We start from the raw sequence: 57671 nt of genomic DNA, 5'->3' as shown, positions 1-57671 counted from the left end.
ACGTAGGCGCTGACCGTCGAGCTGAGCAACACCCCCGCCACCCCGCAGGCCAACGCGGTGGCCAGCGCCACGACGGTCACGATGCGCCGCACCGACAACCCCGAGTAATACGCCAGCAGCGGCTGGGTGCCCTGGGCCAACAACTCACGACCCAGGCGCCCGCGCGCAAGTGCCAGGCCGTAGAACAGTGCCAGCCCAAGGACGATCAGCAGCGGGGTCAGGCCGGTCAGTTCAGGCTTCACGCCCTGGGCGATATAGATCGGCTGACCGCCGTCCGACAGCAACTGTTGGGCGCTGGTACCGATAAACAACGTCCCCAGGGTCGCCAGGAAAGGGCTGATGCGCAGCCCGGCGATCAAGCCGGCATTGAACACCCCGACCAGCAACGCAGCGACCAGCGCCCCCGTGGCAGCTACCGCCCAGCCATGCCCACCATTGAGCAGCACGACGAAGCTGAAACTGGCGAAATCCAGCGCGGTGCCCACCGACAGGTCGATACCGCCGGCGGCCACGGCGTAAGTCATGCCGATGGCGACAATCGCCAGCAACACGAAGTTGTTCAGCAGCAGGCTGTGCAGGTTGCCGGCGCTCAGGAACCCTGGCGCCTGCACGGCGAACACCGCGACGATCAGCGCAAATACCAGCGGTAAGGTCAGCGGCAACAAGGCGCGCAGGTTCATGGGTGGGCTCCTCGGTTCAAGGCGCTGGAGGCGGCGACCACCAGCAAGATCAACACGCCTTGCACGCCATTGACCCAGAAGCTCGACAGGTTGAGCAACTGGAAGCCATTGATCAGAAAACCGATCAACAGCGCAGCGAGCAAAGTGCCCGGGATACTCGCCACCAGTCGCCTGGAAAACACCACGCCAAGAAAAGCGATCGCCACCACCGACAGCAACATGTCGCCGGAACCGGTGGTACTGCCGCTGAAAAAAGCCGCCGAACACAGCGCGGCCACCGCGGCGCACAACCCCGACAGCAGGTAGCTCGAGAGCACGTAGGCCGGCACCCGGATCCCGGCTGCCTGCGCCGCCTGTGGGTATTCGCCGACCGCATGCAGGCGCAGCCCGTAGGCCGAATGCTGGATCAGCAAGGTCAGCACGCCCGCCGTCACCAGCAGCACCCACGCCAGTGCCGGCACCGCCAGCCAGGTGCCGCCGCTGAGCAGGTCGAGCAGCGGCGAGTCGGTAGAGACCACGGTGTTTTCCGTCAGCACCAGCTCCAACCCGGCCAGTACGTTCATGCTCGCCAGCGTCGCCAGCAACGGTGGCAAGCGCAGCAGCACCACCGCCAGGCCGTTCAGCACGCCGACCGCCAGGCCACAGCCCAGGGTCAACAGCACACTGAGCCAAAGCTCCAGGCCGGCATTGTTGAGCCGGCTGAACACCGCCGCGCACAGCCCGAGATTGGCCGCCAGCGACAGGTCGAGTCCGCCGGCCACCACATTCGAGCCGCCGCCGATAATCACGCAGGTCAGCCCGAAGGCCAGCACGCCGAGGATCGCCGACTGGCTGAACACATTGGCCAGGTTACCCACCGACAAAAAATTCGGCGCGGCCACGGCAAACCCCAACAGGATCGCCAGGAACACCCCTACCGAACCCCGACGCAGCGCCAGCACCCACACGCGTTGCGAGAACCCAGGCGTCGCGACATCAAGCATGTTCGACCTCCCGCGCCGGCAGCGCTGCAGCGGGCACGGCCCCCGTCGCACAGGCCAGCAACTGATCGCTGTCAGCCTCGCCGGCATGGAATTCACCGGCGATCTCGCCACGATGCAGCACCACAATTCGGTCACTGATCCCGAGCAACTCCGGCAAGTCCGAAGACAGAACCAGCACCGCCGCTCCTGCTTCCACCAGGCGTCCGATCAAGCGATAGATCTCCACTTTGGCGCCCACATCCACACCCACGCAGGGCTCATCCAACAGGTACACGGCCGAGCGCCGACTCAGCCATTTGCCCAACGCGACTTTTTGCTGGTTGCCGCCGCTCAGTTGGCTGACCGCCGCGTGAGGGCCGGGCGCCTTGATCGCCAGTTCATCGATCAAGCGCACGCTCTCCGCGTGCTCCTCGCGCCGACTCAACAGCCCCCAGCGACTGAACCTTCCCAGCCCCGCCAGCGTGAGGTTTTCCAGCACCGACAGCAGCGGCGAAATGCCCTGGCTCCGCCGCTCTTCCGGCACCAGGGCGATGCCCGCGGCAATCGCCTGGCCCGGCGAGCGCAGGCGCAACAGGCGCCCGTCCAGGTGCACGCTGCCGCTGTCGGCGCGTTCCACGCCGAACAAGGTCTTGAACAACTCTTTGGCACCTGAGCCGACCAGCCCTGTCAGGCCGAGGATTTCTCCGCGGCGCACCTGCAGGTCAATCTGCCGATAACGCCGCGCCAGGCTCAGCCCGCGCACCTGCAACAACGGCGGGCCCAATTCGACCTTGGCCTTGGGGTACATCTCCTGCACCTCGCGGTTGACCATCAGCCGCGCAATCTCGGCGCTGGAGGTGTGTCGTGGCTGCACCACCGCCACGTCACGGCCATTGCGCAACACCGTGACTTCATCGCACAGGCTGTCGATTTCCTGCAAGTAATGGGAGATGTACAGAATCGACAACCCCTGGTCACGCAGGCGCTTGACGATGCGCAGCAACTGGTCGACTTCACGCTTGACCAACGCCACGCTGGGCTCGTCGAATACGAGGATTTTCGGCTGGCGGATCAACGCCCGGGTAATTTGCAGCACTTGGCGCTCGGCGCTGTTCAGCTCGCCGACCAAGGCGCCGGCCGGCAGTTGCAGATCAAAATATTCGGCCAGCAAGCGTTCGGCCTCACGCTGCTGTCGGCGCCGATCCACGAACGGTCCGCGGCGCAATTCATGGCCGAAAAACAGCGCCTCGCCGACAGTGAAACTCGCCGGCAACAGGCGCTCCTGATGGATGAACTGCACGCCCAGCGCATCCACCTGGCGCGGCGACAAGGAGGCATAGGATTGGCCGTCGATACTGACCTGTCCCGCATCAGCCTTGTGAAGGCCGGCAAGGATCTTGATCAAGGTCGACTTGCCCGCGCCGTTCTCGCCCACCAGCCCGTGAATGCTGCCACGCTCGACCTTCAGGCTCGCATCCTCCAGCGCCTGGGTCGCACCGAAGCGTTTGCGCAAGTGCTGCAGGTGCAATGCCGCCATCAGTCACCCCGCAATTGCTGGACCTGCGCCAGGTTGGCGGCGGTGGTCAGCAGCGTGGGCACATGGGTTTCCTTGGGCAGGTCACGTTGGCCGGCCAGGTAACGCGCCACGTTCTGCACGGCGGTCTTGCCGATCAGCGCCGGCTGCTGCGCCACCACCGCGCCCACCGGCGAGTTCGCCTGGCCGAGCAGCGCCAGCACTTCGGGGGTGCCATCGACGCCATAGGTCTTGATCTCGGTGCGCTTGGCATCGATCAATGCCTTGCTCGCACCCAGTTGCGGGATGTCCCACGCCGACCAGATCGCCGAGACACTGCCCGCCGGGTATTTGTTGAGCAGTGCCGACACTTGGGAATAGGCGTCCTGCACGGTATTGGGGATCACATCGCGCAGTTCCGGCTGGATGATCTCCAGCTGTGGGTAATCCTTGAGCGCCAGCTTCAACTGGTCATAACGGATCGCGCACACCGGCACGCCGTAGAAACCATTGAACACCAGGATCTTGCCCTTGCCGCCAGCGTCCTTGATCAACTGATCGGCCAGCGCCTCGCCGGTGGCGACGTTGTCCGAGGTGGTGTTGTTGAGGCTGTATTGCGAGGGCGCATCGATGGTGAACAGTGGAATGCCGGCTTTGCTGATGCGCTTGAGCCAGGGGTCGATCACGCTGAGGGTTCCGAGGGTCTGGATCACCGCATCCGGCTTCTGGGTGACCACGGTCTGCAGCTGGGTCACCAGGTTTTTGTCGTTACGCCCGGCGTCCAGGGTGATCGGTGTACCGCCCAGGCGCTTGATCTCATCGACCTGCGCCTGGAACGCCTTGATATCGAAATAGTGACTGGTACCGGTCATGCTCACCGCAATGCGCTTGCCGGCCAGGGACGGCACGGCATCATCACCTTCTGCAGCATGGGCCACGCCACTCAGCAGCAGGACGGCGCCAAGGCAGATCAAACGGGAAAGCGAGGAAAGGCTGGAAGGCATACAGGGCTCCGCTGCAAACGGTGAAAGGGTTCACCAGGTGCTATTGCAGAGCCCGTGCCAGGATTTTTAATGAGTTAAATCAGCAAGATAAAAACCCAAAGCGAAAGCGTGATGTCGTTCTTGAACACAACTGCCCAATCGCTGTTGCCCACGCAACACCTGTCACTGAGTGTTCGCACCCTAGCTTGCGCATTTCGACTAAAGCGCCTGCGTTGACACGCTGGAATCGCAAGCATGGAACTGGCGCAAAGGGACTGGGGGATCCCGGTCGGCGCTCTAGCCTCGGTGAGTTTCATCGGGGCTTTTCGCTTGCTGGAATGCGGAATTGCCTGAAACGAATTTTATCTGCTCCCCAGTGCGAATGTGGGAGCGGGCTTGCCCGCGAAGGCGACCTGACAGTCGACCAGGATGTTGGATCAGACTGAGTATCTATCCATTTCTGCGGCAACCGCGGCTACGGGTTACGCTCTTACAGCGGGTCACTTTCGAAAAGCGCGAAAGCAACCAAAGCGCTCTCGCCCCTACGCTCGGTGTGCCCGTAATCCGACATGGATTTGGCGGGCCACCCTCGCCGGCAAGCCGGCGCCTACAGTTTGGGCAGTCGCTGATCGATCAGTTGGTACAACGCGCTGCTCTGCGGCCAGTTGCGCATGAACCGCGCGCGGTCCTTGGCATACGCCGGGGTGAAGCTCGCGATTGAGCTGTGTTGGCACATGGCGTCGAGGTCGATCAGCGACCAGCGGTCCTTGTCCCAGAACAGGTTATGGCCCTTGAAGTCACCATGGCTGATGCGTTCGCGGATCAGCTCGGCGAACAGCTGATCCAGCGCCAGCAGTTCGTTTTCCGGCGCCTCGCCGTTTTCAACGTAAGGCGCGAAGCGCTCGATGATGTCCGGACCCGACAGGTATTCGGTGACCAGGTACGCGCGGCTGCGCAGCCAGAGAAAACGCTTTTCCAGCACGGCCAGCGGCTTGGGCGTGGCGATGCCGAGGAAGGCCAGGCGGTTGCCTTCGCGCCAGGAATGCCAGGCGCGACTGGGGCGCCAGAAGCGCTTGAGCCAGTGGGCGAAACCCTTGATGTTGTAGCGCTTGATCACCAGCGGCCGACCGACCACCTCGACCTTGGCCACGCTGGCGGCCCCGCCGGTCTTGTACAGGTGGCCCTGGTCGAGCAATGCATCCGCCTGCTCCAGCACCGCGAGCATCGCCGGCTCTTCCTCGCGACGAATCGCGCGCAAGGCAAAGGCCCCTCGCACCACGCTGAACAGCGTGCATTCGCGGCCGACCTTGTGCAGAAAGTCTTTCAGGCGCCAGGCACTGACCTTGCGCACCTGTTTCTCCAAGGCTTCCAGCGGCAGGGCGTGCTCGCTGTTGCCCAGCAGGTAGTACACCAGCAGCTCTTCGGTAAACGGCTCGAGATTTTTTGGCAACTGGGCGAAAAACACCCCGAGGTTTTCCAGCACACGGTTACGTGACAGCGGCTTACCGGCTTCTTCGACGCGAATCCCGGCGCCATCGATCAGGTACAGCTTGCCGTCCTGGCGCAGCAGGTTGTCCAGGTGCAGGTCTTCCTGCCACAGCCCTTTGGCATGCATCTGCGCGACCGCACCCAGCGCCTCGGCCAGCACCGCTGTCTGCTCGTCGGCCAACGGCGGCAGGCCTTCGACGGCGTGCCAGGCATCAGCCAGGCTCTCGGCGCCCTCGATAAATTCGAACAGCAGCCAACCGCCCTCGCCTTCCTGCAAGCCATCGGCGAGCAGCAACGGGGTGGTCAGACCTTGCTCGGCGAGCAGGCGCACGCCGCGCAGCTCACGCTGAAAATGCCGCGCCGCCTTGCTGCCCACCAACAACTTGGCCAGCACCGGACGCCCGCGCCACACCGCCGCGCCCACGTAGCGCCCGCCCGGCAACACCCGCAACAGGCTCAGCAGTTGCAACTGGCCGGCGCCTGCGGCATCGGCGAGATCCAGAGTGAGGGGCAGGCTCGGTGTGCGGCCGGCGTTTTTCAGCTCGGACAGACGCATCAGCGGTTCTCCTTGTGGCTACGCCGTTTCGTCAGGCGCTGCAGCCAGGTGCCGACCAATGCACTGCCCTCAGGCTGATCGAGGTAGGCCGCCAGCAACTGGCGCACCTGCGCATCCGACCATTGCGGCGCACGGCGCAACAACGGCTCCAGGTCCTTGACCCGGTCACGCCAGCCGAACAGCAGCGGGCGGGTTTTCTCCAGGTCGATCAACTGCGCGGCGTAACCGTCACCGGTGGCCTGCAGGAAAATATGCTTGGGGTAGAAACAGCCATGCACCTGGCCAACGCTGTGCAGCCGGCGCGCCAACAGGCCACAGGCCAACAGGATCGCGTGGTGCTGGGCGTCGCTCAGGTGCGCCCACTGCTCCAGCAGCGAGTCCAGGTCATTCCAGCCGTCCAGGGCGCGGGTCAGCAGCATCGCGCGGTGTTCGCCGGCGACCTTGCGCTCGCCATAGAATGCCGCCTGCAACGCCGGGATACCGAGCTTGCGGTAGCGGCTGATATTGCGAAATTCGCGCGAGAAACTGGGCTCGCCCAACGGGCGGTGCAAGCTGCGCGTGAGGTAGTTGCTCTGGCGCTTGAGGTAATAGCCGTGGCCGTCCAGCTCCAGGCGAAACACACTGCTCCAGCCGCCACGGCTGGTGTTCGGCTCGTCCACCGCGTCCAGTTGCTTGGCCCACAGCGCGTCGAATGTCGCGAGGCCGTGGCGCTCCAACAGGGCGCGGTCTTCGGCCGCCAGGAAATCACTCATTCGCGTCCCTCGAAAAACTTCACCACGTGGCGAATACGCTGTTTGTCCGATGCACTCAGGTGCCGGCGCTGACGGTACTGCATGTAGAAACGCAGGCGCTGGGTGGCTGACAGGTGATACTTGGCCACCTTGTCCAGGCACGCCAGGTCCTTGGTGATGCGGTACTTGAGCCAGAAGCCGCGCCAGAAATCGCCGTTGGGGCAGTCGATCAGGTACAGGGTCGACTGGTCGTCGATCAGCAGGTTGCGCCACTTCAAATCGTTATGGGTAAACCGATGGTCGTGCATGGTTCGCGTGTATTCGGCGAGCTGGCGGCTGACCGCGTCGACCCATTTGGAGTCGCGCAGGCGCGCATCGTTACGCTCGGCCAGCACCGAGAGGTCTTCGGTCCTCGGCAATTCGCGGGTGATCATCGCCCCACGGTCGTAGGCCAGGCCCTTGCGTGCCAGGCCCCAGGCGACCACGTCGGCGGTGGGGATGCCCCACTTGGCGAAGCGCTTGAGGTTCTGCCATTCGGACTTCACGCGCGGCTTGCCCAGGTAGCGCCGCAAACCCTTGCCCGCGCCGGTGTAGCGCTTGACGTAGTAATTGACCCCGCCGCGCTCCACGCGGATCACTTCCGACAAGGGATCGCGGGTCAGGCGTTCGCCTTGCAGGGCGAACACGGCGTCGAGGCTTCCAAAATCATCCGCCAGGTGGGCGTAGGCAGGTTCCAGGTTCCAACCCGCCATCAGATCGCATCCCCATAACGTTGCTTGCGCGCGTACAGCTTGTCGGCCTTGCGCTGCATCAGGCTCAACGATGCCGATTGCTCCGCCAGGATCTGGCGCAGCGGCTGGCGGAAGTAGCCCTTGAGGAAGCGCAGTTTGTCGCGGCGGGTCAGGCCGATGTCCAGCGCCGAGTAGTACAGCGCGGACAAGTCCTTGTCGCGCCAGCGCAGCGGCAGATGGGCACGCAACTGGGCGCGGTGCAGGTCGATCACCGAGAGCTTGATGTTGTTCGCGTCGATGGGCCTGGAAGTGTCCAGCAAGAAGTGGCAGAGGTAGCAGTCACGGTGATTGACGCCACCACGGTGCATGTCGCCCACCATGCGTGCCAGTTCGTGTGTGAGCGCATGGCGCAGCGCGGGTGCTGGCGGTTCGGCGACCCAGTTGATGCTGAGGTCTTCAAGGCTGAGGGTCGGCGCCAGTTCTTCGGTGATGATGAACGAGTGCTGGTCCGCCGGGTTGCTGCCCTTTTCACCGAAGGCCACGCCGGTCATGGTCGGCACGCCGAGTTCCTGCAAGCGATGAATCGCCGCCCACTCAAGGCCGGCGCCGAGCACCGGCAGCTTGGCGGTGATCAGGTTCTTGAAGATTTCACCCCAGCCGATACCCCGATGGATTTTGACGAAATACGGACGGCCCTCCACCTCTGTGCGCAAGGTGCGACGTGCCGCCAGTTCACGGAATACCTGGCCTTGCAGTTGCTCGACTTCGGCGAAGGCATCGCGCCCGGCCCATAAAGTCTTGAACGGTTCGGCAAGAATCAACTTCATCGTTTTGGCTCCGCCAGAATCACATCCGCAGCGTGCTGCGGCATGCTGTAGAGGTCGGCCGTCTCGGCGAAGGCCAACCCATTGCGGCCCCAGGCCGCGCGCTGTGCAGTGTCGGTGAGCATGCGAGCCAGGTACTGGTTGAGCTGGCTCTGTTCGAACGGCTCATCCAGCACCAGGCCACTGTCGGCTTCGGCGATGTAGTGGGCGTAACCACACACGGCCGAGACCAGCACCGGCAACCCGGCCACCAGGGCTTCGAGCAATACGGTGCCGGTGTTTTCGTTGTACGCCGGGTGGATCAACACATCGGCGCCCAGCAGGAAACGCGGGATATCACTGCGGCCCTTGAGGAACTGCACATTGTCGCCCAGGCCCAGGGTCGCGCTTTGCAGCTGGAATACCTTGGGGTCGTCCTGGCCGATTACAAACAGGCGCGTGCGTTTTTTCAGTTCCGTCGGCAGCGCGGCCACGGCTTTCAAGCTGCGGTCGACGCCTTTGGTCTTGAAGCCGGAGCCGATTTGCACCAGCAGCAAATCGTCGTCGGCCAGGTTGAATTCCTGGCGGAAACCCTGGCGAATCTCGGTCGCATTCGGCGGCGCGCGACGGTCCTGGGCAATGCCTGGCGGCAGCAGGTGGAAGCGTTGCAGCGGCGTGTCGTAATGCTTGATGAACAACGGCTGCTGCACTTCGGAGATCATCAGGATCTCGGTCTTGGCATCCTTGGCGAACACCGCGCGCTCGTACTCGGCAAAGTGGCGATAGCGACCAAAATTGCGGTACAGCGAATGGCGCAGGTTTTGCGCCTTGTCTTCGAAGCAGCCATCGGCGGCGTAGTACACGTCCAGGCCAGGCATCTTGTTGAATCCGATCAGGCGGTCGACCGGGCGCTTGGCCAGGTCCTCGGCCATCCAGGCGCTGAGTTTCTCGTTGCGCCGATGGTTGAAGAACGCCTTGACCGGCGCCACCAGCACTTCGAAGCCCGGCGGGATGTCCCCTTCCCAGATCAGCGTGTAGACACGAATCTGATGGCCGCGCTGCTGGCACTCCAGGGCAATGCGCATGAAGTCACGCTGCAGGCCGCCGAAGGGGAAGTATTTGTACAGAACAAAAGCCAGTTGCATCAGTGCAGTTCCTCAGCCAGTAACAACGTGCTCAGCCGGCTCGCCACACGCTCAGGGTTCAGGCGCGTGAAGCACAGGGGCGACTCGCGCTTGATGTCGAACCGACGCAGGTCATCCGCCGTCGGTTGATAGGTACAGTTCTTTTGTAGGCACGGTGCGCATGACCAATCGCTGGCCAGGTGAATCTGGCCCTTGCCGTAGGCGCCGGTCAGGCCGGGGTTGGTCGGGCCGAACAGGGAAATGGTCGGCACATCCAGCGCCGCCGCCAGGTGGCCCAGGCCGGTGTCCACCGCCACACAGGCGCGGGCACCGGCCAATACGCGGGCGACACCGGCGAGGTTCAACTTGGGCAGGACTTCGGCATTCGGCAGGCCTTGGGCCAGGCGCTCGGCCCGAGCCTTTTCGACCGGGTTGCCCCACGGCAATTTCACGTCCACCCCCAGGCGGCCCATGCGTTCGGCCAGCTCGCGCCAGTAGGCTTCGGGCCAGTGCTTGGTGTCCCAGGTGGTGCCGTGCAGCAGCAGCACGAAGGGCTTTTTCGGCGGCAGGCCGAGCAACTTGTCGACGCTCAGGCCATAGTCGCCCAGGCCTTTGGGCAAGTCATAACCGAGGGCCACGGCAAACAGCTGGCGCAAACGCTCCACCGCATGCTGCCCACGGGCCACGGCCAGGCGGCGCGAATAGAAGCGCGCGGCGATTGGCTCACGGGCCGACTGCTGGTCAAAACCCGCCACCGGGGCCCGCACGTAACGGGTCAACCAGGCACTTTTGAGCAGACCCTGGGCATCGATTACCAGGTCATATTTGGTCGACTGAATGCGCTGCTTGAAGCGTCGCCACTCGCCACTCTTGAAGGTCTGCCAAAGGTTCTTGCGCCAGCGGCGGATCGCCACCGGGATCACCTTGTCCACCGCCGGGTGCCAGGTGGGAATTTCGGCAAAGCCTTCTTCCACCACCCAGTCGAATTGAATGCCCGGGATCGCCCGCGCGGCGTCGGTAAGTGCCGGCAACGCGTGGATCACGTCGCCCAGGGATGAGGTCTTGATTACCAGTACGCGCAAACTATCGGACCTCGACCGCAGAGCCCTGCAACCGCTGCAAGGCTTCGTTCACCGGCTGCGGCAGCAATTGGCGCATGCAGTTGTAATGGCCGAAACGGCAGGTACGATCAAAACAGGGGCTGCAATCGAGTCCCAGGCGCACCACTTCGACCTGATCGGCCAACGGCGGAGTGAAGCCCGGCGAGGTGGAGCCGTAGACCGCCACCAGCGGGCGGTTCAGTGCAGCCGCCACGTGCATCAGGCCGGAGTCGTTGGACACCACCGAGTCGGCGCAGGACAGCAAGTCGATGGCCTCGGCCAGTGACGTATCGCCACTGAGGTTCACGGCTTCTTCGCGCAGGCCGGGAATCAGGCGCTGGCGAATGTCCTCGCCGACCGGGTGATCCTTTTTCGATCCAAACAGCCACACCTGCCAACCTTCGCGGATCTTGGTCTCGGCGACTTTGGCGTAGTGCTCCGACGGCCAGCGCTTGGACTCGCCAAACTCGGCACCCGGGCACAGCGCCAGCACCGGGCGATCGAGTTGCAGGCCGAACTTGGCCAGCGCTGCATCGCGGGTGACTGGGTCGATCTGCAAACTCGGGCGCGGATACGGCGTCGGCAGTTCGGCGCCGGGGGCGTAGGCCAACGCCATGAAACGCTCGATCATCAGCGGGTAGCGCGCCTTGTCGAGCTTGCGCACGTCATTGAGCAGGCCGTAGCGAAACTCGCCACGCCATCCTGTGCGCTTGGGGATACCGGCGAAAAACGGCACCAGCGCCGACTTCATCGAGTTGGGCAGCAGGATCGCCTGGTCGTACTGGCCGGCCAGGGATTTGCCGATACGCCGGCGGGTCGCCAGTTCCAGGGCACCGTGGCCGAGCGGAAAGCTCAAGGCCTTGCGCACTTCGGGCATGCGCTCGAGGATCGGCCGGCTCCACTCAGGGGCAAGCACGTCGATCTGGCAGTCCGGATAGCGCTGGCGCAGGCACTGGAACAGTGTCTGTGCCATCACCATGTCACCGACCCAACTGGGCCCAACGATCAGAATATTCATGTAGTTTCCACAAACGATGCGGGGAGGCTTATGCCTCCCCGCCTCGAAAATTACTGTAGGTCACGGTTGGCCCGGTAACAGCTTTGTGCGGGAGCGGGCTTGCTCGCGAAAGCGATCTGTCAGCCGCCCCATCGAGTGACTGAAATAGCGCTCTCGCGAGCAAGCCCGCTCCCACCTTTATTCGAGCTTCAGCTTAACCCCAGTTCCTGCCAGATTCGCATCACCTGGCGCCGTTCGTCGGCGAACTGATCCCCGGCTACCGTACCAGCCTCATTCTGCAGGGCCTGGCGGTGCGCGGCGGAGCGGTAGGCTTTATACACCTCGCGCAGCAGATGAGCATCGGCGGCGGGCATCAACCCCACCTGCTCCAGGCCTTCCAGAATGCGGATATTGTCGGTAAAGCGCAGCAACGATGGATGCTGCGCAGACCACGCCAAAGCCGCGTATTGCACCATAAATTCAATATCGACGATACCTCCGGCGTCCTGCTTGAGGTCGAACAGCGCCGTGGCTTCGAAGGCATTGGCGCCGGTGCCGGCCGCCGTGCCCTTGGTGCCCAGGTTGTCACGCATCTTGGCGCGCATCTCGCTGACCTCCTGGCGCAGCTTCGCCAGATCGCGCTCACGCCCCAGTACCTTGGCCCGGACCTGCTCGAACGCCTGGCCCACATCCTGGCTGCCGACCAGCACGCGCGCGCGGATCAGGGCCTGATGCTCCCAGGTCCAGGCTTCATTTTGTTGATAGCGATCAAACGCGCCGAGCGAACTGACCAACAGCCCGGACGCGCCCGAAGGTCGCAGGCGCATGTCCACTTCATACAGCTGGCCGGAGTTGGTCTGGGTGGTCAGCAGATGGATGATCCGCTGGCCCAGGCGCGTGAAGAACTGCGCGCCATCAATCGGCTTGGCGCCGTCGGTCTCGGCCTGCGGGTCGCCATCGTGGATAAACACCAGGTCCAGGTCCGAACCATGCCCCAGTTCGATGCCGCCGACTTTCCCATAACCGACAATGATGAACCCGGGATCGCACAAAGTGCCGTCCAGCCGTTGCGGCGAGCCGTGGCGCGCCACGGTCTGGCGCCAGGCCAGGGCCAGCACCTGTTCAAGGATGGCTTCGGCGAGCCAGGTCAAGTAGTCGCTGACTTTCATCAACGGCAGGCTGCCGGCGATTTCCGAGGCCGCCACGCGCAGGCGGTGAGCCAGCTTGAAGTGCCGCAAGGCCTCCATCTGCTGCTCCAGGTCATCCTCGGGGATGCGCGTGAGCCGCTCGCGCAACTCGGCGGCAAGTTCCGGCGCCAATGGTGGCTTGAACAGGCGGCCTTCGTTGAGCAACTCGTCGAGCAGCAGCGGGAAACGCGTGATCTGCTCGGCAATCCACGGGCTGGCGGCGCACAGGGTCAGCAGGCGGCGCAGGGCGTCGGGGTTTTCCGTGAGCAGCACCAGATAGGCAGAGCGCCGCGCGACGGCCTCCACCAGCGGCAATACACGTTCGAGCACCAGGTCCGGGTTGGCGTGTTCGACGGCCTGGGCCAGCAGGCGCGGGATAAACGCGTCCAATCGCTCGCGACCGAGGCGCTGCATGGCGCGCAATTGCGGGCTGCTGCGCAGGCCGGCCAGGGCCTTGAGAGCCTTGGGCGCGTCAGTGAAGCCGCCTTCCGCGAGCTGGCGACACGCAGCCTCTTCGTCCTGGGACTCTTCCCACAGCGGCAGCCACTCTCCGCCCACGACCAGTTCGCCCTCTTCGCCTTCCTCTTCATCCGGATCCGCGATGACCTGGCGGAAATGCCAATCCACCCGGCCACGCCAGTACATCAGGCGCTCATGGAACGCGGACCAGTCGGCAAAACCGAGCATAAAGGCAATGCGCGCCTGGTCCTCCGGGCTGTCCGGGAGCATTTGCGTCTGGCGATCGGCAATCGCCTGGATCGCGTGCTCGGTGTAGCGCAGGAACTCATAGCCATTGCGCAACTCGGCGATCACCGCCGGCGGCAGGTAGCCCTGGCCTTCGAGGGTGCCGAGCACTTTGAGCAGCGGCCGCTGCTGCAGGCTGAGGTCGCGACCACCGTGGATCAACTGGAAGGCCTGGGCGATGAACTCCACCTCGCGGATGCCACCCGAGCCCAGCTTGATGTTTTCGGCCATGCCCTTGCGCCGCACTTCCTGCTGGATCAGCTGCTTCATGGTGCGCAGCGCTTCGATGGCGGAAAAGTCCAGGTAACGGCGGTACACGAAGGGGCGCAGCATATCGAGCAACTGCGCACCGGCGACCTGGTCGCCGGCGACCACACGCGCCTTGATCATGGCGTAGCGTTCCCAGTCGCGACCCTGGTCCTGGTAGTACTGCTCCAGCGCGTTGAAGCTGAGCACCAGCGCGCCAGCCGAGCCGTAGGGGCGCAGGCGCATGTCGACACGGAACACAAAGCCGTCGACGGTCATCGGATCGAGGGCCTTGATCAATTTTTGACCAAGGCGAATGAAGAACTCCTGATTATCCAGGGAACGCTTGACGCCCACCGTCTCCCCGCCCTCGGGGTAGGCGAAGATCAGGTCGATATCCGACGACAGGTTCAGCTCCACCGCACCGAGCTTGCCCATGCCGAGGATCACCATGTGCTGGGCTTCGCCGCTGCGTCGGCCAGTCGGCGTGCCGAACTGCAAGCAATGGCGCTGGTACAGCCACTGGTAGGCCTGGTCGATGCTGGCGTCGGCCATGTCGGAGAGGTCGCGGCAGGTTTGCACCAGGTCCGCCTGGCGGGTCAGGTCGCGCCAGATGATGCGCACTTGCTGGCGCGTGCGCTGGCGACGCAGCACGCGGCCCAGCTCATCTTCTGTTTCGGCCTGTTGCACGGCGCCGGCGATCTGGCCGCACAGCTCCCCCGGTGCAAAGCCGCGGTCCAACTCGCCCCAGGCCACCAGTTCGAGCAACATCAAAGGGTCACGAACACTCTGTTCAATCACGAAATCACTGGCGGCGCACACGCGGGCGAAGTCGGCCCACCGTTGCGGCGTCCACGCAGAAAGGCCATGATCGTCGTCCAGCGCGGCCACTGCGTCACGAAATGACTGCTCGGCCCGGCTGGCGTAAGGCAAGAGAATGGCGGGTAATTCGGCCAGTGTTGGCAGGCTCATGGTCTATCCTTGATCGGCGCGTAAATGGCTTGTAGCTGTGAACGCAAGAACCACGCTCGATGAAGGACTGTCGAACAAAAGTTAGAAATAGCTGAAAAATCATTAATTTTGGCAGGCAACATTAAACTTCTACCTTTTCTTGTTCGCAAAAGATCAACAATAACGATTATGCTCACCAGCCAGACCGAGCAATCCGCTCAGTCTTGTGTAGTTTTACTACTCGTATATACATTCGAAAGGCTGAAATGGCCGACGATTTGTAGTAAAACTACAGGACGCCGAAGCAACCTTCGGCCATCCAAGAATTTATGTCGTCTGCCCACAAGGCCAGTCGCAAACTTCAGGCAACCGATTCTGGTAGCCTTTCCGCCCTGGAGCAAGCCATGCAAGACCTCGATCCCGTCGAAACCCAGGAATGGCTGGACGCCCTGGAATCGGTTCTCGACAAAGAAGGCGAAGACCGTGCTCACTACCTGATGACCCGTATGGGCGAACTCGCGACCCGCAGCGGCTCGCAACTGCCCTACGCCATCACCACGCCGTACCGCAACACCATCCCCGTTACCCACGAAGCACGCATGCCTGGCGACCTGTTCATGGAACGCCGCATTCGCTCGCTGGTACGTTGGAACGCCATGGCGATGGTAATGCGCACGAACTTGAAAGATTCTGACCTGGGCGGTCACATCTCCAGCTTCGCTTCCAGCGCAACCCTGTACGACATCGGCTTCAACTACTTCTTCCAGGCCCCGACCGACGAACACGGCGGCGACCTGATCTACTTCCAGGGCCACACCTCGCCAGGCGTCTACGCCCGTGCGTTCATGGAAGGCCGCATCACCGAAGAACACATGAACAACTTCCGCCAGGAAGTGGACGGTAACGGCCTGTCGTCGTACCCGCACCCTTGGCTGATGCCTGATTTCTGGCAGTTCCCGACTGTATCCATGGGCCTTGGCCCGATCCAGGCGATCTACCAGGCACGCTTCATGAAGTACCTGGAAGCGCGCGGCTTCATCCCGGAAGGCAAGCAGAAAGTCTGGTGCTTCCTGGGCGACGGCGAGTGCGACGAGCCGGAATCCCTGGGCGCCATCTCCCTGGCTGGCCGCGAGAAGCTGGACAACCTGATCTTCGTCATCAACTGCAACCTGCAGCGCCTCGACGGCCCGGTTCGCGGCAACGGCAAGATCATCCAGGAACTCGAAGGCGTGTTCCGCGGTGCTCAGTGGAACGTGACCAAAGTCATCTGGGGCCGTTTCTGGGACCCACTGCTGGCCAAGGACGTCGACGGTATCCTGCAACGCCGGATGGACGAAGTCATCGACGGCGAGTACCAGAACTACAAAGCCAAAGACGGCGCGTTCGTACGTGAACACTTCTTCAACACGCCTGAACTCAAGGCGATGGTTGCCGACCTGTCCGACGACGAGATCTGGAAACTCAACCGTGGCGGCCACGATCCGTACAAGGTCTACGCGGCGTACCACGAAGCGGTCAACCACAAAGAACAACCGACCGTCATCCTGGCCAAGACCATCAAGGGTTATGGCACCGGTGCCGGCGAAGCGAAAAACACTGCGCACAACACCAAGAAAGTCGATGTCGACAGCCTGAAGTTGTTCCGCGATCGTTTCGACATCCCGGTCAAGGACGAAGAGCTGGAGAACCTGCCGTTCTTCAAGCCGGAACCGAACAGCGCCGAAGCCCGTTACCTGAGCGAGCGTCGTGCCGCACTGGGCGGTTTCGTGCCACAGCGTCGCGCCAAGTCCTTCGACATCCCTACACCGCCACTCGATACCCTCAAGGCTATCCTGGACGGCTCGGGCGACCGTGAAATCTCCACCACCATGGCCTTCGTGCGGATCCTCGCGCAGCTGGTCAAGGACAAGGAAATCGGTTCGCGCATCGTCCCGATCATCCCGGACGAAGCCCGTACCTTCGGTATGGAAGGCATGTTCCGTCAGTTGGGCATCTACTCCTCCGTCGGCCAGCTCTACGAGCCAGTCGATAAAGACCAGGTGATGTTCTACAAGGAAGACAAGAAGGGCCAGATCCTCGAAGAAGGCATCAACGAAGCGGGCGCCATGAGCTCCTTCATCGCTGCCGGTACTTCGTACTCCAGCCACAACCAGCCGATGCTGCCGTTCTACATCTTCTACTCGATGTTCGGTTTCCAGCGTATCGGCGACCTGGCTTGGGCAGCAGGCGACAGCCGTACCCGTGGCTTCCTGATCGGCGGCACCGCCGGCCGTACCACGCTGAACGGCGAAGGCCTGCAACACGAAGACGGTCACAGCCACATCCTGGCTGCCACCATCCCGAACTGCCGCACCTTTGATCCAACCTACGGCTATGAGCTGGCGGTGATCATCCAGGACGGCATGAAGAAGATGACCGAAGAGCAGCAGGACGTTTTCTACTACATCACCGTGATGAACGAGTCCTACCAGCAGCCAGCCATGCCGGCCGGTGTCGAGGAAGGCATCATCAAGGGCATGTACCTGCTCGAAGAAGACACCAAGGAAGCGGCGCACCACGTGCAGCTGATGGGCTCCGGCACCATCCTGCGTGAAGTGCGTGAAGCGGCTAAGATCCTGCGTGACGAGTTCAACGTTGGCGCTGACGTCTGGAGCGTTACCAGCTTCAACGAACTGCGTCGCGATGGCCTGGCCGTAGAGCGTCACAACCGCCTGCACCCTGGCCAGAAGCCACAGCGCACCTTCGTGGAAGAGTGCCTGACCGGCCGTAAAGGCCCGGTGATCGCTTCGACCGACTACATGAAACTGTTTGCTGAACAAATTCGCCAGTGGGTCCCGTCCAAGGAATTCAAAGTCCTGGGCACCGACGGTTTCGGCCGCAGTGACAGCCGCAAGAAGCTGCGTCACTTCTTCGAAGTCGACCGTCACTTCGTGGTGTTGGCAGCCCTGGAAGCCTTGGCTGACCGTGGTGAGATCGAGCCTAAGGTAGTGGCTGACGCTATCGTGAAGTTCGGGATCAACCCGGAAAAACGCAACCCACTGGACTGCTGAGGAGATTTTTTGTGAGCGAACTCATTCGCGTACCTGACATCGGCAGCGGTGAAGGTGAAGTAATCGAGCTGTTTGTAAAGGTCGGCGACACCGTCGAAGCCGACCAGAGCATCCTGACCCTGGAATCGGACAAGGCGAGCATGGAAATCCCTGCTCCCAAGGCCGGCGTGGTCAAGAGCCTGAAAGTGAAGCTGGGCGATCGCCTGAAAGAAGGCGACGAACTGCTGGAGCTGGAAATCGAAGGTGCCGCTGATGCGGCCCCTGCGGCGGCCCCGGCTGCCGCTGCTGCTCCAGCCCCGGCTGCTGAAAAGCCTGCTGCTGCCGAGGCCGCTCCGGCCCCGGCTGCTGCACCTGCCGCCGCCAGCGTCCAGGACATTCACGTCCCGGACATCGGCTCGTCAGGCAAGGCCAAGATCATCGAGCTGCTGGTCAAGGTCGGCGACACCGTCGAAGCCGACCAGTCGCTGATCACCCTGGAGTCCGACAAGGCTTCCATGGAAATCCCTTCGCCGGCTGCCGGCGTGGTGGAAAGCATCGCGGTCAAGCTGGAAGACGAAGTCGGCACTGGCGATTTCATCCTCAAGCTCAAAGTCCAAGGCGCAGCGCCGGCTGCCGCTCCAGCACCAGCAGCCGCTCCGGCTGCCAAGGCTGAATCGGCTCCGGCTGCTGCCGCCCCTGCGCCTGCTGCCAAAGCCGAGGCCGCTGCGGCCCCTGCAGCTGCCGCTCCAGCGCCAAGCGGTGCCAAGGTGCACGCCGGCCCTGCCGTGCGTCAGCTGGCCCGTGAGTTCGGCGTTGAGCTGAGCGCCGTGTCGGCCACTGGCCCTCACGGTCGCGTGCTGAAGGAAGACGTGCAGGTCTACGTCAAGGCCATGATGCACAAAGCCAAGGAAGCGCCAGCTGCTGGCGGCGCTACCGGTGGTTCGGGCATTCCGCCGATCCGCACCGTGGACTTCAGCCGCTTCGGCGAAACCGAAGAAGTGCCGATGACCCGCCTGATGCAAATCGGCGCGGCCGGTCTGCACGCCAGCTGGCTGAACATCCCGCACGTGACTCAGTTCGACCAGGCCGACATCACCGACCTGGAAGCTTTCCGCGTTGCGCAGAAAGCCGTGGCCGAGAAGGCCGGCGTGAAACTGACCGTGTTGCCACTGCTGCTCAAGGCCTGTGCACACCTGCTCAAGGAACTGCCGGACTTCAACAGCTCGCTGGCGCCAAGCGGCAAGGCGATCATTCGCAAGAAGTACGTGCACGTAGGTTTTGCGGTCGACACCCCGGATGGCCTGCTGGTACCGGTCATCAAGAACGTCGACCAGAAGAGCCTGCTGCAGCTGGCCGCTGAGGCTGCTGCACTGGCTGCCAAGGCCCGCGACAAGAAGCTCACCCCGGACGACATGCAGGGCGCGTGCTTCACCATCTCCAGCCTCGGCCACATTGGCGGCACCGGCTTCACGCCGATCGTCAACGCGCCGGAAGTGGCGATCCTGGGTGTGTCCAAGGCAACTATCCAGCCTGTGTGGGACGGTAAAGCGTTCCAGCCAAAGCTGATGCTGCCGCTGTCGCTGTCCTACGATCACCGTGTGATCAACGGCGCCGCCGCTGCACGCTTCACGCAGCGCCTGAGCCAACTGCTGAACGACATCCGCACCATCCTGCTGTAAGCCGCAACGGCCTCCCCTTCAGCGGGGAGGCCCTTGCCGCACCGATTTCCGAGCGCCACGCTCGTACCTCAACCCCGCCACTTGGCGGGGCTTTTTTTGCCTGCGTACCGGGTAAAAATTGAACAAGCCAAACAGGTTTGTACACCTTCCGTCACATCGATTGAAGAAACCCCTCGCGCGGCCGATAACCCCCTTATAGCACTTAGCCTTCATCCTCTCTTGTCAGCCCGCGCCGCATGATGCAACCTTGCCGCAGGCAGCAGAAAAGAGGGCGTGAGCCCGGCGCCGTGCGCGTTATTTCAAGTGAGTCTCCCCCATGAAAAGCCAACCCGATGTCGCCCGTATGGCGGCCGAGGTAGTGACGCAGTTACCGGTGCCTTCGCGCCTCGGTATGCTGCGTTTCGAGCGGCTTAATGAGGCAAGCTGGGCCCTGCTCTACCTCGACCCCAACTGCGAGCGCCAATTCGGCCTGCCGGCGGTCGAGCTGTGCGCCCTGATCGGCACCCCCTACGCCAGCCTGATGGAGCCCCAGGCGCGCTATCAACTGCACGACACCATCCAGCAGCAACTGACCCAGAGCCCTCACTACCTGGTGCGCTACACCCTGCACACCAGCGACGGCCCACTGAGCCTGCTGGAAATGGGCGAAGCCTACAAACAGCACAATCGCCACCTGCTGCGCGGCTACCTGATGGTGGTCGACGGCCTGTTCAGCGAAGTGCCTTCCCCCGCCCCCACGGCGGAGCTGGAGAGCCAGAACAGCCGCCTGCAGATCGCCCTGGAGCTCAACCAGCGCGCCCAGCAGGAACAACTGCAGCACCTGGAACGGGTGCGCGCCCAGCAGGAGCTGATCCTGTTGCTGGCCCGCCAGCGCTACACCACTAACAATTCGCTGCAGGAAGCCGCCGAACTGATCACCCGCAGCGCCTGCGATATCTACCAGATCGACTGCGCCAGCATCTGGAACCTCGAAGGCCAGCGCCTGGTGCCAATTTCGGCGTACCACCGTGCGGACCAACGCCACCATATGCCCGAGGCGATCGACGCGAGCGGCTTTCCCGACTACCTCGAAGCCCTGCACACTAGCCGCGCCATCGACGCCACCAACGCCATGCGCGACCCGCGTACCCGGGAGATGGCCGAAAACCTGCGGGCCAAGGACATCTACGCGATGCTCGACGCGAGCATCCGCGTCGATGGCCAAGTGATCGGCGTGTTGTGCCTGGAACAGGGCGGCAGCCCGCGCGCGTGGCAGGCCGATGAAATTGCCTTCGCCGGTGAACTGGCCGACCAGTTCGCGCAAGTCATCAACAACCACAACCGCCGCACCGCCACCAGCGCCCTGCATCTGTTCCAGCGCGCCGTGGAACAAAGCGCCAACGCCTTCCTGCTGGTCAACTGCGATGGCGTGGTGGAATACGTCAACCCGAGCTTTACGGCGATCACCCAGTACAGCGCCGAAGAGGTCCACGGCCACCGCCTGGCCCAACTGCCAGCCCTGGAGAACCTCAGCGAACTGCTGTTCGATGCGCCCTCGAGCCTGGCCAAAAGCAATAGTTGGCAGGGCGAGTTCAAGAGCCGGCGCAAAAACCTCGAGCCCTACTGGGGCCAGCTGTCGATCTCCAAGGTGTATGGCGACAATCGTGAGCTGACTCACTACATCGGTATCTACGAAGACATCACCCAGACCAAACTCGCGCAGCAGCGCATCGAGCGCCTGGCCTATACCGACAACCTGACCAACCTGGGTAACCGCCCGGCCTTCATCCGCAACCTCGACGAGCGCTTTGCCCGCGACAGCGACAGCCCGATCAGCCTGTTGCTGGTGGACATCGACAACTTCAAGCGGATCAACGACAGCCTCGGCCACCAGACCGGCGACAAGCTGCTGATCAGCCTGGCCCGGCGCCTGCGCAACAGCCTGAGTGCCGGCGGCAGCCTGGCGCGGTTTGCCAGTAACGAGTTTGCGGTGCTGCTCGACGACACGGACCTGGAGAGCGGCCAGCAGGTCGCCAGCCAACTGCTCGCGACCCTCGACAAGCCGATGTTCGTCGACAACCAGTTGATCAGCGTCACCGGCTCCGTGGGCCTGGCCTGCGCGCCGCTGCACGGCCGCGATCCACAGACATTGATGCGCAACGCCGGGCTGGCCCTGCACAAGGCCAAGGCCAACGGTAAACACCAGGTGCAAGTCTTTACCGAAGCGCTGAACGCCGAGGCGAGCTACAAGCTGTTCGTGGAAAACAACCTGCGCCGCGCCCTCACCCAGAACGAGCTGGACGTGTTCTACCAGCCCAAGCTGTGCCTGCGCAGTGGCCGTTTGCTGGGCATGGAAGCGCTGCTGCGCTGGAACCACCCGGAAAAAGGCATGATCCGCCCCGACCAGTTCATCAGCGTGGCCGAAGAAACCGGGCTGATCATCCCCATCGGCAAGTGGATCGCCCGCCAGGCCTGCCGCATGAGCCGGCAATTGAGCGCCGCCGGCATGGGCAACCTGCAGGTGGCAATCAACCTGTCGCCCAAGCAGTTCTCCGACCCGGACCTGGTGGCGTCCATCGCCACGATCCTCAAGGAAGAACAGCTGCCGGCCAACCTGCTCGAGCTGGAACTGACCGAAGGCCTGCTGCTGGAGGCCACGGAAGACACGCGCCTGCAACTGGACCAATTGAAAAGCTTCGGCCTGACCCTGGCCATGGACGACTTCGGTACCGGTTACTCGTCGCTCAGCTACTTGAAAAAATTCCCCATCGACATCATCAAGATCGATCGCAGCTTTATCCACGAAATCCCGGACAACCAGGACGATATGGAAATCACCTCGGCGGTGATCGCCATGGCCCACAACCTCAAGCTCAAGGTGGTGGCCGAAGGCGTCGAAACCTCCGAACAACTGGCCTTCCTGCGCCGGCATCGTTGCGACGTGGGCCAGGGCTACCTGTTCGACCGGCCGATCCCGGGTGCAGAGCTGCTCGAGAAGCTCAAGCGCTACCCGCGCGGGCCAATCGCCTGACAGCGCCGTAACACTCGGGCACACTGGCGGTCTGAATTCTTACCTAACTCAATCTGACTGAGAGGACTGCCCATGGTCTTGCGCTCGGAAATTCTGGTGAACAAAAACGTGCTGCCTACTCAAGAACAAGCTTTGCCTGGCCGTGAAACCCCGATGAACCTGCCGCAGACGCACTTCGTCAACGGCAACCCGCTGCTGGGCCCGTTTCTGGATGATGTCGGCTTCGCGATTTTCGGCCTGGGGTGCTTCTGGGGTGCCGAGCGCAGGTTCTGGCAGCGCGATGGCGTGGTCAGCACCGTGGTCGGCTATGCCGGCGGCTTCACGCCGAACCCGACCTATGAAGAAGTCTGCTCGGGCCTGACCGGCCACAGCGAAGTGGTGCTGGTGGTATACGACCAGGCCAAGGTCAAGTATGAAGACCTGCTGAAAATGTTCTGGGAATTGCACAACCCGACCCAGGGCATGCGCCAGGGCAATGACATCGGCAGTCAGTACCGCTCGGTAATCTATGCAACCACGCCCGAGCAATTGGCCGCGGCGAAGGCCAGCGCACAGGCGTATCAGCAAGAACTGAGCAAGGCCGGCCTGGGTGCGATCACCACGCAAATCGAAGAAGCACCGACCGTGTACTTCGCCGAGGCGTACCACCAGCAGTACCTGGCGAAGAATCCGCAGGGCTACTGCGGGATTGGCGGCACGGGCGTGACTTGTCCGATCTGAAGGTCGCAGCTGCAAGACATAAGCTGCAAGCTGCAAGCTACAAGCTGAAAGTGGTGTTCCCTGCTGTCACTTGCAGCTTGAAGCTTGCGGCTTGCAGCTTGTAGCTTGTAGCTTGTAGCTTGTAGCTTGTAGCTATTCAGCTATGAGCCAATCCATCTGCCAGCCACCCTGGGTCTGGCCAAGCTTCTTGGACAGCCACGGCAGCAGCTCACGCAATTCCTCTTCCAGGCCCCACGGCGGGTTGGCGATCGCCAGGCCCGAGCCGGTCAGGGTGTTTGGCGTGTCCAGCGGATGCACCAGCAATTCCACCCGCAGCAACTTCGGCGCACCGGTGCCGGCCAGGTCCTGGTAGAAACGGCGCAACATGCGCTGATCCTTCACCGGGTACCAGATCGCCGCCACGGTTTGGCGCATCCGGCCTATCGCTTCCTTGAGGGAGGCGGCGCAGCGTTGCATTTCATCGAGTTGCTCGAACGGCGGGTCGATGAGCATCAGCGCACGCTTTTCCGGCACCGGCAGCAGTGCGCGAGGCACATGCCAGCCTTCGCCGAGGTGCACCTTGACCCGACGATCACCCTTCATGTTGTCCTTGAGCAGCACGCCATCTTCGGGGTGCTTTTCGTTGAGCAACACGCGGTCCTGCGGCCGGGTGAGACGTCGTGCCAGCTCCGGTGAGCCTGGGTAGTAGCGCAACTGACCGTCCGGGTTCATCTCATGCAACACGCGCATGTAGTCGGCGGTCAGCGGCGGCAGGTCGCTCGCGCCCCACAGGCGGGCGATGCCTTCCAGGTATTCACCGGTGCGGTTGGCCTGGTCGCCCTGCAGGTCGTACAGACCAATGCCGGCGTGAGTATCGAGGTAGGCGAACGGCTGCTCCTTGCGCGACATCAGGGCGATGAGGCGGGTCAAGGTCAGGTGTTTGAAGACATCGGCGTGGTTGCCGGCGTGAAAGGCGTGACGATAATTCATGGTTGCTCCTGCGCAGGGGGCGAAGTTTACCTTCTACACGGGCAAAGGTGCAGGGCTGCGTGTCGGGCGGTGCTTATGTCGCAAACGCAGGCATACCCCCGAAAACAATCTAATGCCCCCGGTGCGCGCGGGCTTGCCCGCGACGCAAGTGACGCGGTATTACCCGTAGTGCGCGGTGATGCCATCGCAGGCAACCAGCCCCCAGCGTTCTCGACGGGGGCATCCAGGAATCCAAGGAGGTCAATAACCATCATGAAAGACGCCACCCTTGCACTGCACCACGGTTTCAAGTCGGACCCGACCACCAAGGCCGTCGCCGTGCCGATCTACCAGAACGTCGCTTTCGAATTCGATAACGCCCAACACGGCGCCGACCTGTTCAACCTGGATGTGCCCGGCAATATCTACACACGGATCATGAACCCCACCAACGATGTGCTGGAACAACGCATGGCGGCCCTCGAAGGCGGGATCGCCGCCCTCGCCGTCTCGGCTGGCAGCGCTGCAATCCACTATGCGATCCAGACCCTGACCCGTGCCGGTGACAATATCGTCACCACCCCGCAGCTGTATGGCGGCACCTACACCCTGTTCGCCCACCTGCTGCCAAGCTTCGGCGTGGACGTGCGCTTCTCCCGCAACGACTCCGCCGAGGCCATTGCCGAACTGATCGACGACAACACCAAGCTGGTCTACTGCGAAAGCATCGGCAACCCGGCAGGCAATATCATCGACATCGAAGCCCTGGCCGACGTCGCTCATGCCCGTGGCGTACCGCTGATGGTCGACAACACCGTGGCCACGCCGATCCTGTGCAAGCCGATCCAGTTCGGCGCCGACATCGTGGTGCACTCGGTGACCAAATACGTGGGTGGCCACGGCAACTCCCTGGGCGGCGTGATCGTCGACAGCGGGACGTTCCCGTGGACGAAATACGCGGATAAATTTCCCGGCCTCAACCAGCCCGAGCCGGCCTATCACGGCGTGGTCTACACCGAGAAATTCGGCCCTGCCGCTTTTATCGCCCGCGCCCGTACCGTGCCCTTGCGCAACACCGGCGCCGCCCTTGCGCCGATGAATGCGTTCCTGCTGCTCCAAGGCCTGGAAACCCTGGCCCTGCGCATGGAGCGCCACACCGAGAACGCGCTTAAAATTGCGCAGTTCCTGCAAGACCATGCCGACGTGGAGTGGGTCAGCTACGCAGGCCTGCCGGATCACCCGCACCATGCGCTGGCGCAGAAATACATGCAGGGCAAACCGTCGGCGATCCTGTCCTTCGGCTTGAAGGGCGGCTATGAGGCCGGCGTGCGTTTCTACGATGCGCTGCAGATCTTCAAGCGCCTGGTGAACATCGGCGACGCCAAATCCCTGGCCTGCCACCCAGCCTCCACCACCCATCGGCAAATGAACGAGCAGGAGCAGGCCAAGGCCGGCGTGAAGCCGGAGATGATCCGCCTGTCAGTCGGTATCGAGGCGATCGAAGACCTGGTCGAGGACCTGCAACAGGCACTCGACTCAACCCGACTCTGAAACCAGGTAGTCGGCCAGCGCCTCGTGGCTGATCTGCGCACGACGCACACAATAGATGACCTTGTGCCGCAGGGTCGCCGGCGTAAACGCCGTGTACACGTCCGGGCGCTGTTCTTCGAGCCATTGCAGCAGGTTGTCGACCAGAATGTGCGGCGGTTGCGCTGCCAGATGCTCCAATACTGGCGCAGGCACCCGCCACCAGGGGCAGGGGTTGGCCTCGGTCACGGGCCCCGGTACTACCGCCAGCGGTTGACCATTGATCAGATACCGCTGGAACACTGGTAGCATCTTCCCCGCCTCATCGCCCAATGCCTGCAAGATCGGGTGAAACTGAGCCCCATCCCAGAAGCGCAAAAACACCTCCTGGTTATCGGGCAGGTACACCTTGGTCAGGCCTTGCAGGTGCGCAATCACGGTCTCCAGCGGGCTGGACGATATCGCCAACCACCCCCAATCCGTGGCGGCACTGGCAGCAACCCAATCGAGGAAAGCGCTACCCGGCTCGACAATGCCCACATAAGGCATGACCTCATCCCAGTCGGCGTAGGCGGTGCCGGCCCACAGGGGGTGCGGCAGATTCCCGGCCGCCATGGCTTGCCAGGCAGCATACGGCTTGGCCTCGCTGGCACTGCCCAACACCGCGAAAAGCCGCTCATGGGCAAGCAAAGGGTATTCGGCCAACCAGGCGCCAGGCGTCAAATGTGGAGGCATCAGGCTGGACTCCTTGCCAGGGGGGATTGACCGGCCAGGTTGCACTGGCCGTTCTTGCATCGCTCGCACTCCTCGCAAAAGGGTGCGCTGCGTTTCAGGCTGGCTATCTGCACACGACTTAATGGCGCGGCAATCACTGCGAGCAATGTCTCCTTCGCGCCCGGCAGCAACGGTGCGGCCGCCGCTGCGGGAGCACCGCCCAGTTGAATCGGCACGCTGCTGAATATGCCGCCCGAGGACAGCGTGATCGATTGCCCGCCCGCCTGAATCGTCACACTCGCACCGGCATCGATGACCACACTCTGCCCCGCGCCGATCTGAATGGTTCGCCCGGCCCGCATCTGCTGCGAGCCGCCGACCACCAGGTGATCGTCCTGCTTGAGTTCAGTCAGCCGATTGCCATGAGTGATGCGTTGCTCTTCGCCCTGCAGTTCATGGTGCGATTCACCACCCACCCTCACCCGCCGCCGGTTATCCACCTGCACCTGCTGATCATGCAGCACATGTTGGGTCCAATCCCGCTGGGCACGCAGGTAGATTTCCTCGGCGCCCTTGCGATCCTCAATGCGCAACTCGTTATAGCCGCCGCCACCGGGGCTGCTTTGGCTGCGGAAAATGCTGCGGGTCTTTTCCGCGGGCAGGTCGAGGGGCAACGTCGTCGCCGCGTTGGGCACGCACCCCATCACCAGCGGCATGTCCATGTCGCCATTGACGAAACCCACCAGCACCTCCATGCCGACCCTGGGGATCAGCACCGAGCCATAGCGGTCATGCGCCCAGCCACTGGCGACCCGCAGCCAGCAACTGGAATGCTCGTCATGTTCACCGTCGCGATCCCAGGCCAGTTGCACCTTGACCCGCCCGTATTCGTCGCAATGGATCTCACTGTCGGCAGGGCCGGTGACCACGGCACTCTGATAACCCGAAATAACCGGGCGCGGCTGCTCAGGCAATGGCGGGCGAAAGATCACCTCCCACGGCGCGGCGACAAAATCATTGCGATAACCCTGGCGAAACGCTGCGCCAGACACCGCCGTAACAGCCTCTTCCAACACCTGCGGTTGCTTGCCTGCATGCGTGACCTCGCGCACCAGCCACACATCATTCCAAGCCGCGCGCGGGTGCCCGCTCAGCGTGAGGAACCGACCACTGGCCAGCGCCGGCACATCACCGCAGCCATGGGCCAGCTGGTAATCACTGCGATGACGCTCCAGCCCACGCTGCGCAAGGTATTTGCCATGGGCACGGTCGTTGAAATGGCCGGGGAAACCCTGCTGCTCAAGCGTGGGAAGCTGCTCACCGGCGGCCGCACTCTCCAGGGCGAGGCGCGGTTTTTGAAAGTCATAATCGCGTAGATTGACCGACGTGGTACGCGTGGCCAAGCGCACGGCAAACCGCTTGATTGCCGGCGCCTCAGCCACCATTCCAGAGCCTGGCGCATACGGCGTGGACTGTTCAGCCTGGGCAAACACCGTCTGGTCATCGCCAAAGACCAGCAAGTGCGCTTCGGGCGAATGCTGGAAGTGATAGTGAATCCCCACCTCCGCACATAGCCGCTGAATGAACGCCAGATCAGTCTCGCCGAACTGCACGCAATACTCGCGCGGTGGGTAAGTACCACTCAGGCTGAACTGGAATTGGTCGCTCTGGATGCCCTGCCCCACCAATACTCGCGCCACAATCTGCGGCACCGTCTGCTGCTGGAAGATCCGCTGGTGGCTGCTGTGCTGCAGGTACGCCAGCTGCGGCACCAGGCTGAGCTGATAGCGCGTGAGGCGTCGCCCGGAGTCACCCTGCGCCACGCGGTAGACCAGGCCATGCACCCCGCGTCCCTGGGCATCGAAGCCAAGGTACACCTGGCGATGCAGCAAGCTTTCCAGCTCCAGGTCAGGCTGCTCGCTGACCAGCTCAAGGTCAAAACAATAGGGCTGGCTGATGGCTTCGGTGCCGTCAAACTCGAACACCTTGAGTTCACTCGGCACCCCATCCAGGGTCAGGGTAAAGGCACTTTGATTGGCAGGAGCGAACATCCGGTGTTTCTCTGCGAGGGGTAGGCGGCAGATTCTGCACCACTGCTCCACGCTAAAGAGCATGCTCACTGCAAATCAGTAAAACCCTACATAGGTGCGTCAGAATCTTCTTTGGCTCGTCTGAAATCACACGCAAAAAAAGGCCCGCCATCCGTAGGATGCGGGCCTTTTCTTTAACTCATCAGGCGCTCAGCGCCCGGCGAATTACTTGTTGAGGTTGTAGTCTTTTTCCGCAGCATCAAAACGCTCGATCATGCCGGCGGTCGGTGCGCCCAGCTTGCTGACGAAGTAGATCGCCAGGCTGGCGAAGATGAAGCCTGGGATGATTTCGTACAGGCCGAGCAATTCGAAGTGCTTCCACACGATTACGGTGATCGCGCCGACCAGGATCCCGGCGAGTGCGCCGTTGCGGGTCATGCCTTTCCAGATCACCGAGATCAGTACCACTGGACCGAACGCGGCACCGAAGCCGGCCCAGGCATAGCTCACCAGGCCCAGCACACGGTTGTTCGGGTTGGCAGCCATGGCGATAGCGATCAGCGCCACTACCAGCACCATGGCGCGGCCGACCCACACCAGCTCGACCTGGGAAGCATTTTTGCGCAGGAAGGTCTTGTAGAAGTCTTCGGTCAGCGCGCTCGAACATACCAGCAGCTGGCAGCTCAAGGTGCTCATGACCGCTGCCAGGATGGCCGACAGCAACACGCCCGCAATCCATGGGTTGAACAGCAGCTTGGCCAGCTCAATGAACACACGTTCGTGGTTCTCGTTGACCGGGCCGGCCACTTCCGGGTGCGCCGAGAAGTAGGCAATACCGAAGAAGCCCACCGCCACGGTGCCGCCCAGGCACAGGATCATCCAGGTCATGGAGATGCGACGCGCATTGGCAATCGACTTCACCGAGTCCGCTGCCATGAAACGCGCGAGGATGTGCGGCTGGCCGAAGTAACCCAAGCCCCAGCCCATCAGCGAGATAATGCCGATGAAAGTGGTGTTCTTCAGCATGTTGAAGTTGTCGGGGTTCTTGGCTTCGATCGCCAGGAAGGTGGTGTCGACGCCACCGGTGGCCAGCAGCACGATGATCGGCGTGAGGATCAGCGCGAAAATCATCAGCGTGGCTTGTACGGTGTCGGTCCAGCTCACCGCCAGGAAACCACCCACAAAGGTGTAGGCAATCGTCGCAGCCGCGCCGGCCCACAGCGCAGTCTCGTAGGACATGCCGAAGGTGCTTTCGAACAGACGGGCGCCGGCCACGATGCCGGAAGCGCAATAGATAGTGAAGAACACCAGGATCACTACCGCAGAGATGATCCGCAGCAGGCCGCTTTTATCTTCGAAACGGCTGGAGAAGTAGTCCGGCAGGGTCAGGGCGTCGCCGTTGTGCTCGGTCTGTACCCGCAGGCGACCGGCCACGAACAGCCAGTTGAGGTAGGCACCGACGATCAGGCCGATGGCGATCCAGCTTTCCGACAGGCCGGACATGTAGATCGCGCCCGGCAAGCCCATCAACAGCCAGCCGCTCATATCCGAAGCACCGGCCGACAGGGCAGTGACCACGCTGCCGAGGCTGCGACCGCCGAGGATGTAGTCGGAAAGGTTGTTGGTGGAGCGATAGGCCATGAAGCCGATCAGCACCATTGCTGCGATGTAGATCACAAACGTGATCAGGGTGGGATTACTAACGCTCATATGAGTGACGCCCTGGCTTTGTTTTTATGTAGCAGCGGTCTCGCGGACGGCTACCCCATTGCTAGTTGGGGAGACGAACCGGCGTGCCGCGCATTTATGACTGACGTTTCCCCAGGAAAGCCGTCAGCCGATGAACCGAACCGTAAAGGTGGTTGCACCTTGGGCGCGAATGCTATTCAACAAAGCAAATAAGGTGCAACCAGCTTCTTGAGAATAAGTTGCACCTAGGTGTGTATTGCGGCAATCAGCGCGTTTTTGCTCCTTTTCGGAGCAAGAACAGCCGATCTCAGAAGCAAATGCACCAACACACAGCGAATTCCGTCGAGGGCCAGATTTTTTCCCGATCACGATCGAAAAATTCATGAAGAAAATGGGTTGCACCCGGTTGCACCTCTGCAGGCGCAAAGCTAATCTTGCCGCCAGCTGATGCCACTCGGTAGTGGCACCCATGAGGATAAAAAAATGGCTACGACCACCCTTGGGGTCAAACTCGACGACCCGACCCGCGAACGCCTGAAGGCCGCCGCGACCTCGATTGATCGCACGCCGCACTGGCTGATCAAGCAGGCGATTTTCAATTACCTGGAGAAACTCGAGGGTGGTGCAACCCTGACCGAGCTGAATGGCTTGAGCAGCAAGGACGCAGATGACGCCGGCGAAGTCCAGGCCGACCACGCCCACCAGTGCTTCCTGGAGTTTGCCGAGAGCATCCTGCCGCAATCCGTGCTGCGCGCCTCGATCACCGCTGCTTACCGTCGCCCTGAGCCGGAAGTGGTGCCGATGCTGATCGAACAGGCCCGCCTGCCGCAGCCCATGGCCGAAGCCACCAACAAGCTGGCCGCCTCGATTGCCGAGAAACTACGTAATCAGAAGAGTGCCGGCGGCCGTGCCGGTATTGTTCAGGGCCTGCTGCAGGAATTTTCCCTGTCGTCCCAGGAAGGTGTCGCACTGATGTGCCTGGCCGAAGCGCTGCTGCGCATCCCGGACAAGGGCACCCGCGACGCGCTGATCCGCGACAAGATCAGCACTGGCAACTGGCAGCCGCACCTGGGCAACAGCCCGTCGCTGTTCGTCAACGCCGCCACCTGGGGCCTGTTGCTGACCGGCAAACTGGTCGCCACGCATAACGAAGCAGGCTTGACCTCGTCCCTGAGCCGCATCATCGGCAAGAGCGGCGAGCCGATGATCCGCAAGGGCGTCGACATGGCCATGCGCCTGATGGGCGAGCAGTTCGTCACCGGCGAAACCATCGCCGAAGCCCTGGCCAACGCGAGCAAGTTCGAAGCCAAGGGCTTCCGCTATTCCTACGACATGCTCGGGGAAGCCGCCCTGACCGAACACGATGCCCAGAAGTACCTGGCCTCGTACGAACAAGCCATCCACTCGATCGGCAAAGCCTCTCACGGTCGTGGGATTTATGAAGGCCCAGGCATCTCCATCAAGCTGTCGGCCTTGCACCCGCGTTACAGCCGTGCGCAATACGAGCGCGTGATGGACGAGCTGTACCCGCGCCTGCTGTCCCTGACCCTGCTGGCCAAGCAATACGACATCGGCCTGAACATCGACGCCGAGGAAGCCGACCGCCTGGAGCTGTCGCTGGATCTGCTCGAACGCCTGTGCTTCGAACCACAGCTGACCGGCTGGAACGGCATCGGCTTTGTGATCCAGGCCTACCAGAAGCGTTGCCCGTATGTGATCGACTACGTTATCGACCTGGCCCGCCGCAGCCGCCATCGCCTGATGATCCGCCTGGTGAAAGGCGCGTACTGGGACAGCGAAATCAAGCGCGCCCAGGTTGAAGGCCTGGAAGGCTATCCGGTCTACACCCGCAAGGTGTACACCGACGTTTCCTACATCGCCTGTGCACGCAAACTGCTGTCGGTGCCGGAAGTCATCTACCCGCAGTTCGCCACGCATAACGCGCACACCTTGTCGGCTATCTACCATATCGCTGGTCAGAACTATTACCCCGGCCAGTACGAGTTCCAGTGCCTGCACGGCATGGGTGAGCCACTGTACGAGCAAGTTGTAGGCAAGGTGTCCGACGGCAAACTGAATCGTCCGTGCCGCGTGTACGCACCGGTCGGCACCCACGAAACGCTGCTGGCGTACCTGGTGCGTCGCCTGCTGGAAAACGGCGCCAACACCTCGTTCGTCAACCGCATTGCCGACCAGTCCATCTCGATCCAGGAGCTGGTGGCCGATCCAGTGGCCAGCATCGAGCAGATGGCGACACTGGAAGGCGGCTTCGGCCTGCCGCACCCGCGTATCCCGCTGCCCCGCGACCTGTATGGCAGCGACCGCGCCAACTCGGCCGGCATCGATCTGGCCAACGAGCACCGTCTGGCGTCGCTGTCCTGCGCGTTGCTTGCCACCGCGCACAACCACTGGAAGGCCGCGCCGATGCTCGGTTGCGCCTCCAGCGACCAGCCTGCTGCACCGGTGCTGAACCCGTCCGACCTGCGTGATGTGGTCGGTCACGTCCAGGAAGCCACCGTCGAAGACGTCGACAACGCCATCCAGTGCGCCATCAATGCCGGCCCGATCTGGCAGGCCACCCCGCCCGCCGAGCGCGCCGCGATCCTGGAACGTGCCGCCGACCTGATGGAAGGCGAGATCCAGCCACTGATGGGCCTGCTGGCTCGCGAAGCCGGCAAGACCTTCGCCAACGCCATCGCCGAAGTGCGCGAAGCCGTGGACTTCCTGCGCTACTACGCGGTGCAGGCACGCAACGATTTCACCAACGACGCCCACCGCCCACTGGGTCCGGTGGTCTGCATCAGCCCGTGGAACTTCCCGCTGGCAATCTTCAGTGGCCAGGTCGCTGCCGCACTGGCTGCCGGCAACCCGGTACTGGCCAAGCCTGCCGAGCAAACGCCGCTGGTGGCTGCCCAAGCCGTGCGCATCCTGCTCGAAGCCGGCATTCCGGAAGGCGTGCTGCAACTGCTGCCAGGCCAGGGCGAAAGCGTCGGTGCGCGCCTTGTCGGCGATGAACGCGTCAAAGGTGTGATGTTCACTGGCTCCACCGAGGTCGCGCGCCTGCTGCAACGCAATGTCGCCGGCCGCCTGGATGCCCAGGGCCGCCCGATCCCGCTGATCGCCGAAACCGGTGGCCAGAACGCGATGATCGTCGATTCTTCGGCGCTGACCGAGCAAGTGGTCATCGACGTGGTGTCCTCGGCCTTCGACAGTGCCGGCCAGCGTTGCTCGGCCCTGCGTGTCCTGTGCCTGCAGGAAGATTCGGCAGACCGCGTGATCGAAATGCTCAAGGGCGCCATGGCTGAATGCCGCCTGGGTAACCCGGAGCGCCTGTCCGTGGACATCGGCCCGGTGATCGACGCCGAAGCCAAGGCCGGTATCGAGAAACACATCCAGGCCATGCGCGACAAAGGCCGCAACGTGTACCAGGTGGCCATTGCCGACGGCGAAGAGATCAAGCGTGGCACCTTCGTGATGCCGACCCTGATCGAGCTGGAAAGCTTCGACGAACTGCAACGCGAGATCTTCGGCCCGGTGCTGCACGTGGTGCGCTACAAGCGCAAAGAGATCGACCAGCTCATCGCGCAGATCAATGCGTCCGGCTATGGCCTGACCCTGGGCGTGCACACCCGTATCGACGAGACCATCGCCAAGGTGATCGACAACGTCAATGCCGGTAACGTCTACGTCAACCGCAACATTGTCGGTGCCGTGGTCGGCGTGCAGCCGTTCGGCGGCGAAGGCCTGTCGGGGACCGGCCCGAAAGCCGGTGGTCCGTTGTACCTGTACCGCCTGCTGTCGACCCGTCCTACCGATGCCATCGAACAATCCTTCGTGCGTGGCGACGCACTGGCTGCACCGGATGTCCGTTTGCGCGACGCCATGAGCCAGCCGCTGACCACCCTGAAAACCTGGGCGGACAGCAATCAGTTCAGCGACCTGAGCGCCCTGTGCAGCCAGTTCGCCGCGCAATCGCAAAGCGGTATCACCCGTCAACTGGCTGGCCCGACTGGCGAGCGCAACAGCTACGCCATCTTGCCCCGCGAGCACGTGCTGTGCCTGGCGGACGTAGAAGGCGACCTGCTGACTCAACTGGCGGCGGTGCTGGCTGTTGGCGGCTCTGCGGTATGGCCGGAAACCGACCTGACCAAGGCCTTGTTCCCACGCCTGCCGAAGGAGATTCAGGCGAAGATCAAGCGCGTGGCCGACTGGACCAAGGATGACGTGGTGTTCGACGCCGTCCTGCACCACGGTGATTCCGATCAACTGCGTGCGGTGTGCCAGCAAGTGGCCCAGCGTGGCGGGGCGATTGTCGGGGTGCATGGTCTGTCGCAAGGCGAGACCGCGATTGCACTGGAACGCCTGGTGATTGAGCGGGCGTTGAGCGTTAACACCGCTGCAGCAGGCGGTAACGCCAGCCTGATGACCATCGGCTAAACCTTCTAAGCTGCAAGCTGCAAGCTGCAAGCTACAAGCTACAAGCTACAAGCTACAAGCAGCTTGAGGCTTGTAGCTTGCGGCTTGAAGCTTGCGACTTGTAGCTGAAGCTTGTGTCCTCCCATCACCCCCATCTATGTTCCTTCCCCCTTTTTATCAGCGCTTCTAGACTGCGGCATACTTTTCAAAGGTAAGCCGCCATGTCCGAGACGCTGCTCAGTTCCCGCAATCTGGCTTTCGAGCTGTATGAAGTCCTCGATGCCGAGGGCCTGACGCAGCGCGAGCGGTTTGCCGAGCACAATCGCGAAACCTTCGATGCAGCCATCAGCACGGCACGCAGCATTGCCGAGAAGTACTTCGCACCGCACAACCGCAAAAACGACGAAAACGAACCGCGCTATGAAGACGGCAAGGCCATCCTGATTCCGGAAGTGAAGCCGGCGGTGGATGCGTTCCTCGAAGCCGGCTTCCTCAACGCGGCGCGCAGTTTCGAAGCGGGCGGCATGCAACTGCCCACCCTGCTGTCGCAGGCCTGTTTCGCGCATTTCCAGTCGGCCAACGCCGCGTCCACGTCGTATCCGTTCCTGACCATGGGTGCCGCCAACCTGATTGAAAGCTTCGGCACCGAGGAGCAGAAACGACGCTTCCTGCAGCCGATGATCGAGGGCCGCTTCTTCGGCACCATGGCCCTCACCGAGCCACATGCCGGTTCATCCCTGTCGGATATTCGTACACGCGCAGAACCAGCGGCTGACGGTAGCTATCGACTCAAAGGCAACAAGATCTTCATCTCCGGCGGCGATCATCCGCTGTCGGAAAACATCGTGCATATGGTGCTGGCCAAGCTGCCGGATGCGCCGCCCGGGGTGAAGGGCATTTCGCTGTTTATCGTGCCCAAGTTCCTGGTCAACGACGACGGCAGCCTGGGGGAACGCAACGACGTGTTGCTGGCTGGGCTGTTCCACAAGATGGGCTGGCGCGGCACCACGTCCACGGCGCTGAATTTCGGCGATAACGGCCACTGTGTCGGCTACCTGGTGGGCAAGCCGCACCAGGGGTTGAGCTGCATGTTCCAGATGATGAACGAGGCGCGCATCGGCGTGGGCATGGGCGCGGTGATGCTCGGTTATGCCGGCTACCTCTATTCCTTGGAGTACGCCCGTGAACGCCCGCAAGGTCGCCTGCCTGATAGCAAGGATCCCACCACTGCGCCGGTCTCGATCATTCAGCACGCGGACATAAAACGCATGCTGCTGACTCAGAAATCCTACGTGGAAGGCGCCTTCGATCTGGGCCTCTACGCCGCGCGGCTGTTCGACGACACCACCACCCTGGAAACCGAAGCCGAGCGCAAGCACGCCCACGAACTGCTGGATCTGCTCACCCCGATCGTCAAATCCTGGCCCTCGGAGTTCTGCCTCAAGGCCAACGAGTTGGCGATCCAGATTCTCGGCGGCCACGGCTACACCCGTGAATACCCGGTAGAGCAGTATTACCGCGATAACCGCCTGAACCCCATCCATGAAGGCACCCATGGCATCCAATCCCTGGATTTGCTCGGGCGCAAGCTCGCACAGAACGGCGGGGCGGGCTTGAAGCAACTCATCAGACTGATCGCCGAAACCGGTGCGCGTGCGCAGCAATACCCAAGCCTCACCCCACTCAGGGAACCGCTGGAGCACTTGGTGAGCCGCCTGCAAAGCGTGACCATCGGCCTGCTGACGGATCTCGCCCACGGCAAGGTCAACAGCAGCCTGGCGAATTCGGCGCTGTACCTGAAGGTATTCGGGCATACGGTGATTGGCTGGCGCTGGCTGGAACAGGCGATTCGCGCCGAGGAAGGCTTGGCCAGGGACAATGCGGCGGATGTGGCCTTCTACAAAGGCAAGCTCCAGGCCGCTCGGTACTTCCTGACCTGGGAAGTACCAAGCTGCCATCATGAACTAGCGATTCTCGAAGCACGTGATGACACGTGCCTCGGCATGCAGGATGAGTGGTTCTGACCCTAAGGTTGTCCGATCACCTTGGAAATCACATCGACCGTGGCGCTGACTTGCTCTTGGTAACGGTCGAGTTCCTGCTGGTGAGCCTGCTGCATTTCGATCTGCTCGGCGCACAGGTTAAGCGCCGCCAGCACCAGTAGCTTGTCACCGATCAGGGTCGGGTACTTTTTCTTGGTGGTGGCCAGGGACGCCTTGAGCATGGTCACGGCGTGCATCAGGGTTTTGTCCTCCCCTGCCGGTGCCTTGATCGAGTAATCCTCTCCGAGAATCGAAACGACCTTTATCCCTTCATTCATGCGCTGACAGGCCCTGCGCTCACGCGCTCAACCAACGCCTGGATACGCGCGGCGGTGGCGCCATGCTTTTCTTCCTGTTCCATCAGGTTCAATTGCAGGCTGTCGTTCTCATCCTTGGCGCGAGCCAGTTCGGCCTTGAGGGATTCGTTGCTGCCCAGTAGATCCTGATTCTGCTGTACCAGATCGCTGACCAGTTGTTCCAGTTGGCTGAGGGATGCTTCTAACATTTTGATTTCTCGGGCTTTTTCAAAGGGCGGTGACGATAAAGAAAATTCACCTCGGATGCCAGGGTTATCCCCGGCGCGCAGCCCGTTTTTTAAGGGCCGGGCCACGCTTTCGAGCCTTAGTGACTGCATTTCCCCCATCTGGTTCCTGAATCAGCGCAACCCCTCGTCAGGTGCGACAAAAACGCACAGCGCCCTTTAGACTTTAGTCGTACGTCCGATAGAGAGGGACACCCCGTCTCATGACCGCACGGATCGCGCTTCTCCCCAGGATTTCCGCATGTCGCTTCGTAATATGAATATTGCTCCGAGGGCCTTCCTCGGCTTCGCGCTGATTGGTGCACTGATGTTGTTTCTCGGTGTGTTCGCCCTGAACCAGATGAGCAAAATCCGAGGCGCCACCGAAGACATCACGCTGTCCAGCGTGCCGAGCATTCGCGCCCTGGATGAGTTCACCCAACTCACTTTGCGCCTGCGGGTCCTGTCCTATCGCTTGCTGACCAACCGCGAGCCGGAGGTGCAGCAAAAAACCCTCGAGGCTTTCGAGCTGCGCAACCAGCAGATCCGTACGGCCCAGGCGGTCTACGAGAAGCTGATCGAGAGCAGCGAGGAGCGTTCGACCTACGACGAATACGTGCGCCTGCTCGGCCAGTACCATCAGATCGAAGAGCGCATGAAAAGCCTGTCGCGCGCCAACCAGGTGGACGAGTTGCGCAGCCTGCTCAACACCGAACTGCTGAGCAACTCCGAGCAGGTCAACGCGGTGCTCACGCGCCTGCTGGACCTCAATAACAAGATGGCCCTGGCCACCAACCAGCAAGCCGAAGACCAGTACGATCTGGCCTTTGACCTGGTGGTGGGCCTGCTGGTAATCGCCACCGCGCTGACCCTGCTGTTCGCCTGGCTGCTGACCCGCAGCATCACCTTGCCGATTTCCCAGGCATTGGGCGCCGCTGAAGAAATCGCCGAAGGCAACCTGACGCGGCCGATCAAGATTGACGGCAACGACGAAGCCGGGCGCCTTTTGGCGGCCATGGCCAAGATGCAGGACAAGCTGCGCGACACCCTGCAGCGTATCGCCGGCTCCGCCACCCAGCTGGCATCGGCGGCTGAAGAGCTGAACGCCGTCACCGACGAAAGCGCCCGCGGCCTGACCCAGCAAAACAACGAAATCGAACAGGCCGCCACGGCCGTCAACGAGATGACCAGCGCCGTCGAAGAAGTCGCGCGCAATGCGGTGAGCACCTCCGAAGCCTCGCGCAATGCCACCACTTCCGCCGGCGACGGGCGTGACCTGGTACAGGAAACCGTCAGCGCGATCGAGCGCATGAGCGGCGACGTGCAAGCCACCGCTACCTTGATCGGCGACCTGGCCAATGAGTCCCGGGATATCGGCAAGGTGCTGGACGTGATTCGCGGCCTGGCCGACCAGACCAACCTGCTTGCCCTCAACGCCGCCATTGAAGCCGCGCGTGCCGGGGAAGCCGGCCGTGGCTTTGCCGTGGTTGCCGATGAAGTGCGCGCCCTGGCCCACCGTACCCAGCAGTCCACCAGCGAGATCGAGCGGATGATCGGCAGCATCCAGGCCGGCACCGAGCACGCGGTGGACTCGATGCGCAACAGCACCGAACGTGCGGAATCGACACTCAACATCGCCAAGGGCGCGGGGATGTCGCTGGACACCATCAACACCGCCATCGTGGAGATCAACGAGCGCAACCTGGTGATCGCCAGCGCGGCGGAAGAGCAGGCGCAAGTGGCGCGGGAAGTGGACCGTAACCTGGTGAACATCCGTGATTTGTCGGTGCAATCCGCCACCGGCGCCAGCCAGACAAGTGCGGCGAGCAGTGAGCTGTCGCGCCTGGCGGTGGATTTGAATGGGATGGTGGGGCGGTTCAGGCTCTGAACCAAAGCCCTCTTGGCAGCGCTGATCCCTTGTGGGAGCTGGCTTGCCTGCGATGCAGGCACCTCGGTGAATCAGGCTCACCGAGGCGATGCTATCGCAGGCAAGCCAGCTCCCACATTTGATCTTCATCGCGCCACAAAACCTTTTTGACAGCGCAGCAATTCAACAGGTTAGAATCGCTGGCACGCAGACTGCATGGTCAGTTTGCGCCCCGTCTTGTTTACTCATGGAGTACTGCCTTTGAATGCGACGACCATCAACAGCCTGTTCTTGATCGGCGCGTTGCTGGTGGGTGCAAGCATTCTGGTGAGTTCCCTTTCGTCCCGCCTGGGCATCCCGATCCTGGTGATCATCCTGGCCGTGGGCATGGTCGCCGGCGTCGATGGCGGCGGCATCATTTTCGATAACTACCCGACCGCCTACCTGGTGGGCAACCTCGCGCTGGCCGTGATCCTGCTGGACGGCGGCCTGCGTACACGGGTCGCAAGTTTTCGCGTGGCGTTGTGGCCGGCGTTGTCGCTGGCCACGGTCGGGGTGCTGATCACCACCGGCCTCACCGGCATGGCCGCGGCCTGGCTGTTTGACCTCAATATCATCCAAGGCCTGTTGATCGGCGCCATCGTCGGTTCCACGGACGCCGCGGCAGTGTTCTCGCTGCTGGGCGGCAAGGGCCTGAACGAGCGGGTCACCGCCAGCCTGGAAATCGAGTCCGGCAGCAACGACCCGATGGCGGTGTTCCTCACCGTCACCCTGATCGACATGCTTGCCAGCGGCCAGACCGGCCTGCACTGGAGCCTGCTGACGCACCTGGTGCGCGAGTTCGGCATCGGCGGCATCGTCGGCCTGGGCGGCGGCTGGCTGATGCTGCAGATGGTCAACCGCATCAACCTGGCGACGGGCTTGTATCCGATCCTGGTGATCGCCGGCGGCCTGGTGGTGTTCGCCCTGACCAACGCCCTGCACGGCAGCGGCTTCCTCGCCGTGTACCTGTGCGGCCTGGTGATCGGCAACCGCCCGGTGCGCAGCCGTCATGGCATTTTGCATATGCTCGACGGCATGGCCTGGCTCGCCCAGATCGGCATGTTTTTGGTGCTGGGCCTGCTGGTCACGCCCCACGACTTGCTGCCGATCGCGCTGCCGGCCCTGGGCCTGGCGCTGTGGATGATCCTGTTCGCGCGGCCGCTGTCGGTGATGGTCGGCCTGCTGCCGTTCAAGGCGTTCCATGGCCGCGAAAAAGCCTTCATCGCCTGGGTCGGCCTGCGTGGCGCGGTACCGATCATCCTGGCGGTGTTCCCGCTGATGGCCGGCCTGCCGCATGCGCAGCTGTACTTCAACCTCGCCTTCTTTATCGTGCTGGTGTCATTGCTGGTGCAGGGCACCAGCCTGCCGTGGGTGGCCAAGCTGCTGAAAGTGACGGTACCGCCGGACCCTGCGCCCATCTCGCGCGCTGCCCTGGAAGTGCACGTCACCAGCGAGTGGGAGCTGTTCGTCTACCGCCTGGGCGCGGAAAAATGGTGCATCGGCGCAGCCCTGCGCGAGCTGAAAATGCCCGAAGGCACGCGGATCGCCGCGCTGTTCCGTGGCCAGCAACTGCTCCATCCGTCGGGTAGTACGGTGCTGGAAGTCGACGACCTGCTCTGTGTGATCGGCCACGAACACAACCTGCCAGCCCTGGGCAAACTGTTCAGCCAGGCACCGCAACGCGGCCTGGACCTGCGCTTCTTCGGCGACTTCGTGCTTGAAGGCGACGCCCAGCTGGGCGCGGTTTCCGCCCTGTACGGCCTCAAGCTCGAAGGCATCGACCCGGACATGCCCCTCAGCCGCTTCATCACCCAGAAAGTCGGCGGCGCGCCGGTGGTGGGCGACCAGGTGGAATGGAACAACACCATCTGGACCGTCGCGGTCATGGACGGGAACAAGATCGGCAAAGTCGGCGTCAGATTCCCCGAAGGAAGTCGCCCGGGTCCCGGACTCTTCCTCTAAACTGCGGGGCGACAACGCCCCGATTCTTCACCTTGCTCGACCGGTCTCTATGCCAATCCTGCGCACTTTTCTCGCCACTACCCTGCTGGGCCTGACCCTTTGTGTCGGCAGCGTACACGCCGCCGATCCGCCCAGCGCCGACGCCATCCAGCAATCCCTGGACAAGCTGCCCGACCGCAAGCTGCCCGACGCCGACATGAAGGCGTTGCAGTCGATCCTGCAGCAGACCCTGAATTACCTGGGCAACAAGCAGGATTACGAGCAGCGCCTCATCGACCTCAAGCGCCAGCTGGAGGACGCCCCGCGCCAGACCACCGACAACCAGCGTGAGCTGACCCGGCTCAAGGCCACCAAGGTCATCCCGGTCGCCCAGCGCTACGCCAGCCTGCCGGTGCCACAGCTGGAACAACTGCTGGTGCAGCGCACCACCCAGCAAGGTGACCTGCAAAAAGAACTGGCCGACGCCAACAGCCTGACCATTGCCGCCCAGACCCGCCCCGAGCGCGCCCAGACCGAAATCAGCAACAGCCAGACGCGCATCCAGCAGATCAATGCGATCCTCAAGGCCGGCAAGGACAATGGCAAAACCATCAGCGGCGACCAGCGCAACCAACTGAACGCCGAACTCGCCGCCCTGAATGCGCTGATCCCTTTGCGTCGCCAGGAACTGGCCGGCAACAGCCAACTGCAAGACCTGGGCAATAGCCAGCACGATCTGGTGGTGGAGAAAACCGCGCGCCTGGAGCAGGAAATCCAGGACCTGCAAACCCTGATCAACCAGAAACGCCTGGCCCAGTCCCAGCAGACGGTAACCCAGCAGTCCATCGAGGCGCAGAAGGCCGGCGGCAGCAGCCTGCTGGCCACCGAGAGCGCGGCCAACCTGAAACTGTCCGACTACCTGCTCAAAAGCACCGACCGCCTCAACGACCTGACTCAGAAAAACCTGCAGACCAAGCAGCAACTGGACACCGTGACCCAGAGCGATTCGGCGCTGGACGAGCAGATCAACGTGCTCAAGGGCAGCCTGCTGCTCTCCAAGATTCTCTACAAACAGAAGCAGGCATTGCCGCGCCTGACGGTGGACCGCGACCTGGCCGATGACATCGCCAACATTCGCCTGTACCAGTTCGAGGTCAACCAGCAGCGCGAGCTGATCAGCTCCCCGAGCACCTACGTCGACAACCTGCTGGCCAACCAGCCACCGGAAGACGTCACGCCACAATTGCGTCGCACCCTGCTGGAGCTGGCGATCACCCGCAGCGACCTGCTGGAGCGCCTGAGCCGTGAGCTGAGCGCGCTGCTGAACGAATCCATCACCCTGCAACTGAACCAGAAACAACTGCTCAGCACCGCCACCACCCTGCGCGCGACGCTGGATGAGCAAATGTTCTGGATCCCCAGCAACAAGCCGCTGGACACCGAGTGGCTGGAAACCGTGCCGGCGCACCTGAGCAAGCAAGTCACCACCCTGCCCTGGGCTTCCAGCGTCAGCGAGTTGTACGACGGCCTGACCCAGCGCCCGCTGCTGTTCCTGCCGCTGCTGCTGTTGATCGGCGCGCTGTTGTGGCGCCGCAAAGCCCTGTACCAGCGCCTGAACAAGGTCCACCTGGACATCGGTCACTTCAAGCGCGACAGCCAGTGGCACACGCCGCAGGCCATCCTGATCAATATCCTGCTGGCGATGCCGGTAGCCCTGGGCCTGGCGCTGTGCGGGTATGCGCTGCAGATTGACGCCCGTGGGCAAAACGCCAACCTCGGCGCGGCCTTGCTGCAGATCGCCCAGGCGTGGCTGGTGTTCTACACCGCCTACCGCATCCTCGCGCCGGGTGGCGTGGCCGAGTTGCACTTCCGTTGGGAGAAACCCCAGGTCGAATTCCTCCAGGGCTGGGTGCGCAAGCTCGGGCTGGTGGTGCTGGCCCTGGTGGCGGTGGTGGCAATTGCCGAGCATCAACCGGCGGCATTGGCCGACGACGTGCTGGGCATCGGCGTGGTGCTGCTGTGCTACGCACTGATGGCCTGGCTGCTGGGGCGCCTGTTGCTGAACAGCCCGACGCATGAAAAAGCCTCGCTGTTTCGCAAAGCCGTGGGCCTGCTGTTCACCGCCCTGCCCATCGCGCTGTTTATCGCGGTGCTGTTCGGCTACTACTACACCGCGCTCAAACTCAGCGACCGGCTGATCAACACCCTGTACCTGTTGATGTTCTGGTTGGTGATCGAAGCCACGTTCGTACGCGGCCTGGGTGTCGCCGCGCGGCGCCTGGCTTACGCACGCGCCCTGGCCAAACGCCAGGCTGCCAAGGAAGCCGGCGATGGCGAGGCAGTGATCGAAGAGCCGACGCTGGACATCGAGCAGGTCAACGAACAATCCATGCGCCTGATCCGCCTGGCCTTGCTCGGCGGCTTTATCGCGGCGCTGTATTGGGTCTGGAAAGACCTGATCACCGTGTTCTCCTACCTCGACAACGTCACGCTCTACGAATACACCAGCGGCACCGGCGCTAATATCAGCATGGTGCCGATCAGCATTGGCGACCTGCTGGGGGCGTCGATCATTGTCGGCATCACCTTCGCCCTCGCGCGCAACCTGCCCGGCTTGCTGGAAGTGCTGGTGCTGTCCAAGCTGGACCTGGCCCAGGGCAGCGCGTACGCGACCACCACCTTGCTGTCCTATGTGATCGCCGGCGTCGGTTTTGTCTCGACCCTGTCGACCCTCGGCGTGAGCTGGGACAAGTTGCAATGGCTGGTCGCGGCGCTGTCGGTGGGATTGGGCTTCGGGATGCAGGAGATCTTCGCCAACTTCATCTCCGGCATCATGATCCTGTTCGAACGCCCGGTGCGGATCGGCGACACCATCACCATCGGCAACCTGTCGGGCACAGTGAGCAAGATCCGCATCCGCGCCACCACCATCACCGATTTCGACCGCAAGGACATCATTGTCCCGAACAAGACCTTCATCACCGGGCAACTGATCAACTGGTCACTGACCGACACCATCACCCGCGTCACGCTCAAGCTTGGCGTGGACTACGGCTCCGACCTGGACCGCGTGAAGGAACTCCTGCTCAAGGCCGCCCGCGAGAATCCGCGAGTGCTCAAGGAGCCGGAGCCACACGTGTACTTCCTCAACTTCGGCGAAAGCACCCTCGACCACGAACTGCGCATGCACGTGCGCGACCTGGGCGACCGCAACCCGGTGATCGACGAAGTGAACCGCTTTATCAACCGCGAGTTCAAGAAAGAGCACATCAACATTTCGTTCCGCCAGATGGAGGTCTACCTGAAGAACCTCCACGGCCAGGAATACAAACTGGTCGAAGTCGACACCCCGGCCAAACCCGCCAACGACGGCGGCGTGCAAGAACCGCCGCCGGGTAAACTCGACTAAACGCCCTATCCCCAGCAGAATGCTCGGACATTCTGCTGGAGATGGCCGGTGAAAGCCCTCGACGAACTGACCTTCGACAACCGCTTCGCACGCCTGGGCGACGCGTTCTCAACCCACGTCCTGCCTGAACCCCTCGATGCGCCGCGCCTTGTGGTGGCGAGCGAGGCCGCCATGGCCTTGCTCGACCTCGACCCGGCCGTGGCTGAAACGCCGGTGTTCGCCGAGCTGTTTGGCGGCCACAAGCTGTGGGCCGAGGCGGAACCGCGGGCGATGGTCTATTCCGGGCATCAGTTCGGTGGCTACACGCCACAATTGGGCGATGGCCGGGGGCTGCTGCTGGGCGAGGTGTACAACCAGGCCGGCGAGCACTGGGACCTGCACCTCAAGGGCGCCGGCATGACGCCGTACTCGCGCATGGGCGATGGGCGCGCGGTGCTGCGTTCGTCGATTCGGGAGTTCCTGGCCTCAGAAGCGCTGCACGCGCTGGGCATTCCCAGCAGCCGGGCCCTCTGCGTGATCGGCTCCGATACCCCGGTGTGGCGTGAGAAACAGGAGCGCGGCGCAATGGTGCTGCGCCTGGCCCACAGCCATATCCGCTTCGGCCATTTCGAATATTTCTACTACACCAAAAAGCCCGAACAGCAGGCGCAATTGGCCGAGCACGTGCTCAACCTGCACTACCCCGAGTGCCGCGAGCAGCCTGAGCCGTACCTGGCGATGTTCCGCGAGATCGTCGAGCGCAATGCCGAAATGATCGCCAAATGGCAGGCCTACGGCTTCTGCCACGGCGTGATGAACACCGACAACATGTCGATCCTCGGCATCACCTTCGACTTCGGGCCGTTTGCGTTTCTCGACGACTTTGACGCGCACTTCATCTGCAACCACTCGGACCATGAAGGGCGCTATTCCTTCAGCAACCAGGTGCCGATCGGCCAATGGAACCTCAGCGCCCTGGCGCAGGCGCTGACGCCGTTCATCAGCGTCGATGCCTTGAAGGAAGCGCTGGGCCTGTACCTGCCGCTGTATCAGGCCCACTACCTGGACCTGATGCGCCGCCGCCTGGGGCTGACCACCGCCGAGGACGATGATCAGGCGCTGGTCGAGCGCTTATTGAAGCTGATGCAGAACAGCGGCGTGGATTACACCCTGTTCTTCCGTCGCCTGGGCGATGAACCAGCGGCACTGGCCGTGACCCGCTTGCGTGATGATTTTGTCGACCTGGCCGGTTTCGACGCCTGGGCCGAACGCTACACAGCCCGCGTTGCAAGGGACGGGGAATACACTGAAGAACAGCGACGCGCGCGCATGCATGCGGTCAACCCGCTGTACATCCTGCGCAACTACCTCGCACAAAACGCCATCACCGCCGCCGAGTCCGGCGACTACAGCGAAGTGCGGCGGCTGCACGAGGTGCTTTCCAAGCCGTTCGAGGAGCAAGCGGGTATGGAACAATACGCGCAGCGCCCGCCGGATTGGGGCAAGCATTTGGAAATCAGTTGTTCGTCGTAGGCGCTACTATTGTAGTGAGCGGGCGTGTCCCGCTCACTACAACCTTGATAACTATCTGCCCCGGCTCCACATAGAACCTATTGGTCATTCCAGGAGCCCACCATGTCCGAACCTCTCGTAATCCCGTGCCCCCATTGCAACGGCCTCAACCGCATCCCCGGCGAACGCCTGGGCGATGCGCCAAAATGCGGGCGCTGCAAGCAGCCGGTTTTGCTGAACACGCCGTTCGAGCTGAAACAAGGTGACTACGCCAGTCAGATCAAAGGTGATTTGCCGTTGCTGGTGGATGTCTGGGCTGAATGGTGCGGGCCGTGCAAGTCATTTGCGCCGGTGTTTGAGCAGGCGGCTGGGCAGCTGGAAGGCAAGTGCCGATTGGCGAAGCTGGACAGCGAGGCCAATCAGCAACTGTCAGCGCAGTTGGGGATTCGCTCGATCCCGAGTTTGATTCTGTTCAAGAACGGCCGCGAAGTAGCGCGCCAGAGCGGGGCGTTTCCGTTGCAGCAGTTGATGGCGTGGTTACGCAGCCAGGGCGTATAACTCCCCCCTGAGAACAACACCTATCAAATGTGGGAGCTGGCTTGCTCGCGAATGCGCAGTGTCAGTCTATGCATAGGCTGAATGACACACCGCATTCGCGAGCAAGCCCGCTCCCACATTTTTTGACCGCGTTTAACCTCAGGCCAGCGGGGCTTCGCGGTCCATGATCTGACCGACCAGCAGTACGCCCAGCTCACTCAACTGGTGGATGGCCAGGGCCAGGTCGCGGTGTTCGCCGGTGAGGTCGTTGGATAAGTTGAGTAACAGGGTGCGCACGGAAGAGAAGGTTTCGTAGCTGTTTAGCACGAGGGTTTCGGTGGGGAGGTTGGGTGTGACGGTAAATAGCATGCTTTTCGTTCTCTGATAGGACCATCACCTACTCGCTACTAAACGAGGGCGGCAGCTGTACGCAGGTTAGTAGACCGGGAACGAAAGCAAAAACCGGCGCACCCGAAGGTGCCCTGCGCACAGCTGCCATGATGATGGAGCAGCGCACATGCTTTCGTCTGATTGGGCTACTAAACCCGGTCACTGAACATTCAGCGACCGGCGAACCTTAAGAGACACCCCTCCAGACGCACAAGCCGGCGGATTCTGACTTACCTGTAGGCAACGATACAAGGCAGAACCCCAATTGCCAGACCTGTCCTACAGCCTCTGTGGGACAAATCCAAATCTTCGTGCCGGAACGCAAAACAAAATGTGGGAGCTGGCTTGCCTGCGATGCAGGCGATTCGGTCTGCCTGATACACCGAGGCGATGCCATCGCAGGCAAGCCAGCTCCCACACTGATTGCATTTCACATTAAGGTCAGCGTTGCCTGTCAGATCAGGCGTTTTCCAGCAGGTTATGCAGCTCCACAAATTGCTGCGTCAGCTTGTGCCGTGGGTCCAGGTGGATCAGCGGCTTGCTCTCCTGGTGCGACTCACGCATGCGTACCGAACTGGCCAGGTAAACCGGCAGCACCGGCAGGCCTTCGGCGATCAACTCGTCGAGCATCTGCTGCGGCAAGCTCGCCCGCGCCTGGAACTGATTGACCACGATACCTTCCACTTCCAGGCCTTCGTTGTGGTCTTCCTTCAATTCTTCGATTTCCGCCAGCAGGCCATACAAGGCCTGGCGCGAGAAGCTGTCGCAATCGAAGGGAATAAGCACACGATCGGCGGCAATTAGCGCCGAAACCGCGTAGAAATTCAGAGCCGGCGGGGTGTCCAGGTAGATCCGGTCGTAATCTTCGCTCAATTCGTCCAGCAGCTTTCGCAGCTTGTTGATCTTGTGCTTGGCCTCAAGCTTGGGCTGCAGGTCCGCCAGTTCAGCAGTCGCGGTGATGACGTGCAGGTTGTCGAATGGCGTTTCGTAGATATCGACCTGGTTTTTCTTGGAAAACGGCCCGGATGACAGGGTTTGCTTGAAAAAATCCGCGATCCCCATGGGGATATCATCGCCCGTCAGCCCGGTGAGGTACTGGGTTGAGTTGGCTTGTGCATCGAGGTCCACCAACAGGGTTCGATAGCCTTCACTGGCGCTGACCGCCGCCAGGTTGCAGGCGATGCTGGACTTGCCAACGCCGCCTTTCTGATTGAACACCACACGCCGCATGGAAAAACCTCCGTGTATCAATGAATGTCCGAGTGTAGAGGGCAAAAGCGCCTGTTAGCTACCTCGTTCATCCATGCACTGCTGCATTAAAGTCGGCATGTAGTACGTCACACACGAAGAATCAGGAAGGGTCCGACAACCAAGCCGACCTTCGGTAACCGACAATATGTAAATCTCCTCCACTAATTTGTAATCAGCCGTGCACAAATCTTTACCAAAGTTTGCTAGAACCCCACGGCAACGGGATAATGCGCGCCATTCGGCTACTGCTCCCTGTCCCGGTATTCGGGGCCAACGGCCGCACATGGAAGCCCGCAGGGGCGGGATATCTTCTCAGTGATCACTTTCAACATCGCCCAATGGCGCGCCTGGGCCCCTGGCCTGGAGAGCGCGGACGACTGGCACGCCTGGTGCCGGAATCCGGTGTTGCTGCCCGAAAGCGAAGCCTGCCCCGACGTGTCATTCCTGCCGGCCATGCAGCGCCGGCGCCTGAGCCGCCTGGCGCGCATGGCCTTCAGCGTGGGCTGGCCACTGGCCGAAGGCCTGCAGGACTTGCCCCTGGTGTTTATTTCCCGGCACGGCGAGACCCCCCGCACCCTCGATATCCTCACTGACCTGGCCAACGACCAGCCACTGTCGCCGACCCAGTTCAGCCTGTCGGTGCATAACGCGGTGATTGGCCTGTGGTCGATCCTGCGTAATGAAACCAGCGAAATGACCGCCCTGGCAGCCGCCGGTGATGGCCTGGAGCACGGCATGCTCGAAGCCGCCGCGCTGCTCAACGAGGGCGCCTCGGCGGTCTTGCTGGTGATCACCGAAGAACAGCCGCCCGAGGCCTACGCCAGTTGGATCCACGACGTGCCTTTTCCCTACGCCCTCGGCCTGCTGCTGACGCCCGGCGACGAGTGGCAGTTGGAACTCAGCCCCGGCACTGTCCAACCCACTCAAACCCAGTGGCCTCACGCCCTGAACCTGCTGCGCACCCTGCTCACCGACCAGGTCGCCTGCCAACATGCCTGGAAGAACCGCGTATGGAACTGGCAACGCAAGCCTTGACCGACAAACCCCGGGACGCCTACTACTGGCGCCTGATCGCCACCGCAGCCAGCTTCGTGCTGTTCGGTTTCGGCGGGCTGTGCCTGCGTTTGCTGGTGTTCCCCCTGCTCAGCTGCCTGCCGGGCGACGCCACCCAACACCGGCGCCGCGCCCGTCACACCATCAGCTGGCTGTTCTGGTTCTTTATCCGCCTGATGCAACGCGCCGGGGTGCTGACCTTCAGTGTCGAAGGCGCGGAAAAGCTCGGCCGCCCGGGCCAGATGATCATCGCCAACCACCCGTCGCTGATCGATGTGGTGTTCCTGATCGGCCTGGTGCGCCAGGCCAACTGTGTGGTCAAGCAGAGCCTGTGGCAAAACCCGTTCACCCGGGGACCGGTGCGCGACGCGGGTTATATCAGCAACGACGGCAGCGCCGAGATGCTCGATGCCGCCGCCGGCGCGCTGCAGGCCGGGCAAACCCTGATCATCTTTCCGGAAGGCACCCGCACCACACCCGGCGCGGCGCCTGCCTTTCATCGCGGGGGCGCCGCCATTGCGCTGCGCGGTGCGACAATCATCACCCCCGTGGTGATCAAGGTCAGCCCCACCACCCTGACCAAGGCCGAACCCTGGTATCGCATCCCAAAATGCCGCGTGCACTTCAGTTTGCGGGTGGGTGCCGATATAGAACCACAGGCCTTCGCGGCATTGGGGCCTGCGCCCCAGGCTTCACGCAAGCTCAACGATTACCTGCACCACTATTTTATTAAGGAGCTCGCCGAAGATGAGCGACCAACACCGCCTTGAGCACGACATAAAGACGCTGATCATCGAGGCCCTGGGCCTGGAAGACATCAGCGCCGACGACATCGGCAGCGAACAAACCCTGTTCGGCGAAGGCCTGGGCCTGGATTCGGTCGACGCCCTGGAATTGGGCCTGGCGATCCAGAAAAAGTACGGTATCAAAATCGATGCCGACGCCAAGGACACCCGCAATCACTTCACCAACGTGGCGAGCCTCGCGGCGTTCGTCACGGCCAGACAGGCAGCTTGAGACCGGACCATGCAAACTCGTGACGATATTTTCAACACCCTGCGCGATGCCTTGGTGGAACTGTTTGAACTGCCGCCTGAGCGCGTCACTCTCGACGCCAACCTGTATCAGGACCTGGAAATCGACAGCATCGACGCCGTCGACCTGATCGACCATATCAAGCGCCAGACCGGCAAGAAGATCGCTGCCGAAGAATTCAAGGCCGTGCGTACCGTCAACGACGTGGTAGAGGCGGTGTACCGTCTGGTCACGCCGGCCGCATGAGCCGGCTGATCGGCCTTGGCCTGTTGCTGGCGGGGCTGCTGTACCCCTTTGCGGTGTATTACGGCACCGAGCACTTCGCGCCGTGGCAATTCGGCCTGCTGCTCGGCAGTTTGTGGCTGTTGCGCGCGTTGACCGGTCCGCGGCGCCCCGGCAGCCGCTGGATGGCGGTGGCCGTGATCGTGTTCTGCCTGTTGCTGGCCTGGTTCGACAACCCGCACCTGCTGCGCTGGTACCCGAGCATGGTCAGCGCGTTCATGCTCGCGCTGTTCGGCCTGAGCCTGAAATATGGCCCGCCGATGGTCGAGCGCCTGGCGCGCATGACCGACCCGCAGCTGCCCCCCCACGCGATTGTGTATACGCGCCAGGTCACCGTGGTGTGGAGTGTGTTTTTTCTGTGTAATGGCCTGCTCGCCGCCGCGCTCACCCTGTGGGCGCCGCTGAGTTGGTGGACGTTGTACAACGGCCTGATCGCCTACGGGCTGATGGGGCTGTTGTTTGCCGTGGAATGGCTGGTACGACAAAGGGTTCGAGGCCGCGTATGAAAGGGTTGAAACTTGAGCACCTGTTGCTCGAGCCGCTGCAACAGCGTTTGGTCACCACCGAACCTGCAATGAATCACGCTGAACTGTGGGAACACGCCCTGAGCCTGGCCGCAGGCCTGCAGGCGCGTGGCATCCAGCGCCTGGCCGTGCACCTGGAAGACGCCGGCGTATTGGCGATTGCCCTGCTGGGCGCCTGGCGTGCCGGGGTCAGCGTGCTGCTGCCCGCCGACCTGCAACCCCAGACCCGCCAACGCTGGGACGAGGCCGTCGACGCCTGGCTGGTGGACGCTGCCGACCTCGACGCGCTGTATCAGTCGCCCTTGAGCCCTGCAGTCCTCGACCTGGACGCCTGCCAACTGAGCCTGTGCACCTCAGGCTCCAGCGGCGAGCCCAAGCGCATCGACAAGACCCTGCGTCAGTTGGCCAATGAAGTCCAGGCGCTGGAAGCCTTGTGGGGCGCGGACGTGAAAGACGCGTGCATCATCGGCAGCGTTGCCACCCAGCATATCTACGGCTTGCTGTTCCGTGTGCTGTGGCCGCTGTGCGCCGGTCGCACTTTTGTGCGCAGGCAACTGGCATTCCCCGAAGACCTGCAGCGCGCCAGCCGCGAGCACCCGCACTTTGCCTGGGTCGCCAGCCCGGCGCTGCTCAAGCGCATGGGCGACAACCTCGACTGGCCGGCACTGAGCCAGGTGGCGAGGGTGTTCTCGTCCGGCGGCGCCTTGTCCCTCGAGGCGGCCACCCGTCTTTACGAGCGCCTGCAGCAATGGCCGACGGAAATCCTCGGCAGCTCCGAGACCGGCGGCATCGCCTGGCGCCAGGGCGCGCAACCCTGGCAGCCATTCGCCGACGTGCAACTGAGCCAGGACGCCGACGGCGCGCTGCGTATCGCCTCGCCTTACCTGCCCGCCGGGCATATTGAACAGACTGCCGACGCTGCCCGGATCCATCCAGATGGCCGTTTCGAGCTGCTGGGTCGCCTGGACCGCATCGTCAAGCTGGAAGAAAAACGCATCTCGCTGCCGATGCTCGAACAGGCGCTGATGGCCCACGCCTGGGTCGCCGAAACCCGCCTGGGCGTGGTACAGGAAAATCGCGCGTCCCTCGGCGCGTTGGTGGTGTTGAGCGCCGAAGGCCTGCACGCCCTGCGCAACCAGGGCCGGCGCACCGTCACCCAAACCCTGCGCCAGCACCTCAGCCAGCATTGCGAAGCCCTGGCCCTGCCGCGGCGCTGGCGCCTGCTGCGCCAATTGCCGCTGAACAGCCAGGGCAAGCTCCCGCAGGCCGACGTCGAAGCACTGCTGCTGGCGCCACGGCCAAAAGCCCCGGAAGTGCTGGAGCAGGTCGAAGCGGATGGTGAATGGACCCTGCAACTGAGTGTGCCGCCGGACCTGGCTTACTTCAGCGGCCACTTCCCGGTCACCCCGGTGCTGCCCGGTGTGGTGCAGGTGGAATGGGCCTTCAACCTCGGCCAGCAACTGCTGGACCTGCCGACGACCTTTGCCGGCATGGAAGTGCTCAAGTTCCAGCAACTGGTACGCCCGGGCGATCGCATCGAACTGCACCTGCGCTTTGATGCAGAGCGCGCCAAGCTGTACTTCGCCTACCGCAATGGCGTCGCAGCCTGTTCCAGTGGCCGGATAGTGCTGGAGGCGCAAAATGCATAATCTCTTGTGGCAAACAGGTTCGTCGTGGCAAGCAGGCTGTTTGTGGCAAGCAGGCTTGTTGTGGCGAGCGGGCTTGTTGTGGCGAGCGGGCTTGCCCCGCGTGGGGCTGCGAAGCAGCCCCAAAACCAGCCAACTCGGTATGCCTGGAAGACCGCGTCGACCTTATTGGGGCCGCTTCGCAGCCCAACGCGGGGCAAGCCCGCTCACCACAACAAGCCCGCTAGCCAAAAGGAGCTTGCTGACCATAGGGAGCGTGCTCACCACAGAAAACCCATTCACCGCAGGAAGCACGCTACCCGCCGATTGGGTGAGCCATGCATAACCCCTGCGCCCTGATCCCGGTCTACAACCATGAAGCCGCCGTGCCGGCCGTAGTCCGCAGCCTGTTGGACAGCGGCCTGCCGTGCCTGTTGGTCGACGACGGCAGCAGTCCGGCCTGCGCGGCGGTGTTGGCAGAGCTGGCACGCCTCGAAAACGTCACCCTGCTGACCCTGCCGAACAACCAGGGCAAAGGCGGCGCGGTCATGGCCGGTTTCCGCGAAGCCGCACGCCTGGGCTTCAGCCATGCCCTGCAAGTGGATGCCGACGGCCAGCACGACTTGCGTGAAGTCGAGACGTTTATCGACACCTCGCGCCGGCACCCTGACGCGGTCATCTGCGGCTATCCCGAATACGACGACAGCGTGCCCAAGGGCCGCCTGTACGCGCGCTACCTGACCCACGTGTGGGTGTGGATCAACACCCTGTCGCTGCAGATCCGCGACTCGATGTGCGGCTTTCGCGTGTACCCGCTGGCGCCGACGCTGGCGCTGATGGACTCGGCCTATATCGGCACGCGCATGGACTTCGACTCCGACATCCTGGTGCGCCTGGCCTGGCGCAACCAGCCGATGCGTTGGCTGCCGACGCAGGTGCATTACCCCACCGACGGCCTGTCGCACTTTCGTTTGTTCCGCGACAACGTGCGCATCTCGGCCATGCACACCCGGTTGTTCTTCGGCATGTTGGTACGCGCGCCGATGATCCTGTGGCGACGGTGGCAGGCATGAGCGACAGCAGCAAACACTGGGCCGACCGCGAAGAACGCGGCAGCTTCTGGCTGATGAAACTCACGGCCGTCGCCGCCAAGGTGCTCGGCCGCCGCCTGCTGAGCCCGGTGCTGTACGGCATCGTGCTGTACTTCTTCCTGTTCGGCCGCACCGCGCGCCAGAGCGCCTGGCAATACCAGCAACGCCTGGCCGAGTGGAGCGGACGCGATGAACTGCGCCCGACCCATAAAAAGGTCTTCGGCCAATTCATGGCCTTTGCCGACTCGCTGCTGGACAAGCTCGACGTGTGGAACGGCAAGCTGCGTATCGAGCAGATCGAAATCAACGACCCGGCGCAACTGCGCGGGCAACTGCGTAGCGGGCGCGGGCAGATGCTGGTGGGCGCGCACCTGGGCAACCTTGAAGTGTGCCGCGCGCTGGCGGAAATCGGCGAGCAGGTCACCATGAACGTGCTGGTGCACACCAAGCACGCCGAGCGTTTCAACCGTCTGCTGGGCGAAGCCGGCGCGACCCACTTGCGCCTGATCCAGGTCAGCGAGCTGGACCCGGCCACCATGCTGTTGCTCAGCCAGCGCCTGGACGACGGTGAGTGGCTGGCCATCGCTGGCGACCGCGTGCCGCTGCATGGCGGGCGCACGGTACGGGTGGATTTCCTCGGCCACGACGCCGCCTTTCCCCAAGGCCCGTGGTTGCTGGCCGGCCTGCTGAAATGCCCGGTCAACCTGCTGATGTGCCTGAAACACCAGGGCCGCTATCACCTGACCATCGAGCCGTTCGCGCAGTTGATCGAATGGAAACGCAGCACCCGCGAGCAGGTCATCGCCCTGTGGACCGCGCGCTATGCCGCACGCCTGGGCCAGTTCTGCCTGGAAGCGCCCCAACAATGGTTTAACTTTTACCCTTTCTGGAAGACCGATGACGACGCATCTTGAGCCGGTAACCTTTGGCGAACGCCCCCTGCGCATCGAAGACGTGCTGGCCCTGGCCAACCGTCAGGTGCCCACACATTTGCAGGATGACGCCGCCTATCGCCAGCGCATCGCCAAGGGCGCGCAGTTCTTAGACTCGCTGCTGGACAAGGAAGGCGTGATCTACGGCGTGACCACCGGCTACGGCGACTCCTGCGTGGTGGCGGTGCCATTGCACCACGTCGAGGCGCTGCCGCGTCACCTGTACACTTTTCACGGCTGTGGCCTGGGCAAATTGCTCGACGCCCAAGCCACCCGCGCCGTGCTGGCGGCGCGCTTGCAGTCGCTGTGCCATGGGGTTTCCGGGGTGCGCGTGGAACTGCTCGAGCGCCTGCATGCGTTCCTCGAACACGATGTGCTGCCGCTGATTCCGGAAGAAGGCTCAGTCGGCGCCAGTGGTGACCTGACCCCACTGTCCTACGTGGCCGCGACCCTGTCCGGCGAGCGCGAGGTCATGTTCCGTGGCGAGCGGCGCCAGGCTGCCGATGTGCATCGCGAACTGGGTTGGGACCCGTTGGTGCTGCGTCCCAAGGAGGCCCTGGCGCTGATGAATGGCACCGCCGTGATGACCGGCCTCGCCTGCCTGGCCTTCGCCCGGGCCGACTACCTGCTGCAACTTGCGACGCGCATCACCGCGCTGAACGTGGTGGCGCTGCAAGGCAACCCGGAGCACTTCGACGAGCGCCTGTTTGCCGCCAAGCCGCACCCGGGGCAGATGCAAGTCGCCGCCTGGCTGCGCAAGGACCTGGCCATCGATGCACCGACCGCGCCGCTGCATCGCCTGCAGGATCGCTACTCGCTGCGCTGCGCCCCGCATGTGCTCGGGGTGTTGGCCGACAGCCTGAACTGGCTGCGCTCGTTTATCGAGATCGAACTGAACAGCGCCAACGACAACCCGATCATCGACGCCGAGGAAGAGCGCGTGCTGCACGGCGGGCACTTCTACGGCGGGCATATCGCCTTTGCCATGGACAGCCTCAAGACCCTGGTGGCCAACGTCGCCGACCTCCTCGACCGCCAGCTCGCGCTGTTGGTAGACGTGCGCTACAACCATGGCCTGCCGAGCAACCTGTCCGGCGCGCCGGCCGAGCGCGCGATGATCAACCACGGCTTCAAGGCGGTGCAGATCGGCACCAGCGCCTGGACCGCCGAGGCGCTGAAAAACACCATGCCGGCCAGCGTGTTCTCGCGCTCCACCGAGTGCCATAACCAGGACAAGGTGAGCATGGGCACCATCGCTGCGCGCGATGCGATCCGTGTGCTGGAGCTGACCGAACAGGTCGCCGCTGCCACCCTGCTCGCCGCCAACCAGGGCGTGTGGCTGCGTGCCCAGGCCGAGGATGCGCGGCCTTTGCCGCCAGCCTTGGCCGCCATGCATGCAGCACTCGCCAAGGACTTCCCGCCGGTCATCGAGGACCGTGCCCTCGAAGGCGAGCTGCGCCTGTGCCTCAAGCGCATTGCCGAGCAACACTGGAGGCTGCATGCGTAGTCAGGGCGTGCTGCACAGCGACAGCGAAATCCTGGTGCCGTTTTTCGACATCGACACCATGAACGTGGTGTGGCACGGGCACTACGTCAAATACCTGGAAGTGGCGCGTTGCGCGCTGCTGGACAAGATCGGCCATAACTACACGGCGATGCTCGAATCCGGCTACGCCTGGCCGGTGATCGATATGCAGCTGCGCTACGTGCGCGGCGCGACCTTTGGACAGACCATCAATGTGCGCGCGAGCCTGGTGGAATGGGAGAACCGCTTGAAGGTCAATTACCTGATCACCGACCTTGCCAGCGGCGAGCGCCTGACCCGTGCCAGCACCGTGCAAGTCGCCGTTGAAATCGCCAGCCGTGAGATGCAGCTGGCCTCACCCAGAATATTCACCGACGCCGTCGAAAGGGCCCTCAAATGCTGACCCCTGTGGGAGCGGGCTTGCCCGCGAAGGACGTTAACGATAATGCGATCCGCCTGACACTGCGCAGCGCCCTCAGGTTTTTCGCGAGCAAGCTTGCTCCTACAGGGCTCGGGTTGTTGCTGAGCCTGAGTGCCCATGCTTTCGACTTGCAACAACTCAGCGCTCAACTGGCAAAACCCTCGGTGATCCACGGCAGCTTCATCCAGGAAAAACACCTGCGCGCCCTGCCGCAGCCGCTGGTGAGCAAAGGCACCTTTGTGCTCGCCAAGGACCACGGCCTGCTGTGGCTGCTGAAAACCCCGCTGCAACAGGACTACCGCATCAGCGCCCAGGGCATCGCCCGGCGTGATGCCAACGGCTGGCAACTGCTGCCGAACAAGAGCGCCGGCGCCGAGCAGAACCGCCTGTTCCTCGCCGTGCTGCAGGGCGACAGCAGCGGCTTGCAACGCGACTTCGAGCTGCAGTTGCAAGGCGAAGCCCGGCAATGGAAGCTGACGCTGATCCCACGCTCGCTGCTGTTAAAACAAGTATTCACCCAGATCAATATCGACGGCGGCGATCTGGTGCAAACCATCGAGCTGCTGGAAACCCAGGGCGACAGCACCGTGCTGCGCATGCAGGACAGCACCGCCAGCCAGCCGTTGAGCGATGCGGAGCAACACGACTTTGCCCAGTGAACGCTTGCTGCCCCGCCTGTTCCTGATCCTGCTGGTGGCCGTGCTGGCCCTGGCCGGCTGGCAGTGGCGCCACGGCGCCCCGCTGTCGGCCAACCTGATGGAACTGGTGCCGGGCAACACGCCGGACGCCCTGGAACTGCAGGCCGAACAGCGCATGCAGGAGCCGCTGAACCGCGAGATGCTGGTGCTGGTGGGCCATGCTGATCGGCAGACAGCCGTTGCAGTCGCGCAGCAACTGGGCGAGCAGTGGCAGGCCAGCGGCCTATTCGAAAAAGTGCAATGGAACCTGCAAGCCGACTTGCCCGCGCTGCGCGAGCAACTGCTGCGCGGTCGGCTGGCGATGCTCTCGGCCAAAGACCGCGCGCAACTGATCGAACAGCCCGGCGCGTTTATCCAGCAGCGTGTACAGGCGCTGTTCGACCCCTTCACCGGCTTCAGCCTGGTGCCGAGCCAGGACGACTGGCTGGGCCTGACCG

45 protein-coding genes and 1 pseudogene (2 of these 46 cut by a window edge) are annotated in these 57671 nt (G+C 62.7%); 25 read left to right on the top strand and 21 right to left on the bottom strand.

The genetic code is table 11. From position 1 onward, the window contains the following. From AC07SI_RS07485 to glnE, 12 genes are all read right to left on the bottom strand, one after another. On the bottom strand, positions 1–680 hold the 5' portion of the coding sequence (locus tag AC07SI_RS07485) for an ABC transporter permease (protein ID WP_495005461.1). 247 nt of this gene lie to the left of the window's left edge; 680 of the gene's 927 nt are visible here — the first part of the coding sequence; the start codon lies at positions 678–680; its stop codon lies off the left edge, out of view. After that, positions 677–1663, bottom strand: coding sequence for an ABC transporter permease (locus AC07SI_RS07480; protein ID WP_495005460.1), 987 nt, complete (start codon positions 1661–1663; stop codon positions 677–679). The genes AC07SI_RS07485 and AC07SI_RS07480 overlap by 4 nt, the downstream gene beginning before the upstream one ends. Next, positions 1656–3179, bottom strand: a complete 1524-nt coding sequence (locus AC07SI_RS07475) for a sugar ABC transporter ATP-binding protein (protein WP_495005459.1) — start codon at positions 3177–3179, stop codon at positions 1656–1658. The genes AC07SI_RS07480 and AC07SI_RS07475 overlap by 8 nt, the downstream gene beginning before the upstream one ends. Then, positions 3179–4159 (bottom strand): sugar ABC transporter substrate-binding protein, encoded by a 981-nt coding sequence (locus AC07SI_RS07470; RefSeq protein ID WP_495005458.1) that lies wholly within the window; start codon positions 4157–4159, stop codon positions 3179–3181. The genes AC07SI_RS07475 and AC07SI_RS07470 overlap by 1 nt, the downstream gene beginning before the upstream one ends. Before the next feature lie 586 nt (positions 4160–4745). Continuing rightward, on the bottom strand, positions 4746–6182 hold the full coding sequence (locus tag AC07SI_RS07465; RefSeq protein ID WP_495005457.1) for a lipopolysaccharide kinase InaA family protein: 1437 nt from the start codon (positions 6180–6182) through the stop codon (positions 4746–4748). Then, positions 6182–6934 carry a lipopolysaccharide kinase InaA family protein gene (locus tag AC07SI_RS07460; RefSeq protein WP_120447468.1) on the bottom strand — a complete coding sequence of 251 codons (753 nt, stop codon included), beginning with the start codon at positions 6932–6934 and terminating at the stop codon, positions 6182–6184. Before AC07SI_RS07460 ends, AC07SI_RS07465 begins: the two co-directional genes overlap by 1 nt. Continuing rightward, positions 6931–7665 carry a lipopolysaccharide kinase InaA family protein gene (locus AC07SI_RS07455; protein ID WP_495005456.1) on the bottom strand — a complete coding sequence of 245 codons (735 nt, stop codon included), beginning with the start codon at positions 7663–7665 and terminating at the stop codon, positions 6931–6933. Before AC07SI_RS07455 ends, AC07SI_RS07460 begins: the two co-directional genes overlap by 4 nt. Then, the gene (gene rfaP, locus AC07SI_RS07450; RefSeq protein ID WP_065900029.1) at positions 7665–8471 is read right to left on the bottom strand and encodes a lipopolysaccharide core heptose(I) kinase RfaP; all 807 of its coding nucleotides are present in this window, start codon (positions 8469–8471) and stop codon (positions 7665–7667) included. The genes AC07SI_RS07455 and rfaP overlap by 1 nt, the downstream gene beginning before the upstream one ends. Next, complete coding sequence (locus tag AC07SI_RS07445; RefSeq protein ID WP_495005455.1) at positions 8468–9592, bottom strand: glycosyltransferase family 4 protein; 1125 nt, start codon at positions 9590–9592, stop codon at positions 8468–8470. The genes rfaP and AC07SI_RS07445 overlap by 4 nt, the downstream gene beginning before the upstream one ends. Next, positions 9592–10653, bottom strand: a complete 1062-nt coding sequence (gene waaC, locus AC07SI_RS07440) for a lipopolysaccharide heptosyltransferase I (RefSeq protein ID WP_065900026.1) — start codon at positions 10651–10653, stop codon at positions 9592–9594. The genes AC07SI_RS07445 and waaC overlap by 1 nt, the downstream gene beginning before the upstream one ends. Position 10654: 1 nt before the next feature. Continuing rightward, positions 10655–11689 (bottom strand): lipopolysaccharide heptosyltransferase II, encoded by a 1035-nt coding sequence (gene waaF, locus AC07SI_RS07435; RefSeq protein ID WP_065900023.1) that lies wholly within the window; start codon positions 11687–11689, stop codon positions 10655–10657. Positions 11690–11877: 188 nt separating this feature from the next. Continuing rightward, positions 11878–14817 carry a bifunctional [glutamate--ammonia ligase]-adenylyl-L-tyrosine phosphorylase/[glutamate--ammonia-ligase] adenylyltransferase gene (gene glnE / locus AC07SI_RS07430; protein ID WP_495005454.1) on the bottom strand — a complete coding sequence of 980 codons (2940 nt, stop codon included), beginning with the start codon at positions 14815–14817 and terminating at the stop codon, positions 11878–11880. Between the two features lie 383 nt (positions 14818–15200). On the opposite strand from glnE, the gene aceE reads away from it, so the two are divergent. The 4 genes from aceE (at position 15201) to msrA (ending at position 23234) form a co-directional block, all read left to right on the top strand. After that, positions 15201–17846 (top strand): pyruvate dehydrogenase (acetyl-transferring), homodimeric type, encoded by a 2646-nt coding sequence (gene aceE / locus AC07SI_RS07425; protein ID WP_065900019.1) that lies wholly within the window; start codon positions 15201–15203, stop codon positions 17844–17846. A gap of 11 nt (positions 17847–17857) precedes the next feature. Then, complete coding sequence (aceF, locus tag AC07SI_RS07420) at positions 17858–19504, top strand: dihydrolipoyllysine-residue acetyltransferase (RefSeq protein ID WP_106805351.1); 1647 nt, start codon at positions 17858–17860, stop codon at positions 19502–19504. A 316-nt stretch (positions 19505–19820) separates the two neighbouring features. Continuing rightward, the gene (locus tag AC07SI_RS07415; protein ID WP_065900016.1) at positions 19821–22514 is read left to right on the top strand and encodes a putative bifunctional diguanylate cyclase/phosphodiesterase; all 2694 of its coding nucleotides are present in this window, start codon (positions 19821–19823) and stop codon (positions 22512–22514) included. Positions 22515–22586: 72 nt separating this feature from the next. Next, positions 22587–23234, top strand: coding sequence for a peptide-methionine (S)-S-oxide reductase MsrA (gene msrA / locus AC07SI_RS07410; protein ID WP_065900014.1), 648 nt, complete (start codon positions 22587–22589; stop codon positions 23232–23234). A 132-nt stretch (positions 23235–23366) separates the two neighbouring features. On the opposite strand, the gene AC07SI_RS07405 is transcribed toward msrA, so the two are convergent. Next, on the bottom strand, positions 23367–24203 hold the full coding sequence (locus AC07SI_RS07405) for a 23S rRNA (adenine(2030)-N(6))-methyltransferase RlmJ (protein WP_065900013.1): 837 nt from the start codon (positions 24201–24203) through the stop codon (positions 23367–23369). Positions 24204–24455: 252 nt separating this feature from the next. On the opposite strand from AC07SI_RS07405, the gene AC07SI_RS07400 reads away from it, so the two are divergent. After that, the gene (locus AC07SI_RS07400) at positions 24456–25733 is read left to right on the top strand and encodes an O-acetylhomoserine aminocarboxypropyltransferase/cysteine synthase family protein (protein WP_213550332.1); all 1278 of its coding nucleotides are present in this window, start codon (positions 24456–24458) and stop codon (positions 25731–25733) included. Here AC07SI_RS07400 and AC07SI_RS07395 read toward each other — a convergent pair. The 4 genes from AC07SI_RS07395 to AC07SI_RS07380 form a co-directional block, all read right to left on the bottom strand. Next, positions 25719–26444: a DUF4123 domain-containing protein gene (locus AC07SI_RS07395; RefSeq protein WP_495005453.1), complete on the bottom strand. Its 726-nt coding sequence runs from the start codon at positions 26442–26444 to the stop codon at positions 25719–25721. The genes AC07SI_RS07400 and AC07SI_RS07395 overlap by 15 nt on opposite strands. Further along, entirely contained in the window at positions 26444–28474 is a 2031-nt protein-coding gene (locus AC07SI_RS07390) for a type VI secretion system Vgr family protein (RefSeq protein WP_495005452.1), read from the bottom strand. Before AC07SI_RS07390 ends, AC07SI_RS07395 begins: the two co-directional genes overlap by 1 nt. A gap of 204 nt (positions 28475–28678) precedes the next feature. Continuing rightward, entirely contained in the window at positions 28679–30163 is a 1485-nt protein-coding gene (gene putP / locus AC07SI_RS07385; RefSeq protein WP_065900004.1) for a sodium/proline symporter PutP, read from the bottom strand. A gap of 123 nt (positions 30164–30286) precedes the next feature. Then, positions 30287–30544, bottom strand: a complete 258-nt coding sequence (locus AC07SI_RS07380) for a hypothetical protein (RefSeq protein ID WP_495005451.1) — start codon at positions 30542–30544, stop codon at positions 30287–30289. 81 nt (positions 30545–30625) lie between these two features. Between AC07SI_RS07380 and putA the strand changes: the two genes are divergently transcribed. Beyond that, positions 30626–34579 (top strand): trifunctional transcriptional regulator/proline dehydrogenase/L-glutamate gamma-semialdehyde dehydrogenase, encoded by a 3954-nt coding sequence (gene putA / locus AC07SI_RS07375; protein ID WP_495005450.1) that lies wholly within the window; start codon positions 30626–30628, stop codon positions 34577–34579. Positions 34580–34779: 200 nt separating this feature from the next. Next, positions 34780–36582 (top strand): acyl-CoA dehydrogenase, encoded by a 1803-nt coding sequence (locus AC07SI_RS07370; protein WP_495005449.1) that lies wholly within the window; start codon positions 34780–34782, stop codon positions 36580–36582. Between the two features lie 2 nt (positions 36583–36584). On the opposite strand, the gene AC07SI_RS07365 is transcribed toward AC07SI_RS07370, so the two are convergent. Both AC07SI_RS07365 and AC07SI_RS07360 read right to left on the bottom strand, forming a co-directional pair. Beyond that, positions 36585–36878, bottom strand: a complete 294-nt coding sequence (locus AC07SI_RS07365; protein WP_065899998.1) for a cell division protein ZapA — start codon at positions 36876–36878, stop codon at positions 36585–36587. Continuing rightward, the gene (locus tag AC07SI_RS07360; RefSeq protein WP_012721849.1) at positions 36875–37105 is read right to left on the bottom strand and encodes a hypothetical protein; all 231 of its coding nucleotides are present in this window, start codon (positions 37103–37105) and stop codon (positions 36875–36877) included. The genes AC07SI_RS07365 and AC07SI_RS07360 overlap by 4 nt, the downstream gene beginning before the upstream one ends. 277 nt (positions 37106–37382) lie before the next feature. Here AC07SI_RS07360 and AC07SI_RS07355 point away from each other — a divergent pair. The 6 genes and pseudogenes from AC07SI_RS07355 to trxC all read left to right on the top strand — a co-directional run. Further along, positions 37383–38105: pseudogene (locus tag AC07SI_RS07355) on the top strand (MCP four helix bundle domain-containing protein); the annotation flags it as partial. A gap of 30 nt (positions 38106–38135) precedes the next feature. Beyond that, complete coding sequence (locus tag AC07SI_RS07350; RefSeq protein ID WP_370694346.1) at positions 38136–39008, top strand: methyl-accepting chemotaxis protein; 873 nt, start codon at positions 38136–38138, stop codon at positions 39006–39008. A gap of 240 nt (positions 39009–39248) precedes the next feature. Further along, positions 39249–40991 (top strand): potassium/proton antiporter, encoded by a 1743-nt coding sequence (locus AC07SI_RS07345; RefSeq protein ID WP_065899995.1) that lies wholly within the window; start codon positions 39249–39251, stop codon positions 40989–40991. A gap of 49 nt (positions 40992–41040) precedes the next feature. Beyond that, complete coding sequence (gene mscK, locus AC07SI_RS07340) at positions 41041–44379, top strand: mechanosensitive channel MscK (protein ID WP_495005448.1); 3339 nt, start codon at positions 41041–41043, stop codon at positions 44377–44379. A 48-nt stretch (positions 44380–44427) separates the two neighbouring features. Next, positions 44428–45891, top strand: coding sequence for a protein adenylyltransferase SelO (gene selO / locus AC07SI_RS07335; RefSeq protein WP_495005447.1), 1464 nt, complete (start codon positions 44428–44430; stop codon positions 45889–45891). 102 nt (positions 45892–45993) lie between these two features. Beyond that, the gene (gene trxC, locus AC07SI_RS07330; protein ID WP_282396684.1) at positions 45994–46428 is read left to right on the top strand and encodes a thioredoxin TrxC; all 435 of its coding nucleotides are present in this window, start codon (positions 45994–45996) and stop codon (positions 46426–46428) included. Between the two features lie 138 nt (positions 46429–46566). On the opposite strand, the gene AC07SI_RS07325 is transcribed toward trxC, so the two are convergent. Together AC07SI_RS07325 and AC07SI_RS07320 are read right to left on the bottom strand one after the other, a co-directional pair. Continuing rightward, positions 46567–46776 (bottom strand): DUF6124 family protein, encoded by a 210-nt coding sequence (locus AC07SI_RS07325; RefSeq protein ID WP_495005446.1) that lies wholly within the window; start codon positions 46774–46776, stop codon positions 46567–46569. Positions 46777–47256: 480 nt separating this feature from the next. Beyond that, entirely contained in the window at positions 47257–48027 is a 771-nt protein-coding gene (locus AC07SI_RS07320; RefSeq protein ID WP_065899988.1) for a ParA family protein, read from the bottom strand. Between the two features lie 336 nt (positions 48028–48363). Here AC07SI_RS07320 and AC07SI_RS07315 point away from each other — a divergent pair, with 336 nt between their 5' ends. From AC07SI_RS07315 to AC07SI_RS07260, 12 genes are all read left to right on the top strand, one after another. After that, a complete protein-coding gene (locus tag AC07SI_RS07315; protein WP_065899986.1) occupies positions 48364–49083 on the top strand; it encodes a beta-ketoacyl synthase chain length factor in 720 nt (239 codons plus the stop codon). Next, a complete protein-coding gene (locus AC07SI_RS07310; protein ID WP_065899984.1) occupies positions 49059–49871 on the top strand; it encodes a lysophospholipid acyltransferase family protein in 813 nt (270 codons plus the stop codon). The genes AC07SI_RS07315 and AC07SI_RS07310 overlap by 25 nt, the downstream gene beginning before the upstream one ends. Further along, positions 49849–50118, top strand: coding sequence for a phosphopantetheine-binding protein (locus AC07SI_RS07305; protein ID WP_065899982.1), 270 nt, complete (start codon positions 49849–49851; stop codon positions 50116–50118). The genes AC07SI_RS07310 and AC07SI_RS07305 overlap by 23 nt, the downstream gene beginning before the upstream one ends. A gap of 9 nt (positions 50119–50127) precedes the next feature. Next, a complete protein-coding gene (locus AC07SI_RS07300; RefSeq protein WP_016979215.1) occupies positions 50128–50382 on the top strand; it encodes an acyl carrier protein in 255 nt (84 codons plus the stop codon). Beyond that, on the top strand, positions 50379–50924 hold the full coding sequence (locus AC07SI_RS07295) for a COG4648 family protein (protein ID WP_495005445.1): 546 nt from the start codon (positions 50379–50381) through the stop codon (positions 50922–50924). Before AC07SI_RS07300 ends, AC07SI_RS07295 begins: the two co-directional genes overlap by 4 nt. Further along, positions 50921–52591, top strand: a complete 1671-nt coding sequence (locus AC07SI_RS07290) for an ApeI family dehydratase (protein WP_495005444.1) — start codon at positions 50921–50923, stop codon at positions 52589–52591. The genes AC07SI_RS07295 and AC07SI_RS07290 overlap by 4 nt, the downstream gene beginning before the upstream one ends. Before the next feature lie 314 nt (positions 52592–52905). After that, positions 52906–53640, top strand: a complete 735-nt coding sequence (locus tag AC07SI_RS07285) for a glycosyltransferase family 2 protein (RefSeq protein ID WP_495005443.1) — start codon at positions 52906–52908, stop codon at positions 53638–53640. Then, entirely contained in the window at positions 53637–54572 is a 936-nt protein-coding gene (locus AC07SI_RS07280; protein ID WP_495005442.1) for a lysophospholipid acyltransferase family protein, read from the top strand. Before AC07SI_RS07285 ends, AC07SI_RS07280 begins: the two co-directional genes overlap by 4 nt. Beyond that, the gene (locus AC07SI_RS07275) at positions 54556–56097 is read left to right on the top strand and encodes an HAL/PAL/TAL family ammonia-lyase (RefSeq protein ID WP_065899973.1); all 1542 of its coding nucleotides are present in this window, start codon (positions 54556–54558) and stop codon (positions 56095–56097) included. The genes AC07SI_RS07280 and AC07SI_RS07275 overlap by 17 nt, the downstream gene beginning before the upstream one ends. Beyond that, positions 56090–56518 (top strand): acyl-CoA thioesterase, encoded by a 429-nt coding sequence (locus AC07SI_RS07270; protein WP_065899971.1) that lies wholly within the window; start codon positions 56090–56092, stop codon positions 56516–56518. Before AC07SI_RS07275 ends, AC07SI_RS07270 begins: the two co-directional genes overlap by 8 nt. Further along, the gene (locus AC07SI_RS07265; protein WP_213550316.1) at positions 56512–57195 is read left to right on the top strand and encodes an outer membrane lipoprotein carrier protein LolA; all 684 of its coding nucleotides are present in this window, start codon (positions 56512–56514) and stop codon (positions 57193–57195) included. Before AC07SI_RS07270 ends, AC07SI_RS07265 begins: the two co-directional genes overlap by 7 nt. After that, on the top strand, positions 57185–57671 hold the beginning of the coding sequence (locus tag AC07SI_RS07260; RefSeq protein ID WP_495005441.1) for an MMPL family transporter. It continues 1829 nt past the right edge of the window; the window shows 487 of its 2316 coding nt (coding positions 1–487); the start codon lies at positions 57185–57187; its stop codon lies off the right edge, out of view. Before AC07SI_RS07265 ends, AC07SI_RS07260 begins: the two co-directional genes overlap by 11 nt.

It is taken from the genome of Pseudomonas sp. GW821-FHT05D12 (assembly GCF_059419825.1).
Note: the sequence above shows the minus strand (reverse complement) of the source record. Positions and strands in the feature narration are given on the sequence as shown.

Excerpts from the sequence above, each read along its gene's own strand:
- AC07SI_RS07480 (WP_495005460.1), bottom strand. The coding sequence starts at position 1,663 with ATGCTTGATGTCGCGACGCCTGGGTTCTCGCAACGCGTGTGGGTGCTG.
- AC07SI_RS07475 (WP_495005459.1), bottom strand. The coding sequence starts at position 3,179 with ATGGCGGCATTGCACCTGCAGCACTTGCGCAAACGCTTCGGTGCGACC.
- AC07SI_RS07470 (WP_495005458.1), bottom strand. The coding sequence starts at position 4,159 with ATGCCTTCCAGCCTTTCCTCGCTTTCCCGTTTGATCTGCCTTGGCGCC.
- AC07SI_RS07465 (WP_495005457.1), bottom strand. The coding sequence starts at position 6,182 with ATGCGTCTGTCCGAGCTGAAAAACGCCGGCCGCACACCGAGCCTGCCC.
- AC07SI_RS07460 (WP_120447468.1), bottom strand. The coding sequence starts at position 6,934 with ATGAGTGATTTCCTGGCGGCCGAAGACCGCGCCCTGTTGGAGCGCCAC.
- AC07SI_RS07455 (WP_495005456.1), bottom strand. The coding sequence starts at position 7,665 with ATGGCGGGTTGGAACCTGGAACCTGCCTACGCCCACCTGGCGGATGAT.
- rfaP (WP_065900029.1), bottom strand. The coding sequence starts at position 8,471 with ATGAAGTTGATTCTTGCCGAACCGTTCAAGACTTTATGGGCCGGGCGC.
- AC07SI_RS07445 (WP_495005455.1), bottom strand. The coding sequence starts at position 9,592 with ATGCAACTGGCTTTTGTTCTGTACAAATACTTCCCCTTCGGCGGCCTG.
- waaF (WP_065900023.1), bottom strand. The coding sequence starts at position 11,689 with ATGAATATTCTGATCGTTGGGCCCAGTTGGGTCGGTGACATGGTGATG.
- glnE (WP_495005454.1), bottom strand. The coding sequence starts at position 14,817 with ATGAGCCTGCCAACACTGGCCGAATTACCCGCCATTCTCTTGCCTTAC.
- aceE (WP_065900019.1), top strand. The coding sequence starts at position 15,201 with ATGCAAGACCTCGATCCCGTCGAAACCCAGGAATGGCTGGACGCCCTG.
- AC07SI_RS07415 (WP_065900016.1), top strand. The coding sequence starts at position 19,821 with ATGAAAAGCCAACCCGATGTCGCCCGTATGGCGGCCGAGGTAGTGACG.
- msrA (WP_065900014.1), top strand. The coding sequence starts at position 22,587 with ATGGTCTTGCGCTCGGAAATTCTGGTGAACAAAAACGTGCTGCCTACT.
- AC07SI_RS07405 (WP_065900013.1), bottom strand. The coding sequence starts at position 24,203 with ATGAATTATCGTCACGCCTTTCACGCCGGCAACCACGCCGATGTCTTC.
- AC07SI_RS07400 (WP_213550332.1), top strand. The coding sequence starts at position 24,456 with ATGAAAGACGCCACCCTTGCACTGCACCACGGTTTCAAGTCGGACCCG.
- AC07SI_RS07395 (WP_495005453.1), bottom strand. The coding sequence starts at position 26,444 with ATGCCTCCACATTTGACGCCTGGCGCCTGGTTGGCCGAATACCCTTTG.
- AC07SI_RS07390 (WP_495005452.1), bottom strand. The coding sequence starts at position 28,474 with ATGTTCGCTCCTGCCAATCAAAGTGCCTTTACCCTGACCCTGGATGGG.
- putP (WP_065900004.1), bottom strand. The coding sequence starts at position 30,163 with ATGAGCGTTAGTAATCCCACCCTGATCACGTTTGTGATCTACATCGCA.
- putA (WP_495005450.1), top strand. The coding sequence starts at position 30,626 with ATGGCTACGACCACCCTTGGGGTCAAACTCGACGACCCGACCCGCGAA.
- AC07SI_RS07370 (WP_495005449.1), top strand. The coding sequence starts at position 34,780 with ATGTCCGAGACGCTGCTCAGTTCCCGCAATCTGGCTTTCGAGCTGTAT.
- AC07SI_RS07365 (WP_065899998.1), bottom strand. The coding sequence starts at position 36,878 with ATGAATGAAGGGATAAAGGTCGTTTCGATTCTCGGAGAGGATTACTCG.
- AC07SI_RS07360 (WP_012721849.1), bottom strand. The coding sequence starts at position 37,105 with ATGTTAGAAGCATCCCTCAGCCAACTGGAACAACTGGTCAGCGATCTG.
- AC07SI_RS07350 (WP_370694346.1), top strand. The coding sequence starts at position 38,136 with ATGGCCAAGATGCAGGACAAGCTGCGCGACACCCTGCAGCGTATCGCC.
- mscK (WP_495005448.1), top strand. The coding sequence starts at position 41,041 with ATGCCAATCCTGCGCACTTTTCTCGCCACTACCCTGCTGGGCCTGACC.
- trxC (WP_282396684.1), top strand. The coding sequence starts at position 45,994 with ATGTCCGAACCTCTCGTAATCCCGTGCCCCCATTGCAACGGCCTCAAC.
- AC07SI_RS07325 (WP_495005446.1), bottom strand. The coding sequence starts at position 46,776 with ATGCTATTTACCGTCACACCCAACCTCCCCACCGAAACCCTCGTGCTA.
- AC07SI_RS07320 (WP_065899988.1), bottom strand. The coding sequence starts at position 48,027 with ATGCGGCGTGTGGTGTTCAATCAGAAAGGCGGCGTTGGCAAGTCCAGC.
- AC07SI_RS07310 (WP_065899984.1), top strand. The coding sequence starts at position 49,059 with ATGGAACTGGCAACGCAAGCCTTGACCGACAAACCCCGGGACGCCTAC.
- AC07SI_RS07305 (WP_065899982.1), top strand. The coding sequence starts at position 49,849 with ATGAGCGACCAACACCGCCTTGAGCACGACATAAAGACGCTGATCATC.
- AC07SI_RS07300 (WP_016979215.1), top strand. The coding sequence starts at position 50,128 with ATGCAAACTCGTGACGATATTTTCAACACCCTGCGCGATGCCTTGGTG.
- AC07SI_RS07295 (WP_495005445.1), top strand. The coding sequence starts at position 50,379 with ATGAGCCGGCTGATCGGCCTTGGCCTGTTGCTGGCGGGGCTGCTGTAC.
- AC07SI_RS07290 (WP_495005444.1), top strand. The coding sequence starts at position 50,921 with ATGAAAGGGTTGAAACTTGAGCACCTGTTGCTCGAGCCGCTGCAACAG.
- AC07SI_RS07285 (WP_495005443.1), top strand. The coding sequence starts at position 52,906 with ATGCATAACCCCTGCGCCCTGATCCCGGTCTACAACCATGAAGCCGCC.
- AC07SI_RS07280 (WP_495005442.1), top strand. The coding sequence starts at position 53,637 with ATGAGCGACAGCAGCAAACACTGGGCCGACCGCGAAGAACGCGGCAGC.
- AC07SI_RS07275 (WP_065899973.1), top strand. The coding sequence starts at position 54,556 with ATGACGACGCATCTTGAGCCGGTAACCTTTGGCGAACGCCCCCTGCGC.
- AC07SI_RS07270 (WP_065899971.1), top strand. The coding sequence starts at position 56,090 with ATGCGTAGTCAGGGCGTGCTGCACAGCGACAGCGAAATCCTGGTGCCG.
- AC07SI_RS07265 (WP_213550316.1), top strand. The coding sequence starts at position 56,512 with ATGCTGACCCCTGTGGGAGCGGGCTTGCCCGCGAAGGACGTTAACGAT.